Genomic DNA, 57,671 nt, shown 5'->3' with positions numbered 1-57,671 from the left:
ACTTCACTGATGACCGGCCCGACATCCGTGGCCAGCTTGGCCGGGATGCCGATCCGCAATTCTTCCATGGCGCCCTTCAGGAGGGAAATGATGCGATCGGCTGCATCGTCCTGCACGCAGAGAACACGCAGGGCGGAACAGCGCTGGCCGGCACTGTCGAAAGCGGAGGCAACGATGTCCTTCACCACCTGTTCCGGCAGGGCCGAAGAATCAACCACCATGGCGTTCAGGCCACCCGTCTCCGCCACGAGCGGCACAGGCTGCCCATTGCGCCCGAGACGGCCAGTCAGCTGGCGGGCAATGATCTGCGCCACAACCGTGGAACCGGTAAAGAGCACACCAGCGATGCGCTTGTCCGCCACCATGGCAGCACCGACATCACCCTCACCCGGCAGGAGTTGCAGGACCTCTTCCGGCACGCCAGCCTCATGCAGAAGTTTGACGGCCTCCATGGCGATCAGCGGCGTTTCTTCTGCCGGTTTGGCCAGAACGGTATTACCAGCTGCCAGAGCGGCAGAGACCTGCCCAAGGAAAATGGCCAGCGGGAAGTTCCAGGGGCTGATGCAGACAACTGTCCCCAATGGGAGGTGGGTCTTGCTGCTGAACTCACGCCGGACCGTCCCGCCATAGTACCGGAGAAAGTCGATCGCTTCCCGTACCTCAGCTACGGCATTGGGATAGGACTTGCCAGCCTCCCGGACAGCCAGCCCCATATAGGCGATGTAGCGTTCCTCAAGCAGGTCGGCCGCACGCTCAAGAATGGCGCCACGGTCATCAGGGGACCGGGCTGCCCACTCCTCGAAAGCTCCCTCAGCAACATCCACAGCACGAGTGACATCCTCCGGCACGGCGAATGTCACTGTCCCGACCTGGTCACTCCGCTCCGCCGGGTTCGTCACCGGGTGGACAGGGCGTTCGGCCTTGCCAAGGCCCGGAACCAGCGGAGCCGCCTCATAATGCTCCGGCAGTCCCTCAAGCCCCTTTCCAAGGCGGGCCAGAACGAGATCATCATTCAGGTCCATGCCCTTCGAATTGTGGCGGTCAGGCTCAAACATGTCGAGCGGCTTGCTGATCTCAGCATGAGGGGCCCCAACCGGAGTGTAGGACCGGGTTGTCTTGACCGGGTCCTCCACCAGCTTCTCCAGGGAAATCTTCGAATCTCCCAGAAGATTGATAAAGGACGAATTGGCTCCATTCTCCAGCAGGCGGCGGACCAGATAGGCCAGCAGCGTATCATAGGTTCCGACCGGGGCATAAATACGACAGGGGCGACCCAGATGTTTCTGCCCTACGACGCTTTCATAAAGAGCCTCGCCCATGCCATGCAGGCACTGGAACTCGTACTGCCCCTCGTGGAAGTCCCGGCCAGCCATGGCGTAGATGGACGCCACCGTGCGGGCGTTATGCGTGGCAAACTGGGGGAAAACGGCATCACCAGCGGCCAGCAGCTTGCGGGCACAGGCGATATAGCTGACATCCGTATGACATTTGCGGGTAAAAACCGGGAAGTCCGGCACACCATCAATCTGGGCCTTTTTCAGCTCGGTATCCCAATAGGCCCCCTTGACGAGGCGGACCATGATGCGATGGTGCGTCTCACGGCCAAGAGCGATGATGTAATCCAATACGGCAGCGGCACGGCGGCCATAGGCCTGCACAACAAAACCGATGCCATCCCAGTCGGCCAGCTCCGGGTCACGGCAGAGTGCGTCCAGAATATCCAGGGACAGATCCAGACGTTCGCTTTCTTCAGCGTCAATGTTCAGGCCGAGATTGTAATGCTTGGCACGTACGGCCAGTGCCTTGACCGTCGGCAGCAGCTCACCCATCACACGCTCACGCTTGGCACGCTCGTAGCGAGGATGCAGGGCAGACAGCTTGATGGACAGACCGGGGCGCTCATAAACCGTGTTGCCCCTGGCCATGGAGCCGATCGCCTCCAGAGCGGCATGGTAGGAGGCCTGATACCTCTCGGCATCGTTACGGTCCAGCGCTGCCTCACCCAGCATGTCGTAAGAGTAGTTGAAGCCCTGGGCCTGCCGCTTGTGGGAATCCTTCAGCGCCCCCTCGATGGTCTGGCCCAGCACGAACTGCTGGCCCATCATCTGCATGGCAAACTGCACGGCTTTGCGGACAACCGGCTCACCCCGTTTGCGCAGCAGGTCATGAATTGCCCCCATGCGCTTTTTGGGGGATACAAGACGGCTCGTGACATCAAGCCCCCAAGAGGCAGCATTGATGATCAGCCCACTGTCACGCCCCATATGGGACAGCCAGTCACCGACACTAACCTGATCCCGGATCAGAGCATCCCGGGTTGCGTGGTCAGGAGTACGCAGCAGGGCCTCGGCCATGCTCATCAGTGCCACACCTTCGGCGGAACCAAGGCTGAATTCCTGCACCAGCGTCTCAACCAGACCGGGCCGACGGTGATCACGCAGATTGCGGGCCAGAGCAAGGGCCACCTTGCCAGCCACGATCTCCTCGTCAGGTTTCAGTTCAGCGGCGGGAAGAAGCGCTTCCACACACTCCTGCTCTGGATACCGGATCTTCTCGGCGATGGCCTTCCGCAGAGCAGAACGTTCCGGCAATGAACCAAAATGACGTGCAAAATAAGCCATAGCAAACCTTCAAGCTGATCGCGTGACAACCACTTCCTGTTGTTAGAGGAGAAGGAACTTCTCTATCTCCAGCCAGACCATGAAACATGGGGTGTTGTCCATATCCAAAAATGCGATTCGCACAAATTATATTCGGGTTACGAAACGTTTCCGAATGCCAGAAAGGCAGCACGGCAAGGAATGTCCGTCCCTCCGCTTCAATCGACCGCCCCTGCAAGACGGAACAACCCTCCCGAAGGGCTGGATAAATATTGTGTGAAGGCTTGGGGAAACAGTGTGTTTCATCCCCTCAGGCAAGGATGAAACCACCCCCCAGAACACGGTCACCCTCATACATCACACAGGCCTGACCAGGGGCTGGCAGGGCGGGTTCATCCAGCTGCACCTCGGCCCGGTTCCCCTCCAGGGGCCGTACCAGGGCCTGCCGCAGCCCTTCCCGTGCCCGCAGCTGTACACCACAGCGCACACCCTCTGCCGGGGCGTCAATCAACCAGTTCATATCCCGCAGGCGAACGGTCCGGCGGCCTTCATCACTGGTCACCTTCCGGCGGGGGCCAACAATGATGCGGCGGGAGGGCACATCAATGGCCGTGACCATCTGGCGCTCCCCCGTCCCCGTATGAATATCCCCCAGACGACGGCTCTGGCCAACCGTATAACGGGCAATGCCCTCATGACGGCCCAGCACGGTCCCGTCTTCAGCCACAATGTCACCCGGCCCTTCAATCTCCGGCCGCATCTTCTCCACCAGCCCGGCATAGGAGCCGTTCGTGACAAAGCAGATATCCTGGCTGTCCCGCTTGGTGGCCACATCCAGCCCCAGCTCCTCTGCCAGAGCACGCACATGGGCCTTGTCGGGCATCTCGCCCAGCGGGAAGCGCAGGAACTCCAGCTGCTCACGGGTCGTGGCAAACAGGAACCAGCTCTGGTCCCGGTCCCGGTCCACCGGGCGGTGCATCTCCACACCTTCCGGGCCTTCCAGCCGACGTACGTAATGACCGGTTGCCATGGCCTCACAGCCGAGGTCCCGGGCCATGTTCAGGAGGTCCGTGAATTTAACCCCCTGATTGCAGGCCACACAGGGAACGGGGGTCTCCCCCCGAGCGTAGGAATCGGCAAAACTCTCGATCACACTTTCCCGGAAGCGGCTCTCCGCATCGATGACGTAATGGGGAAAGCCGATACGCTCGGCGACCATGCGGGCATCCATGATGTCCCGTCCAGCACAGCAGGCCCCGGGTTTCGCCGGACCGCTATGGTCGTAAAGCTGGAGGGTTGCTCCGATGACCTCATGGCCCTGCCGCTTCAGCAGGGCTGCCACCACGGAACTGTCCACCCCACCAGACATGGCCACAAGGATGCGCATGACTGGAAACCTCAGCCAGCCTTGGGAAGATGGACGACAAGACCGTCCAGCTCTTCCGTCATGACGATCTGGCAACCCAGACGGGATGTCTTCTCCAGCCCGAAAGCGAGGTCGAGCATGTCTTCCTCATCATCAGTCGGGCTTTTCAGCTTGTCCGCCCAGGCCGGGTCCACGATCACATGACAGGTCGCACAGGCGAGCGAGCCTTCGCAGGCCCCTTCAAGATCGATATTATTCTCATGGGCGATCTCCAGCACGGAGAGACCTGCCTGTGCCTCCACCTCGTGGCGGCTACCATCACGCTCAACAAAAACCATCCGGGGCATAAGTCCCTACTCCCTGTATCCATGCAGCGGTCTCACCTCCCGGCAAGGCCCTGCCCAAAACGGGCCACTGCGCACTCCACATCACCTGCCGAGGTAAAACGTCCCACCGACAGGCGCAAGCTCCTGCGTGCCTCCGCCTCTGTCAATCCCATCGCCCTGAGGACATAGGATGGTGCCCCAGATGCCGCTGAACAGGCCGAACCGGATGAAAAAGCAACCCCCGGCACTGCTGCCATGACCTGCTGGGCCTCCAGCCCGGCGGGCAGGCACACATTCAAGACGCCCGGCAGCCGTGGGGCAGGCGCACCATTGAGACGCACCACCGGGAACAGCTGCCGCATACCCTGCCACAGCCTCTCCCGCAAGCCCGCAAGACGGTCAGCCTCCTCCTTCCCGCTCTCCACGGCCAGCCGGGCGGCCTTCCCCATGCCAATGATCAGCGGGACCGGCAACGTGCCAGAACGCAGGCTGCGCTCCTGTCCGCCGCCTGAAAACAAAGGTAGCAGCCGCACACGGGGCCGCCGCCGGACATACAGCGCTCCCACGCCTTTGGGACCATATATCTTGTGTGCCGAAAATGAAGCGAGATCGACACCCTCCAGCGTGCAGGGCAGCTTGCCGAACATCTGGGCCATGTCCACATGCAGCAGGGCGCCGGCCTGCTTCACCAGCGGCATGAGGCGGTCAAGGTCCTGCACCACACCTGTCTCGTTGTTCGCTGCCATGATGCTGACCAGCAGCGCGGGTGTCTTCAGGGCCTCTGCCAGACGATCCGGTGACAGGCGGCCATCCGGCTCCACCGGCAGGATGACAGGCTCAAACCCCTCGCCCTCCAGTGACCGTACAGCTTCCAGCACACATTTATGCTCCGTTGCCACGGTGACAAGGCGCCGTCGCCCATCACCCTGTTCCTTCAGGAAACGGGCGGCTCCCTTGATGGCCAGATTATTGGCCTCCGTTGCCCCGGAGGTCCAGATCAGCTCCTGCGGGCTGACGGCGAGAGCCCCGGCAAGCTCCTCCCGGGCCTGCTCCACGGCCGCATTGGCCTTCTGCCCCGGCAGATGCAGGCTCCCTGCATTGGCGGGGTACTGTGTGAACCATGGCAGCATGGTCTCCAGCACGGCTGGATCACACGGAGTCGTAGCAAGGTAATCCAGATAGATCACATCAGCTTCAGGTTGCACGGCCACCTCCCTGGAAAGAGCTGCGTTTCAGAAGGCCACGTCCGGCAAAACGCTGGGCCATGAGAGCATAAACCTGCCCAAATGCCCTGACAGCTCCAGCTTCGGCATTCCACGGCAGCGAGACACGGATGGCCTGCCCGGCTGCCTCCCCCTGCCCCATGGCCTCCAGCACATGGGATCGGGCCACCTTGCCGGATGAACAGGCCGAACCGGCTGAAACGCAATATCCCTCGATATCCAGCGCCATGAGCTGCATCTGGGCCGCCACACCGGGCAGGACCGCACTGATGGTATTGGACAGCCGGGCCACACCATGCCCCATGATGAGGGCTCCAGCCTGCACCATGACACCCTCCAGCTCATCCCGCAGCGCCTCCAGGAGGGTCCAGTCCTGCTTCCGGCTCTCCTCAAGAGCGGCGGCCATACCCATGTGGGATGCAAGGGCCGGTGTGCCACCCCGCCGTCCCCGTTCCTGCCCGCCACCGGGCAGCAGGGGGGCCAGGGGCCTGTCCTCCGGCAGCAGCAGGGCACCGGCCCCCTTGGGACCACCCATCTTGTGGGCGGACAGGGCCAGACTGGCCCCCGCCAGGGACCCGTCTTTCAGAGCCAGTGAGAACTCGTCCCGCTCCTGCATCCGGCCTGCAGCCTGTACGGCATCGACATGCAGAAAGGCACCATGCTGGCGACAGAGAGAGGCTACATCCCGCAGGGGAGCGTATACCCCCGTCTCATTATTCGCCGCCATGATGCAGACCAGCGGCCCCGGCCGATCACCTGTTCCGGGAGTATGGGCTGCCAGCATCTCCTCCAGCGCCATGCAGTCGATCACCCCCTGCCCGTCAACCGGAATGAGGGACGCCTCCGGGGCAGCTTTGCGGATGGCATCATGCTCGGTGGCACCAATAAGAATGGCACGGCCTTCCGCCCGACCAAAGCCATGCAGGGCAAGCGTATCCGCCTCCGTTCCCCCTGACGTGAACACACAGCAGTCAGCCTCCCTGCCAAAAGCGGAGGCCATCGTCTGGCGGGCTTCTTCCAGCATGATGCGGGCCCTGCGTCCTGCGGCATGGACAGAAGACGGATTCCCTGTCTGCTCCAGCCCGGCCAGCATGGCAGCCCGTGCAGCAGGCCGCAGGGGTTCGGTTGCATTGGCATCGAGATAGACAGGGCCCTGCTGCACAGCTGTATCCTGAACCATGAAAAAAACCTTCTGCTCCGCTCATGCACATCCGGGACAGTGCCTTTCCCGCAAGCCCCATGACAAACCCTGCCCAAACAGGATGATAGATACAATCTTCTTTACCATTTTGAAAAAACCAGCGCAGAAGAGTCGATTTTGGTAGAAATCACGAGGATGGAACCGATATACAACGCCGGTATGTTCTTCCCGGACTGGGGCCGTGCCTTCTGCCCGGGGCGTAAAATCATGCCCGGGCCCGGACAGGGACCCGGGCATTATCGGTTCGCATAACCGCTCTGGGCCTTCAGCAGGCAACGGGGTGGACAAAGAGATGAGAGACACATGCCTGAAGTCATGTTTGCCGGCCCGGATGGGCGGCTCGAAGGCCATTACCATCATTCTGAAGACCCCAACGCCCCTCTCGCCCTGATCATCCATCCACATCCGCTGCATGGCGGGACGATGAACAACCGCATCGCCTACACCATGTACCGCCGTTTCCAGACCATGGGCTTTTCTGTCCTGCGCTACAACTCCCGTGGGGTTGGCCGCTCCCAGGGGCGGTATGATGGTGGAATCGGGGAAATCTCCGATGCCGCCGCTGCGCTGGACTGGATGCAGATGATCAACCCCAACTCCTCGGAGCTGTGGATCGCCGGTTATTCCTTCGGTGCCTTCGTGGGGATGCAGCTGCTCATGCGTCGGCCAGAAATCCGTGGCTGGATCAGCGTCGCTCCTCCGGCTGACGATTACGATTTCAACTTCCTCGCTCCCTGCCCGTGCAGCGGCCTGATGATCGCCGGTGGAAAGGACAGCATGGCCCCCGAGCCTGTCATCCGCAAGCTGGTGGACAAGCTGAACACGCAGAAGAATGTCACGGTGGATTACCGTGTTTTCCCCGAGGCCGATCATATCTTCTCCCAGCAGGCAGAACTGATTGCCGATGCGCTGGAGGACCATGTGACGACCCGCCAGCGGAATCTCTTCGCCCCTGAAGACGCCATGATCCAGCCTGCGGCAGAGGCCGTGGGCTAAGCCCGCTCCGCCCCGACAGGACAGCCATCAGGAAAGATGCCCTTCATGACCGATACATCACTTAAAAGCCCATTCCTGCGGGAAGCCCAGGCCCGTGGGATGATCTTCCAGTGCACCGATTTCGAGGCGCTGGACGAGCTGATGCTGGCAGGTCCCGTTACGGCCTATATCGGTTTTGACCCCACGGCAGACTCCCTGCATGTGGGCAATGCCATGTCGATCATGATGCTGCGGCTGCTCCAGAAGCACGGGCACAACCCCATCGCCCTGATTGGCGGCGGCACGGCAAAGATTGGCGATCCCTCCTTCCGTGATGAGGCCCGCTCCCTGATGACGGACGAGACCATCACCCACAATCTTGCCGGGCTGCGGGCCTCTCTGGGACAGTTTCTGGATTTTGAGGATGGGGCGTGCCGTCTCGTCAACAATGCGGACTGGCTAGACAGGCTCTCCTACATCAGCCTGCTTCAGGATGTCGGGGTGCAGTTCTCCGTCAGCCGGATGCTTTCCTTCGAAAGCGTGAAGCAGCGGCTGGACCGGGAACAGGGACTGACTTTCCTTGAATTCAACTATTCCATCCTTCAGGCGTTCGACTTCCGGGAGCTGTACCGCCGCCACGGGGCCATTCTCCAGATGGGCGGGTCCGACCAGTGGGGCAACATCGTCTCCGGCATCGACCTGGCCCGCCGCACGGATGGGGCACGCCTGTTCGGGCTGACAACGCCGCTTGTCACCACCTCCTCCGGGGCCAAGATGGGCAAGTCCGCCAACGGAGCCGTGTGGGTCCGCAAAGAGCGGCGACCTGTCTTCGATTACTGGCAGTTCTGGCGCAACACCGAGGATGCCGACGTGGGCCGCTTCCTGAAGATGTTCACGGACCTGTCCGTGGAGGAATGTGAACGCCTCGGTGCGCTGGAAGGGGCAGAGATCAACGAGGCCAAGAAGATTCTGGCCACCGAGGCCACGGCCATCTGCCACGGCCGTGAAGCCGCCGAGGAAGCTGCCGAAACCGCCCGCAAGGTGTTCGAGCAGGGCAGCGTCCAGGCCGCCCTGCCGGAAGTTGCCGTGCCCGCCAGCCTGTTTGCCGAGGGCGTGCCTGCCTTCAGGCTCTTTGCAGAGGCAGGCCTGGCCGCCAGCGGGGGCGAGGCACGCCGTCTTATCCGTGGCGGTGGTGCCCGGCTGAATGACGTCGTCATCAAGGATGAGAACCAGACCGTCACCCCCGCCGACCTGACGGACGGCACGCTGAAACTGTCCTCCGGCAAGAAGAAGCACATCCTCATCCGGGTGGGGTAACATCCCCCCGGCAGGCGGAACAGAACAGACACGACAGCACGATACCTGTCGTGTTCAGCGTTCCTGACACCCTTATAGTGGGACATGCTCCAGCACCCAGTCCACCTTCTGCTGGCGTCTGGACGCTTTGGCGGCCCTGCCCCCGGCTTCAGTTGCCTCTTCCTCAGCAGGCGGCAGGGGACGGCCAGGGCAGGACTGGACGACAATCTGGGCTGTCTGTTCCGGCACGCCCCGTCCCATGTAAAGATCATCCTCCAGCATGATCACCCCACCTGTCTGACGGAAACGCCACAGCTCTGAGGGCGCATGAAGCAGGATATCATCATCCTCCCGCTCCACACGGACATCGGGATGGATGTGGAACCGCAGCATGAAAGACACATCCCGCTCCCCCTCCACCGTTTCACTGCCACGCAGCTCCTCCCCGGATGGTTCCAGAAACAGGGAGCGGGACCAGAGGACACCGTAGGACGGGTAGTACCCATTATGCGACAGATGGAGTTCCTGAACACGACCCTGCCGTTTCTGTTCGCAGCGTACCTGTGAGGGACGGCGGGTCACGTGGCCATCATTCCCGAAATCGGACGAGGATTCACCATCCACAACCAGAATCGTATGCGCTGCCGAACTGCGCAGGGCCCGCCGCCAGGGGCCGCCCTCCGCTGCCCCACAATTGACGAACAGACGCTGCCGGTCGTGGGAGAACTCAAAAGACAATGTACCGGCATGGGCCATACCATCCATCCCCTGCGGCGGTGGTGCGGCGGCATCCACCAGCAGCAGGGCCCTTCCGGCTGTCAGGCGGGCAAAACCGCCCCGGCTCAGGCTGGAGGCCACTACCTTGTATCGCTCTGCCTGCTCCAGCAGAGCCTGCACGGCTTTCGCACCACGCTCCTGCGACCCATTGAACAGGGCCAGCCCCCCATCCCCATGGCAGAAGGCCCGCAACACGGCACAGGCCCGCCCCAGCATCACCGGGACACAGTCCGGCGGCATCCACTGCAACGTGGTGAACATGCCCTGAATGGCTGTCAGCTCCTGCACGCAACGATACTGGGCCTCCGGGCTGCGCTCGGCCACAATGCCCTCATCACCCAGCAGGCGCTTCAGCTCCAGCGGCAGCTGCTGCTCAAACCGTTTGAAGAACCCATCATAATACGGCACGGCCATATAGACGGCCAGCAAGCCCCGCAGAACAGCCAGCCCTTCCCACCCCATGGGAGGCAGAGGCAGCATGGCCGAAAGACGACGGGCCTCCTTCACGGCGGCATCCAGCACCAGCTGCTGCGTCCCTTCCGTAGCCGTGGAAAGGCAGAACTCATAATGCCCCAGCCAATTGGCCAGCCGCCGCCCCATCACGCTGCTTTCCCGGGCGACAGGATCAGCCGGGGGGCGGTCTGCCCATGATGCCACCATGGAGCGCGCCAGAAGCCGGGCTCCATTCGTACCAAAGGTCCGCAGGTCCTTCAGCCAGTCAAACCCATAGAACCAGCGCCGGACATCCTCCGGCCAGCTATTGCTCTGCCAGACCCCCCGCAGGGGCAAGCTGTAGGTTTTCTGGGCAAAACGGAACACACCCCCCGTCAGCAGGGCGCCCTGGTCCACATCGCCCTCTTCCCTGTCCTGATAGAGACAGACAGGGCTTGTCCCCTCATGCTGCCGCTGGGGCAGGGAGACGAGCAGCAACCGGAAATACCGCCTGAAGGACCTAAACAACCATCATTCCCCTGATGGGGCCAGTGTGGCAGGCTTGGCCGCCGCACGCAGGCCCCGGATCGCTGCCGCCCGGTCATCCCTGCCGAAAATGGCTGAACCAGCCACCAGCATGGTTGCTCCGGCTTCTGTCACCAGTGGGGTGGTGGTCTCATCAATACCACCATCCACACCCAACACGATGTCACGGCCGCTCTGCCGGATCATCCCGGCAAGGGTCCGTATCTTGGCCAACTGGCCATGCAGGAATTTCTGCCCTCCGAAACCAGGATTGACCGTCATGACCAGAATGATGTCCACCATGTCCATGACCTCGGAGAGAGCCTCCGGCGGCGTGGCAGGGCAGATGGCCACACCTGCCTTGCAACCCAGCGCATGGATGCTCTGGAGAGTACGGTGAAGATGGGCATTCCCCTCCACATGCACGGTGATGTGGTCCACTCCCGCTTCTGCCATGGCAGCCAGATAGGGATCTGCCGGCTCGATCATCAGGTGGGCATCAAAGCGCGCCCTGCTGTGAGGGCGCAGCGCCTTGATGACGGGCATACCAAAGGAAATGTTCGGAACAAAATGCCCATCCATGACATCAAGATGCAGCCATGGTGCCTCCGCCACACTGCCCATTTCATGACGCAGATTGGAGAAATCGGCGGCAAGCAGGCTCGGTGCGATGATGGGCATGTAACCTCTCTCTGAAAACTGAAGATGCATATTTTCATCCGATATTGGCAGAATAAGGCTTTTTTACAAGAGAAGCCCATTTTGCGCCGGTACATGGCCATTCATTTGTACAGAGATGACAGAAAATGGACACGATCTGCCTTCTCTGCTAACAGGGGGCAATGTTCCGAGGGGTGCCTTCACCATACAAGGCTGAGAGGATGGGTCCGGCCCATCCAACCCTTTGAACCTGATCCGGTTCGTACCGGCGAAGGGACAGGAAAACAGCACGGAACGGGATGTCCCCGTCATCTCCCCTGAACTGACGCCTGCACAGCGAACCTTCACCATCGTGCTCCGAAGGCGAAGATTCCATGCGCTTGTTTTTTTCCAGCCACAAAAAGGCCCCTCTCTTTCTGCTCCTGTGCAGCCCCGGCTTGGCACTGGCAGACTCAGGAAAACCGACTCATCCGTCGGCGGCACACCACCACCCGGCCCAACAGCCTTCCCATGCCAGACCGGCCAAAGCCGTACAGGCCAAAAAGGTGGAATACATCACTACCCGAGCGGCCCCGGAAACCGTGCAGCGGGGCGGCGGACTGATCCAGCCCCAGCATGGCACGCAATCCATCAGCGAGGTGGGCCGGAGCTACATGGACATACAGGCGCCTACGGCCTCGGCCTTCCAGCTCGTGTCCGTCCTGCCGGGTGCCAATGTCATGACATCCGACCCCTTCGGCATCTCGCCCAACACCAACATCAGCGTCCGCGGCCTGAACGGTGATGCCCTGGGTTACGTGCTGGAGGGCATGCCGCTCAACGATGTTGCCTCCTATGGCGGGTACCCCAACCAGTTCGCCGATACGGAGAATTACAGCAAGGTCGGTCTCCAGCAGGGATCGGCCGATCTGGACAGCCCTGTCCTCAACGCCGCAGGTGGGCTGATGAAACTCTCCTTTCTCGACCCGTCCCTGAAACCCGGCGGCCTCGCCTCCTTCTCCTACGGGTCCTTCAATACAAGGCGGGGTTTCATCCGGCTGGAAACGGGTGAGATAGGCCATAGCGGCGTGAGAGGCTTTGTCTCCTACTCCAACACACATGCGGATAACTGGCGCAGTGGCGGCTATGATACCCGCCAGCATATTGATTTCCGGCTGCTCAAAGAATGGGGGCAAGGCAATCAGGCGGGCATTCTGGGGTCATGGAACAGGGCCGACACCAGCTACTACCCCTTCACCTCCCTCGAGGACTGGAAAAGTTCCGGCACCCGCAGCGGTCGGCTGACCAGGCATTTCGAACCCGGGGAGAACAGCACGAACTACTGGCGGCTTTCCCGTGATCCGGAAGAAACGCTCTATGTCGGGGCACCGGTGCACCTGCATTTCAGCCAGCGTCTGTCCTTCGACATCACGCCCTATGCCCAGCGTGCCTATGGCAACTTCCCCTCCGGCTCCACACTCTCCAGCACGGGGAACTATTACGGCACCCAGCCCGTCACCTCCCTGCCCGTGACGGACGGCCAGACCGTACGGGCCGACTACACCCAGCGCAGCTACCGCTCTGGCGTGAACATGGCCCTCCATGCCCGTTATAAGTGGAACGACTTCGTCATGGGCTACTGGTACGACTATTCGGACGACAACGAACCGCAGCCCTTCACGGCTGTCGGAAATGACGGCTCTGCCGCCAGCATCTGGGCCGACAGGAAACGCAGCCGCATCCTCATGCCAGATGGCAACCCCTATCTGGCCGGGGGCTTCCACACCATGTCCCAGACCAACGCCCTCTATGTGGGGGATCACATCTCCCTGATGCAGGACAGGCTGGTCATGGACATCGGCTTCAAGGAGGTCATGATCCACCGCTGGGGAACCAACGACGTACCCGGCCCGCAGCGCAACATCTCCAGCAACAGGCAGGAACCCCTGCCCCGTTTCGGAATGCGCTGGAACGTCACGAGGAAGGACCAGCTCTTCCTCAACGTGAACACCAACTTCCGGGCACCGGCCATCTCCACCTATTACAACAGCTATGCCGGTGTGGATGCCAATGGCGTGCCCAACGGCACCATCAGCCGCACCGGGACCAACCGCCTGAAGAATGAATATTCCGTCTCCGAGGAATTCGGCTACCGCCGCACGGGAGACTGGCTGACGGCCAGCCTGACCTTCTTCAACTACAATTTCCGCAACCGGCAGATAGAGACAGGGGAAGCCACCAACCCCAACATCACCACGACCATCAATGCCGGGAAGCAGACCTCCCGTGGTGTGGATGTGGAACTCGGCACACGCCCATGGCACCATATCAGCCCCTATGCGTCCTTCGAGTATCTCCATGCCACCATCGACAGTGACATCTCCGCCGGGGCCGACACCCTGCCCACGGCGGGCAAGACAGCCGTCCGCAGTCCGCATTTCCAGGCGGGAGCGGGCCTGCGCTATGATGACGGACATTTCTTCAGCATGATCTCCATGCGTTACATGAGCCATCAATATTCCACCTTCATGAATGACGAACGCATCCCTGCCATCATGACGGCCGACCTGACCCTTGGTTACCGTTTCAACAATGCGGGTTTCCTGCACCAGCCCACCCTGCGGCTGAACCTGAGCAACATCAGCAACCAGCGTTATCTGTCCGGCATCAACTCCACCACCCTGAATGCCCATGACACGACCGGCCTTCATGGCGGGCGGGTCAGCGGCTCGGCTCCGGGCTATTATATCGGGGCCCCCTTCGCCGCCCTTGCCAGCCTGACAGCCGGGTTCTGAGCATGTCGGCACGCCCCCTTGGTCTGGAAAGCGGTTACAATGGCTGCGTCTGGCCTCCCCTGACAGACGGTGACGTCACGGCCCTTCTGCCGCACTGGGGCGTCCGGCCCGCCCGGAATCCCCTCCTCTGGCACAGCCGCCGCCCCTTCTCCGCCTCGGCCATCGTGGCGCTGGAAGATGGGGGGCGGCTGTTCCTCAAACGCCACGGACGTGCCCTGCGCTCTGTGGAAACACTGACGGAAGAACACCGCTTCGCCAGCCATCTGGCAAAGCGGGGCCTGCCAGCCGCCGCCCCACTGCCCATGCTGGATGGCCGGACCGCCCTGGCCACGCCCGAGCATACCTACGAAGCCTTCCCCCTTTACACGGAGCAGGACGCCTATCGGGGGCTGGACTCATGGCGGCCCTATCACGACACGGCACAGGCGGCTTCCAGCGGAACACTTCTGGCACGGCTGCATCAGGCCAGCGAGGGCCATCAGGCCCCACCACGCCATGACCCACCCCTCATTTCCGCCCGGCATCCCCTGCTGGGCGACAGGCTGGCGGACAGCCTGATCCCGTGGATCACCCGACAGGAAGGGCTGACAGACACATATCCCCTCTCATCGCTGCAACGGGATGTCCTGCCCCTTCTGACCCCGTTCCATGAAGCCCTGCTCCCCCTGCTGCCAGAAGACCGCCCCCTCTGGGGGCATGGGGACTGGCACGGGGCCAACCTCCTCTGGCACAGGGAGAGTAATGGGCTCGTGGCTGCCCGTGCCTTCGATTTCGGCATGTGTGACCTGACCAGTGCCAGCTTCGACCTCGCCGTGGCCATGGAACGCAGCTTCATCAGCTGGCTGGACCCGGATGGCTGCCCGACCGTGCATGAGGAGCAGCTGAGGGCCTTCCTGCACGCCTATGATGTCCAGCGGCCCCGCAGCCCTGCCGAGAAACGCCTCACCGCCTGCTGGCTACCCCTCTGCCACGTCACCTTTGCCCTTTCAGAGGTTGCCTATTACGGCCATGTCCTCGGCAACAGGAACGCCGCCGACATATCCCGGCGGGACTACCTCATCAGCCATGCACGCTGGTTCCAGACGGAGCGTGGCCGGGCCCTGCTGGCCATGCTGGAAAGAGACTGACCCATGACGGAACTGATCGCCGCACTGCTCAGTGCCTCCGGCGTCTGGCTGACAGCACGACGCCTCATGATGGGCTGGCCCATCTCCCTGCTGGCAACGCTCTTCTATGGCACGGTATTCTTCCAGGCCCATCTCTATGCAGACACGGTGCTGCAAGGTGTCTTCAGCATCGCCATCCTCTATGGCTGGGCCTTGTGGGCACGAGAAAAACAGGCCGGAGGGAACCTCCGCCACGATAGGCCATCCAGCCCGGCAGATGACCTGCCCGCCCGCCCTCTCGCCTTCAACCGGGCCATGTTGGAGACGGGCTTCTTCATGATTCTCTCCATTCTCTGGATTCTGGCCCTGCAACGCTGGAGTGACGACCCAACTCCTCTTCTGGATGGAGGGCTGAGCGGAGCCAGCCTGCTTGCCCAGCTCTGGACAGCCCGGCGCCACCGTGTGAGCTGGCTGCTCTGGTCCGGCATTGACGTGATCTATACGGGCCTGTTCATCAACCGCTCTCTCACCATCACGGCCCTGCTCTATGCCGGCTATACCGGCCTCGGCCTCTACGGCTACTGGAAGTGGAAACGCTGACCCCCCGAAACAGGCAGGACCGTTCCTACTGGTTCATCCGATCCAGCTCTTCCGGCGTGAGACGCTGGATGCGGACGGGTTTCCCGCTGGAATCATAATAGACGATGGCTGCCCCACGGCGTTCGCCATAACCATCTGGCTGACCACTTTTCTTGCGGAACAGCAGGCGGTTCCGCTCGGGCTGCACGGTCACCTCATCGCCCCGGGGAACAAAATGAAACATGCTATAATCGGCATGTACCCTGGGCAGGGACGAGCCGGGCATCGGCTTTCTGACAACCGAATCAGCCTCATCAGCCTGCGCAGGAACCAGTCCGGCCACGCCCATCAGCATCATGCCAGTTCCTGCCAGCAGGCCAGCCTGTTTCATAAAACGCATATGCCGTCTCCCCTCGGCCCGACCCCTTACAGATGGCCGGGTGGTGTGTTTGATGTCCCCTGGCTTTTGCGGCTCCAGCCGCCACCCAGGGCACGATACAGCGTTACCATGTTCTGAAACCGTGCCGCCTCGACCATGATGCGGGTCTGCTGGGCCTGATAGAGCTGGCGCTCCTGCACCAGCGTGGTCAGGTAACTGTCGATGCCAGCATGATAGCGCATCCGGGCGAGATCGTAAGCCCGCTGGGCCTGTGTTTCCAGCACGATCATATGACTGTCCTGCCGACGGTATGTCTCCCGTGCTGTCAGCGCATCGGACACTTCCCGGAAGGCCGACTGGATGGCCTTCTGATATTCGGCAATGCCCTGCTTCAGCTTGGCCTTGGCCGTCCGCAGGTTCCCTTCATTGACACCCCATGTCAGCAGCGGGATGCTGATGTTGGGGGAGACGCCCCATGTCTCGGCCAGATGGCTGAACAGGCGGCGGAACTGGAGAGAACTGGTCCCCTCGCTCGCCGTCAGCGTCACACGGGGATAGAAAGCGGCCCGGGCCGCCCCGACAGAGGCATGGGCTCCCAGCAGGCTGTGCTCGGCCGCCATGATGTCGGGCCGCTGCTGCAACAGGTCGGACGGCAGACCGGCTGGCAGGTCGGAAATCATCGTCTGCCGGCCCATCGGGAGGGGCGGCGGCAGGTCTGCAGGCAGGGGCGTGCCGACGAGCAGCTGCAACGCATGTTCATCATCCGCCACAGCCCTTGTTTCCTTCTCCTCGTCAGAACGGGCCTGCTCCAGCTCGGTCGCACTCTGGGCCAAGGTCAGGGCATCCAGCTCGCCATGATCATATTCCAGCTTGTTGAGACGCCATGTATCCGCCCTCGTACGGGCTGTACGGTGGGCGAGGTCCAGCAGACGCCGATCCGCCAGCCACTGGATGTAGGTGCTTGCCACCTGTGAGACGGTGGTGATCCACAGGTTCCGCAGATTCTCGACCGTGCCCAGCGTCTGTTCCTTCTGGGCCTGGCTCAGATTGCGGATGCGTCCCCAGAGGTCGATCTCATAGGACGAAAATCCGATGGACGTCTGATAGAAACGCAGTGTGGACACCGATGTGCCAGACCCCGGTGCGAAGGCGAACCCGGCCGTATCGGACGGCCCCATATACTGTGCACCACCCCCGACTGAAATGGTCGGGAACAGGGCGGCATTCTGCACCTGATACTGCCCCTGTTCGGCCGCCACGGCGGCCATCTGGGCAGCAAGGTCCCGGTTGTTGGCAAGGGACAGACCAATAAGGGCCTTCAGCCGTGGATCAGTGAAGAAATCTTCCCAACCAAGATCGGACACCTGCTGATGGGCAGGCTGGCCCGGCCTGATCTCTGCATCCGCCGGGTAGGTCTGCGAGACGGCCGCATCCGGCCGATGATATTTCGGAGACAGGTTGCAGGAAGTCAGCAGCAGGCTGCCCAGCCCCATCATCCCTGCAAGAACGGCCCTGTTCCTGCCGTGCTGCTTCATGGTCATGCGTGATCTCCTTCCTGCCCTGCATGAGGCTGTTCCGAAAGCCGCCTGACCCTGAAGAGACGCAGCACAACCACAAAGAACAGCGGCACGAAATAGATGGCCAGAATGGTAGCGGTAAGCATACCGCCTACCACACAGGTCCCAATCGCCACACGGGAGGCTGCACCGGCACCCGTGGCAATAGCCAGTGGGAACACACCGCAGACGAAAGCTATGGAGGTCATCAGAATGGGACGCAGACGCTCCTGCCCGGCCTTCATGACAGCATCTTCCAGCGTGTCGCCCTGCTCATAAAAGACCTTGGCGAATTCCACGATCAGGATCGCATTCTTCACGGCCAGCCCCACGGTTGTCAGAAGCCCGACCTGGAAATAGACGTCATTGCTCAGTCCACGCCAGAGTGTCGAACCGATGGCCCCCAGCACGCCCAGCGGCAGCACGAGCAGCACGGCAAACGGGATGGCCCAGCTCTCATACAGGGCAGCCAGACAGAGCAGGATCACAATGGCCGCCAGCGCATAAAGCGGCCCCGTAGCGTTGCCGGACGCCAGCTGCTCAAAGGTCAGGCCCGTCCATTCATGCCCCACTCCCGGCGGCAGGGTCTTGATGATCTTCTCGATTTCCTCCACCGCACGGCCGGAACTGACCCCAACGGCAGGCACACCCTGAATCTCATAGGAATTCAGGCCATTATAGTTTTCCACCTTCTGCGCACCGAGAATCCAGTGGCCCGTGGCAAACGCATTGAAGGGTACCATGTCCCCCAGATTGTTGCGGACATACCAGCGGTTCAGGTCCTCTGGCGTCATGCGGGAGAAAGGCTCACCCTGGATATAGACCTGCTTTACACGGTCATTGCGGGTGAACTGGTTGACGTAAATCGAGCCGAAGGCCCCCTGGATCGTCGTGTTGAGCTCCGCATTGCTGATGCCCTGTGCATTGGCCTTCTCACGGTTGAGGTCCAATACAAACTGGGGGGCATCTTCCAGCCCCATCGGGCGCACAGCGGACAGAAGCGGATTTTTGGACGCCGCTGCCAGAAGCTTGTTCCGGGCGGCAAGGAAGGCCTGATGACCTATATGGCCGTTATCTTCCAGCTCCAGATCGAACCCGGTGGCATTACCGAGTTCCATCACCGCAGGGGGGTTCAGGGCGTAAATCTGCGCTGCCGGATCCCCCCAGAAATGCCCCATGATTCTGTTGGCAATGGCCATGCTGGAATGTGCATAACCAGGCCGCTTGTCCCACGGTTTCAGCCTGATGAAGAACGCACCGGCATTCTGCCCCTGCCCGGCGAAGCTGAAGCCATTCATGGTGAAGACGGATTCCACATCCCGGCCATAGGTCTTCAGCACGTATTCGGTGATGCGGTGGTTGACGGCCCCCATCTGCGCATCGGTTGCCCCGGCAGGCATGCTGACCTGCCCGAAAATGAGGGCCTGATCCTCGTCTGGCAGGAAGCCCGTTGGCACCTTCATGAACAGGAAGCCCACCAGCCCTGTCAGGGCCAGGAAAACGATCATGGCAGGGGTGCGGAAATGCAACATGCGGCGCACGCCACTGACATACCGTTTCGTCAGCCAGTCGAACCGCTCATTGAACCAGACTGCCGGACGGAAATGGACCTCATGTTTCATGGGTTTGAGCATGGTGGCACAAAGAGCCGGCGTCATGACCATGGCCACCAGAACGGACAGCCACATGGCCGCCACCACCGTGATGGAGAACTGACGGTAAATCACCCCGGTGGACCCGCCAAAGGCGGCCATGGGCAGAAACACCGCACTGAGGACCAGAACGATACCCACCAGCGCTCCAGAAATCTCATCCATGGATTCACGGGCGGCGTCCCGTGGGGAAAGGCCCTTTTCGCTCATCACACGTTCGACATTTTCCACCACCACGATGGCATCATCCACCAGCAGCCCCACAGCCAGCACCATGGCCAGCATGGTCAACGTGTTGATGCTATAACCCAGCACCGACAGGATGCCGAACGTTCCCAGCAGCACCACCGGAACAGCGATGGTAGGGATCAGGGTCGCCCGGAAATTCTGGAGGAAGACAAGCATCACGATGAAGACCAACGCAATGGCCTCCAGCAGTGTCTCGATCACCTCCTCGATGGAGTGGGTAATGAACGGTGCCGTATCCAGCGGGTAGACGACCTTCAACCCCTTGGGAAAGAACTGCGACAGCTGGGCAATCTTCGCCCGGACGGCATCTTCCGTCACAAGCTGGTTGGCACCGGGGGCCAGCTTCAGGGCCATGGCCGTGGCCGGCCTGTTGTTGTAGCGGGACGTGAAATTGTAACTCTGTGCCCCCAGCTCAACGTGCCCGATATCTCTCATGCGGACCTGGCTGCCATCCTGCTGGACCTTCAGCAGCATGTTGCTGAACTGTTCCGGCTCCGTCAGGCGGACAGGGCCGATGATGTTGGCATCAAGCCCGATCCCCTTGCGGGCAGGCAGGCCACCCAGCTCACCGGATGCCACCTGGATGTTCTGGCTCTGGATGGCACTCTGCACGTCACTCACGGTCAGGCCATATTTGTACAGCTTGTCCGGGTCCATCCAGATGCGCATGGCATATTCGGACCCGAAAAGCGTATGATCCCCCACACCGGAAATGCGGGACAGCGGGTCCATCACGTTGGACGCCACGTAATCCGAAATGTCCTTCCCGTTCATGCTCCCGTCAGTGGAGATGAAGCCGATGACGAGCATGAAGTTCTTGGCTGCCTTGGTGACACTCAGCCCCTGGCTGACCACCTCGGGCGGCAGACGGGGCTGGGCAAGCTGGAGCTTGTTCTGCACCTGCACCTGGGCGATGTCGGGATTCGTCCCCTGCTCGAAGGTCAGGTCGATCTCCATATGGCCGCTGCCATAGGACTGGGCAGACAGATACTCCAGATGGTCCAGACCAGACATCTGCTGGAGGATGGGCCGTACCACCGTGTTGTTGACTGTATCGGCCGAGGCACCGGGATCATCCACACTGACAGCAATCTGCGGCGGAGCAATGGTGGGATATTGGGCGATTGGCATCTGTGTGATGGACACACCACCCACAAGCATGATGATCAGCCCGACCACCCAGGCAAAGATGGGGCGGTCGATAAAGAAACGTGACAGTGACATGGGCCGTTACTCCATCCCCAGATCAGCCAGACTGACCTCATGGGGTCTGACCTCCCCTTCAGGATGAACTTTCTGCAAGCCCTCAACGATCACCCTTTCCCCATCCTTCAAGCCTCTGGTAACCATCCAGCGGGCCCCAACTGTCTGCCCCAGCCCGACCATGCGCAGATGGACGTGATTCTGCCCATCCACCACCATGACATAAGGCTCACCCTTGGGCGTCCGCTGCACGCCAACCTGCGGCAGGAGCAGGGCATTCGGGTCGCTGCCCTCCTTGATGTGGGCATGGACGAACATGCCCGGCAGAAGCAGCTTGTCCGGGTTGGGCATGACAGCACGCATCACCAGCGTCCCCGTACCGGGATCGACCGTCACTTCAGAAAGTTTCAGCTGACCTGTCTGACCATAGGTGGAGCCATCTGGCAGTTCCAGCGTCACGGCGGCCTCGCTGCCGTTCCGCTCCAGCTGGCCAGATGCCAGCTCACGCCGCAGGCGGATCATGTCTTCTGCCGCCAGATTGACATCCACATAGATCGGGTCCAGCCGTGTAACCACGGCAATGGGGTTACTCTGATTGGCCGTGACCAGTGTACCTGCCGTGTAAAGCGTCCGGCCGATGCGTCCATCAATTGGTGACTGCACATGAGTGTAGTTGAGATTGACCTGGGCCGTTTCGACGGCGGCCTGTGCCTGCACCACCTCGGCATCCGCCTGACGGGCCGTAGCCAGCGCATTGTCATATTCCTGACGGCTGATAGCCCTGGGCCCGACAAGAGCTTTGTAACGCTTCAGCTGGGCATGGGCACGGATGGCGCTGGCCTGGGCCTCCATCAACCGCCCGCGGGCCTGGTCATACGCCGCCTGAAACGGTGCAATATAAATCTGATAGAGAGGCTGCCCGGCCTGTACGTCCTTGCCCTCCTCAAAGGTGCGGGAAACGAGCACGCCGCTGACCTGCGGGCGAATCTGTGCCTGTTCGTAGGCATCCGTCCGACCCGGGAGTGATGTTTCCAGCGGAACGCTCTGCCTGTGCAATGTCATGACAGCAACGGACTGGGGCGGCGGTGCTGGGGGCGTTTTCTTCTGACATCCGGCCAGAACCCCAAAACCCAGCAGGGCCGTACTGCCATAAATGACCGTCTGGGACAGACGCACAGCCAGTTTCGGGCGGAACATGAGCATAAACGTGACGGCCTCTCTGAGGAATGGACATGGGGCAACAAAGCTACAGGCAAAAAAGACCGCCTGCACCATATCACGCCATGAAAAAAACGTAGTGGAAGAGGAAACTATCCAGTTTCCTCCCCGCCGGTCAATCCCATCCCTGCTCTCTTCTCACAAAAAGATCATGAAAACGGTCTCTTTTCATGCAGGGCTTGACAGACCCATGCCGGAATCGGGCACAAGGCAAAACTTCTTCTTCCATCTCGCAAGGAGCGTGGTGCCATGCAGCCTCATGATGACACGGACCGCCGCAGCACCATTCTCCGGGTCGCCTGCACACTGCTGCAACAGCAGGGCTACCATCACACCACGATGGACCATATCGCCCACCATGCAGGAATGTCGAAAAAGACGCTCTACCTCTTTTTCCCCTCCAAACGGAACCTGCTGGAACAGCTCCTGCTCTCCGAGCTTTTTGTCCCGCTTACCCCCTCCCCCATCCCGGAAACCGGGATGGAAGACCAGCTCCGTGCCATGGTGTTCCAGATGGCGGAAATTCTCCTCTGCGAAAAACGCCTCGGCCTGATGCGCACCATCATCGGTGAAACAAACCGTTCCCCCTCCATCCAGCAGCTCATGACAGAGCTCTTCCATAACGCCGGCAGCAAGACAAACATCCAGAACTGGCTTGAGGTACAGAAAAAGGCCGGACTGCTGCATTTTGGCAATGCTGCCGATGCCGCAGACCACCTTTTCGGCCTGACCATCGGCGGCCCCATCCTGTCCCGGCTTGCCCATTGCGGGCCGGCACGTGACAGGGAAAACCTGCACCATTATCTGGAAGAAGGACTCCGCATATTCCTGCATGGATGCCGCACCAGAGCCAGCATGACAGGCATGGCAGACCAGTAACCGCAAAATAATAGGTTGTTAAAAGTTTCTTTCCTTCCGCTGCGCATTGGCAAAGCCTTTAGTGTTAGTTATAGAATCTATTCGTAAAACACATGGCAGACCAGACGGAAGCGAAAAGGTATCACCCTGCCGGGCCATGGGCCTTCTAGACCGACCATTGCAGGATCATCGCATGACTACATCTCCCTCCGACCAGACCAGACCCAGACAGGCCAGCGCCACGGATGAAGGTTACCAGAAAGATCTGAGCCGGCGGCATGTGCAGATGATCGCCATCGGTGGAGCCATCGGCACCGGTCTGTTCCTGGGGGCGGGGTCCCGCCTCCAGATTGCTGGGCCGTCGCTGGCCATCACCTATGCCATCTGCGGTATCTGTGCCTTCATGATCCTGCGGGCCATGGGGGAACTGGTGATGTACCGGCCCAGCAGCGGCAGCTTCGTCACCTATGCCCGTGAGTTTCTTGGAGAAGGCGCCGCCTATGCGGCTGGCTGGTTTTTCTTCCTCAACTGGGCCATGACCGGCATCGTCGACATCACGGCCATTGCGCTTTACATCCATTACTGGCCGATGTTCGGCCATATTCCCCAGTGGCTGATTGCCTTGGGAGCTCTGGTTGTGGTCGGAGCGGTGAACCTCACAGGCGTGCGGTACTTTGGTGAGATTGAATTCTGGTTCTCACTGGTAAAGGTCCTCACACTGGTCATCTTTCTGGGCGTGGGCGGCTATGTCCTGCTGAGCGGCACGCACGTCGGCTCATACACGCCGGGTCTCCATCTCATTGCCGAGTCCGGCGGCATCTTCCCGCACGGAGTCGTTGCCTCGCTGATGCTGATCCAGGGTGTCGTCTTTGCCTATGCTGCAACAGAGCTGATCGGCATTGCCGCCGGTGAGTGTGAAAACCCCCGCAAGGTCGTCCCCAATGCCGTCAACAGCGTGATCTGGCGCATTGTGGTTTTCTATGTCGGGTCTGTCGCCCTGCTGGTCTGCCTCATGCCATGGTCGGCCTACCATGCCGGAGAAAGCCCGTTCGTCACCTTCTTCCACAAGCTGGGCCTGCCTGCTGCTGACAGCATCATGAATTTCGTGGTGCTGACGGCCGCCCTCTCCAGCCTCAACTCCGGTCTGTATTCCACAGGGCGTATCCTGCGTGCCCTGGCCCTTGGTGGCTCTGCCCCACAGGCCATGAGCAAGCTGAACCGCAATGCCGTCCCTTATGTGGGGATCGGAGCAACACTCTTCATCTATCTCATTGGCGTACTGATGAATTATCTGTACCCCACGCAGATTTTCGAGATCGTGCTGAGCATCTCCTCTCTGGGGATTCTGGGGACATGGGCCACCATCCTGCTCTGCCAGCTGCGCCTGCACAGAGCCATAAAACAGGGGCGCATTGCCAGGACAGGCTTCGCCATGCCGGGAGCCCCCTATACAGGCTGGCTGACACTGGCCTTCCTGGTGATGGTCCTGATCATGATGGCTTTTGATTATCCATCCGGCACCATCACGGTTGGTTCCATCCCTGTTCTGGCCCTGATCTTCTATGGCGGCTGGCTGCTCCTGAAACGCAATGATGACGAGGCCGAGTCCTGAGGGACCCGGCATCCCGCCATCACACAAAACCCCCGGCAGAGCCTGAGCCTGCCGGGGGTTTTTCATGTCTGCTGGCTGGCCCTCCCGGGAGCCGGTAGGAGGAGCAGATCAGTCCGTGTCTTCACCCTGCCCGAGTGAGCGGGTTGGGCTTCCTCCGCGAGGGCGGGTCGTGGGCAGGTTCTCACCCGTCACGGCATAATAGACACGCTCGGCCACATTGGTGGCATGGTCGCCGATGCGCTCCAGATTCTTGGCAATGAAGAGAAGCTCCGTACAGGCACGAATGTTCCGGGCATCCTCGATCATGTAGGTGACCAGCTCACGAAACACGGTCACATAATGCTCGTCCACGCCCCGATCGGCGTGCCAGACCTCCATCGCCTGGTTGGCATCGTGCGCAATGACGGCATCCACCGTCCGGCCCAGATTCTCCTTCACCAGACGCCCCATACTCCGCAGGCCGGACAGGGAAATCTGCCCGTCACCGGATGCCGCCTTGATGGCCTTGCGGGCAATGGAGGCGGCATAGTCACCAATACGCTCCAGGTCCCCCGTAATCTTCAGGGCTGCGACGATCTCCCGCAGGTCCGCCCCCATCGGGCTGCGCAGGGCCAGCAGACGGATGACCAGACTCTCGACCTCCCGCTCCAGCTCGTCCACCTCCGGGTCCAGCCTCGTGGCCTCTTCAGCGGCAGACTCGTCATGGTCGGAAATGGCACGAAGGGCAAGCCCCACCTGCTCCTCCACGATACGGCCAATCTTCACCATCATGGCCCGGAGCTGTTCCAGCTCCTGCTCAAAACTCGAGACGATATGAGAACGCTCGTGTGGCATGATCTCTCTCCCCTTCCCGCTTATCCGAACCGGCCGGTAATGTAGTCCTGTGTCTGCTTCTCACGAGGGTTGGTGAAGATACGGTCTGCCGTATCCACCTCCACCAGCCTGCCGAGATAGAAGAAAGCGACACGGTCGGCACAACGTGCAGCCTGCTGCATGTTATGCGTCACGATCGCAATGGTGAACTCTTCTTTCAGCTCATCCAGCAACTCTTCAATCCGGGCTGTGGAGATCGGGTCCAGAGCGGAGGTCGGCTCATCCAGCAGAAGAACCTCCGGCCTGGTCGCAATACTGCGGGCAATGCAGAGACGCTGCTGCTGCCCGCCGGAAAGCCCGGTCGCCGGGGCATTCAGCCGGTCCCGCACCTCGTTCCAGAGGGCGACACGGGTCAGCACGTCCTGCACCCGCTCGTCCATCTCCGTACGGTTCAGCTTCTCATGCAGGCGCACGCCAAAAGCGATGTTGTCATAAATGGACATGGGAAACGGCGTCGGCTTCTGGAACACCATCCCGATGCGGGAGCGCAGCATGTCCAGATTGATGGAATCATCAAGGATGTTGCGTCCATCGAACATCACCTCACCCGTGGCCCGCTGGCCGGGGTAAAGGGCGTAAATCTTGTTGAAGACACGCAGCAGGGTGGACTTGCCGCACCCGCTGGGACCGATCATGGCCGTCACGCAGCGGGCCGGGAAATCCAGCGAAATGCCATGCAGGGCATGGTGCGTCCCGTAATGGAAGTTCAGGTCCCGTACTGAAAGGGCGACATCCTGTACAGGTTCCCTGCCCGACAGGCTGGCAGATGACATCGAGGCAGAAGGCATGAAATTCTCTTCCCTTGATTTCAGTGACGGGATGAAAGCCGCACGGTGATGTTGATGAGCAGTACGCCGAACGTCACCAGCAGGGCACCCGTCCAGGCCAGCTGCACCCAGTCCTCATAAGAGGCACCGGCATACTGGTAGATGGCGATGGGCAGGCTGGCCATGGGCCGGGTCATGTCGGTGGACATGGTCTGATTGCCCAGCGATGTGAACAGCAGCGGAGCCGTCTCCCCCCCCATGCGGGCCAGGGCCAGCAGAATGCCGGTCGTCACGCCCTTGCGGGCCGAACGCAGGCAAAGGGACAGGATGACCCGCCAGCGGGCCGCTCCCAGGGCCGCTCCCGCCTCCCGCATGGCCGTTGGTACCAGGCGGAGCATGTCCTCCGTTGTCCGCACGATGAGAGGCAGGGCCAGCACGGCCAGCGCCACAGCACCGGAGAACCCGGAAAAGTGACCGAATGGCACGACAAGCAGCTGATAGACGAACAGGCCGATCAGAATGGACGGGGCCGACATCAGCATGTCCGCCACAAACCGCACGGCGCTGGCGAAATGATTGCCCTTGCGCCCATATTCGGAGAGATAGATGCCGCACATCAGCCCGACCGGGGCCGCCATCAACAGGGCAAGACCCGTCTGCAAAAGGCTGCCCACGATGGCATTGGCCAACCCGCCACCAGAACCGGGAGGCCCCATCCTGTGCGTCAGTGTTGCCCATGAGAGACCTACCAGCCCACGGCTCAACAGCGTCCAGAGGATGGAGACCAGAACCAGAAGCAGGACACTCCCCGCCACAATACTGACGCCTGTCGCCACATAATCCAGCATCTGCCGCCGCAGGGCCTTGCGCCCCGGACGCCATCGCCCCGACTCAGAACCGGCCCTGTCGGCCTCGCTAGAAGATGCCGGAGAGATCACAGGTTCCGTCATTGACGTTTCCCTCTGAGACAACGTGCCAGCGCCAGGCTGACACAGGAAAGGAGCATGAGGATGAAGCCCAGCGCCATGAGAGACGAGAGACGCAGGGAGCCTTCCGGGCTTTCCGGGAACTGGAGGGCAATCAGCGAGGCCACGGTGCTGCGTGGCGCAAACAGGGACCAGCCCACGGTCGTCACGTTACCGATGATGAAAGTCACGGCCATGGTCTCACCCAGTGCACGCCCCATGCCCAGCACGATCGCCCCGATCATGCCATTGCGGGACCAGGGCACGACAATCTTGCGCATCATCTCCCAGCGTGTTGCCCCCAGCCCGTAGGCACTTTCCCGCAGCATGGGGGGAACCGCCCCGAACACATCCACCATCACCGCCGTGATGAATGGAGCGATCATCACCGCCAATATGATACCGGCCGTCACAAGCCCCGTACCAACCGGAGGACCGGAGAGCACGGACCCCAGAACAGGCACATGCCGGAAATGATGGTTCAGGAAAGGCTGTACATCACGGGCAATGAACGGGACGATGGTCTGGAACCCCCACATGCCGAAAATGATGGAGGGCACGGCCGCCAGAAGCTGGATGGTCGTCCCGACGATGGAGGCAAACCGCCCCGAGGCGATGTAGGTCAGCCAGAAGGCCGTACCAAACGCCATGGGGACGGCAATCAGCATGGCAATGAGCGTGCTGACGAGTGTCCCCAGCAGGGGGGCCAGAACCCCATATGTATCCTTGACGGGATTCCACGAGACTGTCGTGAAAAAGGAAAGGCCAAACCTTGTGAAAGCCTGCCAGCCGCCTGTGGCCATCAGCAGGATCAGCCCGCCAAGCATGGCCAGCACCAGCAGTGAGCAGAGCAAGAGCAACCCATGGAAAACGGCGTCGAACCCCGCTCTACGGTGTGATGAACGCAATACGGGCGTCATGCGCATGTATCCGAAGCCTTGACCGTTTCACCTTCAGAGGCCTGCCCTCATGATGAAGGATGCCTCGCCTTCGTGCATTACCGTCCCTGCCCGCAAAGAACAACCGTCAGAAAAAGCGATTGTCCCACTTTGATGGTGGAAGAACCCGCTTTTTTCTGTATTCCTCATTTCGGAATGAAAAATGCCATGTGTCTGGCACGGAAATATTTCACAATTATGAAACAGACCTCTTTCACCAGACCTTGATTTCAGGAGAGGACAATGCCTGCACATCAGTTCCAGGGTTTTGTTGATACGGTGGACAGCCAGAACGGCATCATTGCAGGCTGGGCTGTCAACCTGCACGAGCCGTCCCGTGTTGTCCTGCTGCATGTCCTGGTGGATGGCCAGGAAGTCATGCAGGTTCTCTGCGACCTCAAACGGGAGGATGTCCGCCAGATCCTGCGTATTCCCAGCAACAAGCTGGGCTTCCGCTTCAGGCTCCCCCCGGAAGCCTGTGATGGCGCACAGCACGGCATCTCCATCCGCTTTGATGACCGCACCGCCCTTCTCTTCCCCGATGAGGACCAGCCCGACAGGGCGCATGAGACCCTCACCTTCTCACGCCCGCCCCAGACCGAATATCAGAGCTGCGTTGATGGCATGTTCGAAGGGCTGCTGCGGGGCTGGGTCGTTTCCCGCAATCATCCGGGGGCTGACTGGTCCGGCCATGTTGTCGTGTCTGTCAGGGTGGATGGTGTGCCGGTCGGGACTGTCCGGGCCGACTGCTACCGGGGCGATGTTGTCGAGTTCCTGAAAAGCGCCCCCAACTGCGGATTCGAGCTGCCCATCCCCCAGCGCTATCATGATGGCCTTCCCCACGAGATCACCATTACCAGCCTGCCTGACGAAATCCCGCTTGTCGGCAGCCCGCTGGTCACGGCCCTGGCCGATGACCAGCTGACGGCAAAACTCGTACAGATTGAAAACAGCATCGCCGCCCTGCACCAGCAGCTGACAGCCCTGCGCAACACCACACGCTCGCTGATTCCCCGCAAGCCGCTCAGCCTCCAGCATTATGACCGCTGGGCAAAAAGCTATTACCCCCTCCTGCGGGAACAGACAGCCCTGCTGCGCAAGGCCCGTCCGCTGAAGGAAACACCTCTCGTCTCCGTCCTCTGCCCGACATGGCGGCCAGATGAGGCGGAGTTCCGCGCTGCTGTCGAATCCGTCCTGGACCAGACCTATGAAAACTGGGAGCTCATCCTTGTCGATGATGGCAGCCAGTGTGAACGGACCAGAACGCTCCTCAGGGAATATGCCCGGAAAGACAGAAGAATCCGCACATTCTCACTGAAAGTGAACCGGGGCATTGCCGGGGCAACCAACAAGGCCATCAGCCACGCAAAGGGCGCCTACATTGCCTTCTTCGACCATGATGACCTGCTGGTGGATGTCGCCCTGGAGAACATGGTCCGGGCTGCGCTGGAGACCGGCGCCAGGCTGCTCTACTGCGACGAGGACAAGGTGGATGCTGGAGGGCACTTCCTCGAACCAAACCTGAAACCCGACTATGACTACCGCTACCTTCTGGGTTGCAACTATATCTGCCATCTCACCTTCATGGAGGCAGACACTGTCCGCCAGACCGGCCCACTGGACAGCCGCCATGACGGGGCACAGGACCATGATTTCCTCCTCCGTGCCGTAGAGATCATCCCGCGCGAGGCCATCCACCACGTACCGGAAATTCTGTACCACTGGCGCAAGAGCCCCAACTCCACGTCCAGCAGTGTCAGCAACAAGGGCAATGCCATCCGGGCCGGTGAAGCCTGTATCACCGAACATCTGAAACGCCGTGGCATCAAGGCGACCGTTTCTTCCGTGGAGCATCTCAGCCTCTATTCCATTCGCTGGCCGTTCCAGAAGCAGCCTGCCGTCAGCATCATCATCCCCTTCCGGGACCAGCTGGACATGACACGGCGCTGTGTTGAATCCCTCCTGGACACCCAGACCTACAGTGCCTTCGACATCATCCTTGTGAACAATTTCTCTACAAACAGGGAAACGCTGGCATGGCTGGACGGAATACGGAACCATGACCGGATCAGCATCCTGCATGTAGAAGAAGCGTTCAACTACGCCCGGCTCAACAATCTGGCAGCCAGACACAGCAACAGCGACCTGCTGCTTTTCCTCAATAATGACGTCATCGTCACCCAGCCGGATTTCCTCAAACGGATGGTGCAGGAAACACAGGCCGCACCGGATGTTGGCGCCGTCGGGGCCCGGCTCCTCTACCCCAATGGCACCATCCAGCATGCTGGTGTGGCTGTCGGGCCAGACATCATCGGGGTCCATGTCCATCGTCTCCAGCCGGCGAAAGCTTTCGGCTACATCGGGCGCCTGTGTATCAGCCACGAGGTGACGGCCATCACCGGGGCTGCCATGCTGGTCTCCCACCCGCTCTTTGATGCCATGGGGGGATTTGATGAAGTCGGCCTGACCGTTGCCTACAATGATGTCGATCTCTGCCTGAAAATCTGCGACAACGGGTACCGCATCCTCTTCTGCGCCGAGGCGGAAGCCGTCCATCATGAGAGCTTCTCCCGGGGGAGTGACGACCGCCCGGAACATGAGGCCCGTTTTTTCAACGAAAAACAGATCATGCTGGAACGATGGAAAGACAATCCGCTCTTTAAAAATGATCCGGCATACCCACATTATTTCCGGCAGGACCTGAGGACCTTCTTTGACCTCCGCAACCCAGAGGATTTATGGTCCTGAGGGTGACGAGGCCCGGAGGAGTCCCTCCCGGTTTCTGAAAAAGTTTTCTCCCCTCCAGTGAAGGACGGGAGAACACGAAGGAGCACTATGATGAGCAAGATCAATCATTACCACACCAGCAACAACACACCGGACAACACGAAGGCTGTTTCCATCGAGACACTGAATGCTCGTCTGGCTGACCTGATCGACCTGGCACTGGTGACCAAGCAGGCCCACTGGAACCTCAAGGGTGTCAACTTCATCGGCGTACACGAGATGCTGGACGGCTTCCGCAGCGGGCTGGATGGCTTTGTCGATACCGCCGCAGAGCGTGCCGTCCAGCTGGGTGGCGTGGCTCTCGGTACCGTGCAGACAGTGCAGAAGAACACCAACTGCGCTCCGTACCCCACGGACATCTACACCGTGCATGACCACGTAAAGGCTCTGGCAGAGCGTTATGGCGTCGTGGCCAACAAGGTCCGTGAAGCCATCAAGGTGACGGCCGAAGCTGGCGATGAAGATACATCCGACATCTTCACCGAGATCTCCCGCGGGCTGGACAAGAACCTCTGGTTCCTCGAGGCTCACCTCCAGGCTGAAGCAGGCCCCCGCTAAGGGTTTGGGCCACACCGGGGCCTTCGGGCTTCGTGCTGACCGGGAAAAGGCATGTCTCCCACAGGGGCATGCCTTTTTCTTTGCCCGACACCCGCATCCCTTTCAGGCATGAAAAAAGGGTGGCCACAGCCACCCTTTCCCGATCTCCGCACCATATCTGCCCTCAGAGGGACAGAGCCAGATGAAGCCGTGCGAAATAGAAAGGATCTTCCTTCAGGACATCCTTGACAGCACGACCATCCGGCAGGACGTCATTTCCGGCCCCCAGATCATCCGGCATGTAATCGGCACGCCAGTCCTTGATGTTGGCATCTGCAGGCAAAGGCTGAAGAACAGGCTGGTCCGGTTCGGACACGGCCTCCGGCTCGGCCTCCACAACAGGTTCAGGCACGGCAGGCGGAACTCTCTCGGGCTTCAGGCTATTCATGATCGCCCTGAAATCCTCTTCCCCCAGAGGCCCCGGTATGCCCCCCCGCTCCCGCTGCACGATCCAGCCCTCGGTCACGCTCTTCAGCATGGCTTTCTCTGCCGGATTCTCCTCAGCCCCAGCCTGCCCGGCCCACCAGCTCCGCCAGGCAGCATCTTCCAGCTGGGCAAAGTCCTCTTCCGTCAGCCGCTGCGGCGCAGAAGACGGGGATTTCTTGACAATCCAGCCAGCCACCAATGCCTGAAAGGCAGCCCTGTCCATCTCCGGCATGTTCATATTCCCTCACGACCTGTCATTCTGCCTATCAAGGCCTCATACTGGGCAAGATACTGCCTCACATCCAGCACATTTTCTGCATGGCGCCGTACATTATGAGCCAGCGTCTCGGCAAGTGTCCTGTTTTCCAGAAGGTGCAGGACAGCATCACCGATGGCATCCGGTTGCAAGAAGGGAACCAGAAGAGCCGTCTCCCCGTGCGTCAGATATTCCCGCACCGGGGCCGTATCACTGGCCACAAGCGGACAGCCCACGGCCATGGCCTCCCTGAGCGACCATGACAGGACAAAAGGGTAGGTCAGATAGATGTGGGCATCCGAACGCTGCAGAACCCGGACCATCTGCTCCCTCTCCAGCCAGCCGACAAAATGGATGCGGGAAAGATCAAGTTTGCCCTCAAGCTCCCTCAGCATGGTCTGCCGCCAGGTGCCGCCACCCGCCGGGGGAAGACCATAGCTGACATCCTCCTGCCCCATCAGAATGACCCGGCAGTCCGGCCGAGCCTTCATCAGGGCGGGAAGAGAGCGCATGAAGCTGTGGAACCCCCGGTATGGTTCCAGATTCCTGGCAGCATAGGTCACCAGCGTCTCATAAGGGGCAACGCTGATGCTTCCCAGCCGGAATGGCTTCTGCCGCAACGAAGGGTCAGGCCGATACTGGGTGAGGTCAACCCCCTCATCCAGCAGGGTGATCTTCTCCTGCGCCCAGGCCGGATACGTTCCCAGCTGGAAACGGGTCGGTGTCTGCCCCTCCCCCGGCCCGGCCAGTGCCTGAAGATTGATGGCATTCTTGCAGCGGATCAGAAGGCCCGCTTCCTGCGGCATGGGGAACTCCGGGTCAAACCCTATGTCCCGGTCTTCCAGACCATAATAGAACTCGAAATAACCCAGCACAGGCACACCGGGAAAGACTGAATCGATATTCAGCAGCTCCCCCCAGCCATGATGCCCAATGATAATATCTGGCCGGAACCCAAGATCCCGCAACGACCGGGCCACTGTCGCAATGGCCTCAGACCGATGGATGGCGTGGTCCATCTCCCGGACGAACGGATGCGCCCCATCCTGCCTCACCTCCGGCGGACGATAGAGCACCCGGCGGACACCGGGAATATCCGGCCCCTTGCCCGCCGTGATGAACACAACGTCATGCTCCGGCCTGCGGGCCAGATGAGCCACCATATGGGCATATTGCGCTGGGAAGCTCTGATGAACAAAAAGAAAACGCACCACTTCCCCCGGCCTGATCATGCCCCTGACGCCCTGTCAGGGCCGTTGCCTGCAACCCCCTTCTACGGCCTTATTTGCGCTTGCCAGAAGCCGCCGCAGCCTAGTTTTTCCCCTGCCCCTTCACCGGGACAAACTCAAGCTGGAACCCTTCCAGCGGGGCCAGACTCTCAGCCTGAAGAGCCTCCTCTCCCCCCTCGATGGGCCCCACCTTCGTGCCATCCGTAAAGCTGGCCGCCAGCCTGACCGTCCATTTATGGGCAGCCTCACCCTTCAGGCGGACCCGCAGCCCCAGAATCGGCAGGGACATCCCCCGTGAACCACAGAACTGCCCTCCCTCGGACCAGGGAGACAACCAACCACGCCCCAGAACGGCCTGATATTCAATATCCTTGGCCCGGACAGGCCCCTCGGGACGAACGGCGAAACCCTCGATCCAGCGTTTGCTGTCGACCTGTCCGATCCATTCACCAAGAGCACCGCCCACATCACCACGACGCTGGATATGGGCCACAACATCCCGGGTTGCTCCACCAACAGCACCAGAGACGGAAGCCTTGCTGCCACCAACCCGGTTCCCTTCCGCCATGGCGCCCGCAGCTGGGTCCGCCGGTACCCCACTGATAAGGCTGATCACCTGAAGGCGGGGCGTTTCACTTCCTGCCTGACCATCCTGATAGGTCGTCACCATCACACCGGCAGGACCACGCCTCACCCTTACCAGCGCAGCGCTGTTGGCAGCTCCCATCCAGCCATCGGCAGCAAACGTGACAACCTCGACAGCATCCTCCGGCACACCCGGTGCCCGGGATATCCGCACACCCGGCAGTCCGCTCGGCCCAGCTTCCACCTGGCCCGGGGCGTGAAACACACAAAAAACGCCGGCGTCCAGCGTCATCACGTGGGCTCCCGCCTTCAGGTCCACAACACGATGACGAGGCTGTTCTGTGTCCGTCTCTGGCATGCTATCTCCGATGATCATCTTCCATGCGTCAAGCGCGAGGCGCCCACATTGCACAGAACATCTTAAAACGTCCCTGTAATCATAACTGATTTGATAATATTCTGCAAAATGTCATCGTCATATATGGGCACGGTTCACTCCTGGCGACATTTTTCCCGCAGGAAAACACCAGCCAGCCGTTCCACCGGAAGCCCCAGCGGCAGAACCTGTCCCCAGGCTGGCCCCGCCTGCCTGAGACGTTCCGCAGAAGCACCGATATCAAAGCCCACGACCGGCAGCCGGGCCTTCCACAACCAGCCCAGCGCATAGCACCATGTCTCGGGGGCAATGGATGTCACGAAACCAACATCCGCCTTCACATCCTCTATCAGGGGCAGAACATCCCTGTCCTCATAAGAGCCAGTCACCCTGATGCCCGCCGCAAGGCTGGCCGTGTCATCATGTGTACTTCCAACAACTATGAGTTGCAGAGGAAGCCCTTCCCTCTGGATGTGCTGCCCCAGCGCCAGAAGCACATCATGACCTTTCCAGCGGCTGATTCCCCCCAGAACCAGTATTTTCAGAGGCCGCTCCGGCGTTGGGAGGCGCTCACTGCGCAACAGGGGGCCTGATGCCCTGATCTGCCAGTCATCTTCCAGCGGCTCGATGCTGATATCCCCAAGGCCGGGCATGTGCCGCCTCAACCGAGAGGCCGCATCCATGGACGGGGCCACGATCCTGCGGGCCTGACGCAGCTCCCTGTCCGAGCGGGCCAGAAAAGCAGGCAGTGTCAGCCCATCATCCGCCAGCACGCTGCCCCGCCCCAGACATTCCATGCAGCCCGCCATGGAGGGTTCCCCGCAATAGCGGCCATGCCTGTCCAGCAGTGCGATGCGGGGACAGAACCAGACATGGTCATGCACATGGACATCATACGGCACGCCCAACTGCTGCGGCAGGTCACGCAGGCCCGGCTCATGGCCCAGCATATGGTGCCACACAACAAGACGGACGCCGAGCTGGCGCAGAAAAGCCAGCAGCACGGGCTGTTCTGCTGGCAGGGTGAACACCAGATTGGGGGCCTCCAGCCCTTCCACGGGGCTGACCACCCGGCAGCCTGTTTCCGTGGGCTCCAGAATGATGGGCAGAAGCCCCGCCTGCCCCAGCAGGGCCGCCTGCTCTCTCACAGCACGGGCCACCCCTCCGCCCCCACGATGCTGGAACAGGGCCACCGCTCCGACAAAACGCTCCCTGTGCTGGCGCAGCCGCCGCCCGTCCAGCAGCCGGCGGTAATCCCGCAACGGATTCACCTTCTTCCACCGCTGTATGGCCGCATCATAGCCGGGATACAGGCGATTCAGTATGTCCAGATTGCGACGCAGGAGAGGCACTGCCTCCTGCCCGAAAGACCCATGCCCATGGTGCAGGACATAGACATCCACAGCGGCCAGATGGCGGAAGCCAGCCTCGCTAGCCCGGAGGCAGAAATCATTCTCCTCAGCATAACCCTGGGCAAAATAAGCCCCTCTCAGTTGCCCCACCTCGGCCAGACAGGCTGCTGCAATCCCCATGCAGAACCCGTTGGCCGTCGGCAGCTCCACCACCGGCCGGACACTTTCCGCCTGTTCCTGCAAAAGCCTGTCCATGGCGGCCAAGGCTGCGGGATCAGGCGCCGGGTTGTCACGCTCATGCGACGGATAGGATGTCAGCCCCCCCGCATTGGAGAAAGGCGTGACCGTCCCTGCCCGCTCAAGACGCAACCAGTGGCACAGGCGCTCCACCCAATTGCCAGAAACGAGCGTATCACTATTGAGCAGAATGACATCCCACCCGGCTGGCACAAGAGCCATTCCAGCATTGATGCTGCTGACAAACCCCTGGTTCGTCATCTGCCGGTGCAGGATGATACGGCCCGCTGCCGCCAGCCTGTCCAGATGATCCCGAATCCCGGCATCCGGGGACGCATCATCCACGATGATGAGGCGACAGGAGTCCGGCATGGTGGCCAGAACGGAGGCCAGACAGGCCCGCACCTCGGCCTCCCCCCGATAGACCGGCACAATGATGGCACAGCCTGTCCCCACAGCGTCTTTCCGCCTGTCGGCCCCGCCGCGCTTCCGGACCATGCGGCACCCCGATTTCGTCCAGCCCTTCCTCCTGTTTCCCCCCTCTTCTGGCGTACGCATCAGCTGTACCAAGGCGGGATCAAGCGGAGCGCCCTTCAGCAGGCGGTCATACTGATCCTGAAAACCGGTCGGGCGGTGCAGCAGGCGGGGCCAGTCCGCATAAGGCAGGTAAAAACCCCGGGGCCGTTGCAGCAGGGCTGTACTGCTGAAGGCTTCCGCAGGACGGTCCACCCGTAGCGGATCCTCATGCCCCTCCACCCACAACCATGGCAGAAAGTCCGGCTCACCAGGATACCACAACCAGCCCCGGACACCCTCCGCCTCCGCCATGACCAGCGACTGGCAACGTATCAGGGCCTGTATGTCGATCGGGCTCCCCAATACCGGCCGGTCATGACACAACACGACAAGCTGCTGACCCCGCCACCATGGTCCGGCCTCCTCCGGCACCAGCCGGGCCAGATCATGCACACCGGCTGTCACTGTTCCCAAACGTCGGCCATCCAGCACAAGGTCCACCGGGCCAACTGCACGCAGCCGCAGAGCCCCCGCATTGGACAGCACGGCCCAGCCCGGCACCCCGAGAGGAAAAGACAGGCTGTCCGCCAGGGCATGATGCTCCACCGTCAGACTGTTCCGGGACAGGACCTGCCCCATGATGCGGGCCGCTGGCCCGGTGGCCCCGCATCGCAGATACCCTCCTGCCAGAGCCAGCCCGGCTTCCCGCAGCCCATACCGGGCCCACAGACGTTCCAGCCGCGGCAGGGCCTGCGGAATGGCACCACTCTCCAGCAGAGCCATGGCACAGGTAAAGCTGATATTGTCATCCCGCCCGGACAGCGCTTCGGCCCGCTTCAGCCAGAAGAGACCATCCTCCCGCCTGCCCTGGGTCAGGCAGGCCCGGCCTTCATCAAACGCAGTCTGGATGGCCTGCATATGCCGGGCTGTCCAACGAGCCTCATCCTGTACCCGGAGAAGACGACCATAACCCGGGATGAAGCTGGCCTGCATCTTCACCGGCTGATCCCGGTCTCCACTGCCGCCATGTCCATCAAGGCGGGGTCCTGCGAGGCCTCAGCAGAAGGGTCTGCCAGACTGTCCAGCAGGGTCTGTGCCTGTTCAATTCCCTGCCGTGCAGCCTGCCCCAGCCAATACCGGGCCTGCTCGCCATTCTCAGGCCCACCCAGCCCCCGGAGCAGGTAGCGCCCCAGCATCATCTGGGCCAGACCATGCCCCCGTTGTGCGGCTTCCTCGAAACATTCACGGGCCCGCTCCAGATCGACCGGCACATCGTGACCACCCCCATGCATGGCACCAAGGGAGAAATAGGCCTCTGGCAACCCGGCCTCGGCGGCTTTCTGGTACAGCTCCAGCGCCCTTGCATGGTCCCGGCTTCCGCCCACCTGCCCTGTCACGAGCAGCTGCGCCACACTGACACAGGCTTCCGGCATACCCTGGCGGGCGGCCTTGTCCATCCAGAGAAAACCATCTTCCCTGCTCTGTACCACGCCACGCCCTTCAAACAGCATACGGCCATACCAGTACTGTGCGTTGACGACACCTTCCCGTGCCAGACCCAGCCAGTAGAAGGCCTCCGTCTCATCTGCCGTGCCCCCTACACCCTGCGCAAGACAGACGCCCAGATTGAAGGCACCAAGCAGATTTCCGCCTTCCGCCTGCTGCCTGAGACGCTGCTGGAGGCTGCGCTGTTCATCTTCCGGGCGGGTCACACCGGCCAGCACCAGATTGCCAAGGTCTGCATCGGCCATATGGTCCCCCAGCATGGCAGCATGGTTGAACCACTGGGCCGCTTTTCTCTCATCCCGTGGGACGCCGGTTCCTGTCAGATACAGCACGGCCAGCACACGGGCCGCAGGGGTATGATGCTGTTCAGCAGCAAGCTGATACCAGCGGGCGGCCTCCATCGGGCGCCGGAGCAGTTCTTCCCCCCGGATGTACAGGTCTCCCAGCAGGGCCGCTGCCTCGGCATCCCCGCCATAGGCTGCCCGGCGCAGCCAGCTTTCCCCCTGGATGACATTGACCTCTACCCCAACGCCTTTCAGGAGCATCAGCCCGTACCGGGCCTGGGCAGACGGAATGTTCTGCTCGGCGGCTTTCAGATAATGACTGGCAGACTTCCCGGCATCACGGGCCTGGCCACTGGCACCATGCTCGTAAATCCACCCCATGGCAGCATTGGCCAGACCGATGCCACCCTCTGCGGCCTGCTGGAGAAGCTCCACAGCCTGCGCCCGCTGACTGTCATCCTCGGCCTCATCCAACAGGATGAGTCCCAACCCGAGCGCCCCCTGCAATGACCCGCCCCGCACAGCTTCGCCATACCAGTGACGTGCAGCCTGCCTGTCCTGCAGGTCATCAGGACCATGATTGAAAATATGCCCCAAAAGGGCCTGGGCCTCGACATGCCCGGCGGCGGCACTTTTTTCCGCCCATATGCGGGCCCGGGCAAAATCCGGCTTGTGGGCATCCATGGCATCCGTATCAAAACGCTCATAGAGGCCACTGCCTGCGGGAACGGTCCTGGCCGGGTCAAATCCGTCCGGCACACCCATGGCGAACAGCGTAGCCAGCGTAAAACTGGCCTCGCCAAGACCAGCCTCCGCCGCAACAAACGTCCAGCGGGCACCTTCCTCCAACGAAGAAGGCGTCCCCTGACCGGACAGATAACACTGCCCAACCCTGTATGCCGCCTCTGGAACGCCCGCATTTGCAAGTTTTGCGAAAAGGGAAAAAGCCTGTGGCGTTTTCCCCTCTTCCAGCAACCGGGTTGCCCGGGCAAGCCTGCGAGCTTTGGTGTCAAAAATGGCAAGCCTGCGTGCCATGGCCATGAGCCAACCTCCGCCTTTAAGAGGGCTCTCTCATACCCTCTGTTGCTGCGGGTACAACGCGACTGAACAGATATTTCAGGATCGTCCGCTTGCCGACATCAATATCGGCCGTCACTGGCATACCCGCACTGGGATGGAAGAAAGAAGGCTGACCATGAAGGGTATATTTGTCAATTCTTAGCCGGACACGATAGAAAATGACAGAATCACCCTGTTTCATCATGGCAGAAGGATCAATCCCGGCCCTGATGTTCCCCTCGACCATTTCAGGTGGCAGGAACGTATCGGCACTGATGATGCTGACCGTACCCTTCGCCCCGCCATACTGGACATAAGGGAAGCTGGCAAACTTGATGATGGCATGATGGCCCTGCCGTACGTAGGCGCTGTCCTGCGGGCTCATGAGAGCCTCCACCTCCAGCCCGCTGTCGGTCGGCTCCAGCGTCATCACCCGCAGGGTGGGTTCCACCGTCGCTCCGACAGAAATGGGGGCTATGGTCAGCACGACACCATCCTGTGGGGCCCGCAGATCGATTTCCTTCTGCTGGACACGCCCTTTGCGGTAGTCACTCCTCAGCTGGTCCAGCCGCCGCTCGCCAACCACGAGCATTTCATAGATCTTCGTCTTCCATGACTGGATATAGCTTTCCCGCAAGGCCCTGAGGGCGCTCAGACGGTTTTCCGTAGCACCAGCCGTCTGCTGGGCAGAGATCAGCGCCCGCTCCGTATCCATCACGGCGTCCTGTGCCCCGAGGGTGGAAAGACGGGACCCCACGGCTTCTTTCTGCTCCCGTTCCCGCATGTCCAGCACGGCCTGCGTGACCTTCAGCTTGCTGGCATACATGGCCGCACTGGCCCTGGCCGCCTGAAGGTCGTTCTGCATTCCGGCGATGCGACGGTCAAAATCCGCAACGTGGGACTGATAATCCACCTTCATCTGCATGAAGACCTGCGCCTGCTGGATGGAGGCTGGCACGTTCATGTCTGCCTGATAGTCCCCATCGGAGGCCTGCGCCTTGAGCCGGGACACTTCCGCCTGAAGGGACTGCATCTGGGCGGAGAGATTCTCCATGTCCACATTGCTCAGTGTCGGATCCAGACGGGCCAGAACCTGCCCTTTATGGACATATTCGCCAACCCGGGCATTGATCGATCTGACACGCCCCTGGGCCACAGGCTGTACCACCACGATGGGAGCGGTCGAGATGATCCGCCCCGTGACAGTCACGACCTTGTTGAGCGGGAACAGCGCCATGGCCGCCACGCTGGCCAGCACCAGCGACCCCACAAGCCACGTGATGTAGCGTGCCGAGGCCGTCATGGGCAGATTGACCATCCCCAGCGTAGGAGAATGGAACTCCAGCAGGGCTATGGGCATGTCCTCCGGGGCAAACGGATCATCCGCCTTACGTGGCCCCTTGTGGTTGTCCTCATCCATGTTGGGGGCAGCCTGCTGCTCTGTCTCCTGTGCGGGGCCAGACCCGGTATGCCTGCTCTCGCTCATCATTCCTGCCCTCCTGAAGACGGACCATCACCTGCCTGTGCATCCTGCGAAAGATGCCGGTTCTGCTGGAGCCACAAGGTACGGTACACGTCGCAGCGTTCCAGCAGGACCTCATGCGGAGCAATATCAATGGCCCGCCCCTGATCCATCACGGCAATCTGGTCACAATCCACCAGCGAGGACAGACGGTGCGACACGATCACCATGGTCCGCCCCTTGGCCAGATTCTTCAGGTTGGCATTGACGAGGGCCTCGGATTCCGGGTCCAGCGCAGATGTTGCCTCATCAAGAATCATGAGTTTGGGGTCGGAGATCACGGCACGGGCAATGGCCAGACGCTGCCGCTGGCCACCGGAAATGTTGGTCGATCCTTCCTCGATCCACGTCTCATACCCAGCGGGCATACGCTCGATGAATTCCTCCGCACCAGCCAGACGGGCCGCCCGGATCACATCATCCAGTGTCAGACCCGGGCGCCCGGCGGTGATGTTGTCATGAATGGTGCCCCGGAAGAGGAAGTTGTCCTGAAGGACCACACCAAAAGACCGCCGCAGGTAATGGAGGTTGATCTCACGCAGGTCGACACCATCAAGACGCAGGTAACCCTGATATTCCCGGCTGACCCCCTGAAGAAGACGGGTGATGGTTGATTTACCGGACCCGGAACGCCCGACAAGGCCGAGCATGGTCCCGGCAGGAACCTCGAACGTCACGTTCGACAAGGCCTTGGTCGAAGCCCCGGGATAGGTGAAATTGATGTTGCTGAAGCTCAGCGCTCCCTTGATGGGCGGACGCATGCCGTGGGTCAGGGCGTAGGTTTCCGTTGGCTGATTGAGCACCTCGCCAGCTTCCCCCAGAGACACGGTCACTTCATTGAGGGACTCCATGATCTTGGCCAGACCGACCAGCGGCGAAGCCACACGGCCGCCCAGCATCATGAAGGCCATGAGCGCACCGCCCTGCATGGTGTTGGCGTCCGTCAGCACCAGATAGGCCCCAACCAGGATGATCCCCCGGTTGATGAACATGTTGAGCGGCTGCACCATCGTGCTGACCCAGTTGGCCAGACGCTGGGACGCCAGACGCCAGTGGATGACAACGGCCGTGCGATTGTCCCACGCTGCCCGCCGGGTATTTTCCAGCGCCAGGGTCTTGACGGTACGGATACCGGCCACGGTCTCATACAGTGTGGCTCCCCGCTGCATCTCCGCCCGGACCATCTTGCCCGCCACACGGCTGACCACAGGCAGCATGATGACCACGATCAGACCGATGGCCCCGGCAGCAACGAGTGTCAGCCAGGCCAGGGTGGAGCTCATGTAGAACAGCACCGGCATGACAACCATCAGCATGAACATGTCGAGCATGGTGTTCAGCACCTGCCCGGTCATGAAGTCACGTACCTTGAAGATGGAGTTGAAGCGCCCCAGCACCTCACCAGCCTGCTGGCGCTCATAGAACTCCAGCGGCAGGGCAAGAAGGCGGTTGAAGGCATGGAGGGAGATACGGGCATCCAGCCGGGTACTGACCACCAGTGTCAATTCCTGCCGGGCGTAAGTCAGCAGCACTTCGTACAGGCTTAGAATGACGACAAAACCCGTCAGGGAGACCAGGGTCGCCATGGAGTGATAGTTGATGACCCGGTCCACCACCTGCATGACGATCATGGCCGGGAACAGTCCCAGAACGCTCAGCACCATGGAGGAGAAGACGATGTCCCGCAGGCCCTTCTTCTCCCGCATGACCATTTTGGCGAACCAGTAGAAGTCGAAATTGGCGTCCGCCTCGGATTCATCGCTGCGTTTCTTGATGAGGACGACATCACCCGTCCAGAGCTGCATCAGCCTCAGCTCATCAATCGGAACAGGTGGCTCTCCCTCGCCCTTGAGGGGGTCCCGCAGCCAGACAATACCCTTCTCAGGGTCCGTACGGACCAGCAGGCCAGCAGACCCATCCCTGAACAGAAGCACGACAGGCGGCGTGAAGCCCAGCTTTACGAGATACCGCCACCGCAGGCGCATCCCCTTGGCCACGGCCCCAAAATCCCTGAGCCAACGGACAAGGGTTGCAGGCGACGGAGACGACTCCCCAGGCTCTGCGGCAAAGTCGTGTATATCCAGCTCGATACCATGATACCGCACCGCTGCCATGACGGCCCGCAGACGAATATAGACCGGGCTCACACGCTGTGGCCTGGCATTGCCATGGTCTGGCCCATGGGTATTGGACTTGTGGCCTCCAGCTTCCTGCCCGGAAGACTGTTCGCCAGTTGGAGGCTGGTTCTCCACAGAATATCCTTACCTTGTCTCTTCACCCGCATCAGGCGTTCTGCTGCCTGATACCCCACTCACATCATGCCAGACGGAAATCTATAGGCAGTTACAGGCCACAAGCAAGGGCACAATATGATTTGCTGTTACTTTTTGCTCATCTTGTGGTGCCTCCCTCTCTCCCCTTCCATTCTCCCAGCCAGCTCCCCATCTGGAAGGCACTGAACGGGGCCACCATGGCCTCCCTCTTGCCCAACAGCAGAAGGCCCCTCCATGCTGACACCTCCGCACCAGGCGGCATCCCTGCCGGATTTCTTTTACCGCCCCCTCACCCTGCCTGTTGCCACAGCCCCCCGCCTCGTTGCCCTGAATACGGACCTGGCACAACAGCTCGGCCTTGATGTGGACTGGCTGCACTCTGCCGAAGGGCTGGCCTTTCTCTCCCGCGGGCTGCTGCCAGGCCGGGATGACACGTCACCAGGGCCTGTGGCGATGGCCTATGCCGGACACCAGTTCGGCCAGTTCGTTCCCTCTCTGGGTGATGGCCGGGCCGCCCTCATTGCCGACTGCCAGATGGAAGATGGCTGTCTGGTGGAGCTCCAGATAAAAGGAACAGGCCCGACACCCTTCTCCCGCAGCGGTGATGGCCAGAACACGCTGGGGCCCGCCTTGCGGGAATATCTGGTGAGTGAAGCCATGCATGCTCTCGGGATTCCTACCACAAGAGCACTGGCCGTATTGACGACCGGTGACATGGTAGACCGGAGCGAGGGCCCCGTACCCGGTGCCCAGATCGTACGGGTGGCCCGCAGCCATGTCCGGGTCGGCAGTTTTCAATATGCTGCGGCGCATGGCGGGCTGGAGCATGTCCGCCAGCTGGCGGATTTCACCATCCAGCGCCTGTTCCCCGACCTCGCTGCGGAAGGGCCGGGCCGTTATCTGGCGCTGCTGAAAACCGCCATAAAACAGCAGGCCCAGCTTGTGGCACGATGGATGGAGGTCGGCTTCATCCACGGTGTCATGAACACTGACAACTGCGCCCTCTCCGGGGAAACGCTGGATTATGGCCCCTGCGCCTTCATGGACCGGTTCGACCCCATGAAACGCTTCAGCTTCATCGACAGGGATGGCCGCTATGCCTATGGCCGGCAGCCCGCCCTGGCCCTGTGGAATCTCAGCCGTCTGGCAGAATGTCTGTTTCCACTCTTTGATGACGATGAGGACAGGGCCATCGACCAGGCGCAGGAAGCCCTGCATGATTATGACGGGCTGTTCCACCATCACTGGCTGGCAGGTTTCCGGCGCAAGCTGGGACTGGAAACACGGGATGACCATGACATCCGCCTGCTGGAGCATGTTCTGGAAACCATGCATACCGGGCAGGCCGATTTTACGAACACCTTCCGCATGATGGGCTCCCCGGAAGTCGCCATCGACGGGGATTATTCAGCCCTGCGGGACCTGTTCCCCGGCAACAGGGGCCATTTCGACCTGTGCCGGACAGAAATCCTTCATCGCCTGACGCTGGAGACACGCCCGCCAGAACTCCGCCAGAAAACCATGCAGGGCACGAACCCCCGCATCATCCCCCGCAACCATCAGGTTGAAGCGGCCCTGTCACAGGCCATGACGGGCGATTACCGGCTGTTCCACAAACTTCATGAAGCCCTGAAGACCCCTTTTGCCGAGGCCGATGACGGGCTGGATGCTGCCCCCCGGCCAGAGGAGGAAGTCCACCACACATTCTGCGGGACATGACACTCCCCGCCACTGTCAGGCGGGGAAAGCTCTTTTCACTGCGTCAGGCTGCGGACACGCTGAAGGGCCTGATCCAGCCCTTTCGTCGAGAAAAAGAGCTTCATCGGCTTGCCGGAAAACGTCATGGCCGTGAAAACCGCCTTCGGCTCTTTCAGCAGGCTGGCCCATTGCTGGTCATCAAAGCTCAAGGGAACAAGGCACCCTGTCGGCAGGCAGGTGGAAAAGGAATAGACATCCCCTACAGGCTGGGAGGCGTTGGTCAGTGTCAGGCCACGAACCAGGTCCAGCCCGAAGGGCACCGTAGCCACACCACGCACCTGCGTTCCGTCAGTCTCAAGACGGATGCTCATGACCCGCCTGTGGGACCGGGGCTCCAGCGCCTGCTGCTGCATGGCGCACTGAACATGACCATCCCCCCTGCCCCATCATCAGGTGCCAGGCAGGCCACATCCCAGTCCTGATAACGCTCCCGCAGGGAGCTGGCCCCGTTGGGCAGGCTGGACGCCGCATAGGCGAACACCCCCGACAGAAGCACACAGCCCCAGAGCCCCCCCAACAGTCGCACCGCCACACCACCTTTTGCCATGGTCTTTTTTCCGTCCCGAGCCATTTCAGTCGTCCGGCCTTATAGACCATAGGACCCTGCTGGTCACCAGCCTGTCAGTTGCTTTCCCACCAATGCCGCTGCGCCATCCGGGCGGCCGTGCCCACATCCGCCTTCAGTTTGGCATCGCCCTGCGAGGTCTGGATCACACGGTCCGTCTCGGCCTGTTTCCGGGCGAGATCGGCCTTGATGACGTCATCCTCCCGGCTGGCCCTGGTCTCCAGCATCTTCAGCTTGAGCTGCTCTTCCTTCAGCTCAAGCTCACGGCTGGCCTCCTTGTAACGCCGGTCATCCTGCCATTCCGCATCACTGCGGGAATTGCGGGCAGCCGCAATGCGGGCGGCACTGTCCGCTGCCTGCCGCCGCAACCTTTCCTGCCTCTGCTGCGTCGCCCGGGCAGCCTGCTGCTGGGCGGCCTCCAACGCCAGACGGCGCTGGTCCTGACTGTCCTGGATGCGCCCAAGTGTCTCGAGCTGGGCAGGGTCTGTCGCCTGTGCAAGGGCGGCACCCCCCATCCCCCAGGGAGCTGCCAGAACCAGAGCCAGCAACATACGATTCCATCCACCTGAACGCATCATTCCATCCTCCTCCGGGAAAGACTCTGCCTCAACGCTTCGGGCAGGCCGCATTGGGCTGGACACGGGTCCCATTCTCACCCGTTGACACCAGCAGTGCCGTACCGGGCCGGTACTCGCAAGTCCGGCCCACCTGTGTGGAGAGCAGGACATCCCCGCCAGCCCGGTCCTGGTAAGCAATCGTCACACCATCAACAAGCGTATGACCACCCACAGCCTGCCCACCCACAAGGGATCCCCCCAGGGCACCACCGGCACCAGCAGCCAGACCACCGCCCCAGCCAGCATGACCAGCACCAACGGCCAGACCACTGCCAAGAGCTGCCCCCAGAATGCCACCGACAATCTTCGCCGTATCGCGGTTACGGGAATTGTCCACGTTCACACGGGCAGCAGACACGGAAATGATCTGCACGGCACGGCCCCGCTGCACGGTATTGACCTGGGACTGGTCATAGACATCCGGCCGTGACTCCTGTCCCGGCGTCACACAGGCACCCAGAGCCAGAAAAGGTACGATCATGACAGCCATCAGGCCACGGGTTTTCAACATGGTCTCTCCACTCTCCAGAACAGCCCACCACAGAATACAGACAGGGCCATGAAAAAAGCCTTCCATTACAGGAACATCCCTCCAGGCAGCACCACCCGGGAAGGCCAACCATCCCTTTTTCCAGAAACAGGAACCCCATCGTCAAGCCGGATTCGTGCAAAATTCTTCCACCTTTACGGGACATCACCGGTCCGATAGTGAACCAGTTCATGTTTCCCTGACTGTCAGACGGACCCAGCCCCATGACCACTGCCAGCACCCTCCCCCATCTCTGGCTGCCCTACAGCCAGATGCAGACCGCCCCCATGCCGGTGGAGGCTGCCGCCACCTCCGGCAGCACCATCACCCTTGCGGATGGACGGACGCTTGTTGATGGCATCGCCTCATGGTGGACGGCCTGCCACGGCTACAACCATCCCCATATCCGGCAGGCCCTCGTCCGGCAGGCAGAAACGATGCCGCATGTCATGTTCGGCGGGATGGTCCACCAGCCCGCCATGACACTGGCCCGGCGTCTGTCAGACCGGCTGCCCGGCGATCTGGAGCGGGTCTTCTTCACCGATTCAGGGTCCGTGGCGATGGAGGTGGCAGCCAAGATGGCCATCCAGTACCAGCTCAACCAGGGGCGGGAAGGGCGGCACAGGCTCCTCTCCTTCCGGGGCGGGTATCATGGGGACACGCTGGCCATGATGGCCGTCTGCGACCCGGAAGAAGGGATGCACCGCCTGTTCGGAGAGGCACTGACACCGCAGATCATTGCCGACCTCCCCACCACGCCCGGGACGCTGGCGGCACTGGAAACCCTTCTCTCCGAGCGGAGCCACGAGATCGCCGCCATCATCACCGAACCCCTCGTGCAGGGGGCAGGCGGGATGCTCTTCCATGGGCCGGAAACCCTCCGTCATCTCCGCCGTCTCTGCGATGACCACGGCATCCTGCTCATCATTGATGAAATCTTCACCGGGTTCGGCCGGACGGGGACATTTTTCGCCTGCGAACAGGCCGGGATCACGCCGGACATCATCACCCTGTCCAAGGCCCTGACAGGCGGCACCATGCCCCTCGCCGCCACCATTGCCCGGAAACACGTGTTCGAGGCCTTCCTCTCGGATGATCCGCTCCATGCCCTCATGCATGGCCCGACCTTCATGGCCAATCCACTGGCCTGTGCCGTGGCCAATGCCTCGCTGGACCTGTTCGATCAGGAACCACGGCTGGAACAGGTCCAGTCCATCAGTGCCCAGATGGCAGCAGAGCTGGAACCCTGCCGCTCCCTGCCCGGCGTCAGGGATGTCCGTGTTCTGGGTGCCATCGGTGTCGTGGAACTGGAAACGCTGGATGACCCGGAGGCCCTCAAGCGGGCCTTCATCGAAAAGGGCGTCTGGGTCCGTCCCTTCCGGCGCATCGTCTATCTCACGCCCGCCTTCACCATCACGCCCGATGAGCTGAGCAGACTGACCGGCAGCATCCATCATGTCCTGAAGGACCATCTGGGATGAACACCCTCCAGTCCGCCCTTCAGGCAGCCCTGCATGAGCGGGACCGCCAGCATACCCGCCGCCATCTTGTCCCCGTGGAACAGCAGGGCGGCTCTCTGCTCCGTCAGGGCCGGAAGCTGGTTGATGTCACCTCCAACGACTATCTCGGCCTTGCGGACCATCCCCTGCTGCGCCAGAGGGCGGCAGACTGGGCGGAACGGTACGGCACGGGCGCACGGGCCTCCCGCCTTGTCAGCGGTACCCTGCCCCTGCACACGCAGCTGGAAGAAAAACTGGCCCGCTTCAAGAAAAGCGAGGCGGCCCTGCTGTTCGCCAGCGGATGGCAGGCCAATGCGTCCCTGCTCCCCGCCCTCAACCACCTGTCCCGCCAGCAGACGGGCCATCCGGCCATCCTCTTCATGGACCGCCTGAACCATGCCAGCCTGCATCATGGCTGTCTGGCGGCCGGGCTGCGGCAGGTGCGCTTCCATCATAACGATCTTGCCCATCTGGAAACCCTGCTGGACCGCCATGCCGACCAGAAGGGCCTGAAATTCGTCATCACCGAGAGTGTCTTTTCCATGGATGGAGACCGGGCCGACATCCCCGCCCTGCGGGCACTGGCAGACCGTCACGGGGCCTTCCTTTACGTTGATGAAGCCCATGCCACCGCCGTTCTGGGGCCGGGTGGGTGCGGCCTGTCCAGCGGGCTGGCGGACATCACCATGAGCACGGCCAGCAAGGCCCTGGGTGGAATGGGAGCCTTCGTGACGGGAAGTCGGGCCCTCTGCGACTATCTGGTCAATCAGGCCTCCGGCTTCATTTACAGCACGGCCCTGCCCCCTGCCTGCCTCGGGGCACTGGATGCCGCCCTTGAGATCGTCCCTTCACTGGAGGCTGAACGCCTGCATCTCCAGCATCAGGCCAGCCGTCTGCGCCAGCGACTGAATGATGCAGGGTGGAAGACAGGCCCCTCCAGCACACAGATCATTCCGGTCATGATCGGAGACAGTGAAACGGCCCTGCATGTCGCCCGTTCTCTGGAAGAAAAGGGGTTCCTCAGCATTGCCATACGCCCGCCCACCGTCCCGCCCGGCACGGCCCGCCTGCGGATCGCTCTGGAAAGCCGCCTTTCCGCCACCACCATAGACCAGCTCGGCGACGCCCTGCTGGACAGCCTGCGGAGTGTGACGCCCCGATGATGACGCTCCATTTCCTGCATGGCTGGGGCTATGATGCCAACTTCTGGACACCACTGCGGCAGCATCTGCCGGAATTCCGGCATGTCTGTGCTGATGCGGGCTATTTCGGAGCGGCGACACGGCCAGACCTGCCGGAAACTCCCTTCTGGGCCGTGGGCCATTCCGCCGGGGCCTGTTCCCTGCTGGCCCTGGAAGCACCGCACTGCCTTGGCCTCATCAGCATCAACGGCTTTGCCCGCTTCACCAGAGACGGGGATTTCCCGGACGGTGTGCCGGAACGCATCCTTCACCGCATGATCCGGCAGCTGGACCGTCAGCCACGGGATGTCCTGCACCAGTTCCGCCAGATGTGTGGAGAGACCGCCCCCGTTCTCCCCACCACCCTGGACCATGAAGCCCTGAAAACCGGTCTTGCCGCACTGGCCGGGATGGACCACCGCCCCCTCCTGCCCCGCTGGGAAGGGCGGCTCCACAGCCTGCACAGCCCGGATGACCCGCTCTCTCCTGCCAGAAACGGGCTGGGCCCCGCAGCCAATGGCATCACCCTGCCCGGCGGGCATCTTCTGCCCCTCACGCACCCGCAGGACTGCGCCATCCTTCTCAGGCGCATCATCAGGGACACTCCTCTGGCATGACATCCCACCGCAAGACCGACATTGCCGCCCGCTTTGATGCCGCCCACGATTATGAACAGGCGGCCTTCATCCAGAAACAATGCGCCCGGATGCTGGCCGGACGCATCCGCCAGAGCCATCTCCTGCACCCGCCCCGCCGGATTCTGGAATTCGGCTGCGGAACCGGCCTGCTGAGCCGTGAGCTGACGACCGCTTTCCCGCAGGCGGACCTTCACCTGACCGACCTGGCCCCTGCCATGCTGGACAGGGTCCGCCGGACTCTGGCTCCTCTACCCGCAACCGTGCATCTTTATGTCATGGATGGGGAACACCCCCAGCCACAGGATGAAACAGGTGGAGGGTTCGACCTCATCACCTCCAGCCTCTGCCTGCAATGGTTCGAGGACCGGGCCGGAGCCTTCCGTGACCTTGTGGCTCTCCTGCGGCCCGGCGGCCGACTGATGGTCAGCACCCTGCTGGCGGGCAGCCTGCATGAATGGCAGGAAAGCTGTGAAGCCGCCGCCATTCCCTGTGGCGTGCCGGACTATCCCACCCTCACGCAGCTTCAGCAGGACTGGCCACCGGGAGGGCATGGCCAATGGGACGCCTGCCCGCTCCACGACCCCAGCCCCTCGGCCCGGCACTTCCTGAAGGGGCTGCGCATGATCGGGGCGTCCCTGCCGAAAAACGGGCATCAGCCGACCCTGGGCCTGCGCAGGGCCATGCGCCATTTTGACAGCCATTTCGACCATGTGACCTATCAGGCCGCCTTCGGCGCCTTCCAGAAAGGACACTGACCACCATGCTCCTCTCCTCCCCCTCTCCTCTGCCACAGGCGGCTCCGCAAGGCGTTTTCGTCACCGGGACGGATACCGGCGTTGGCAAGACGCTCACCAGTGCCATCCTGACGAAAGCGTGGCAGGGCACATACTGGAAGCCGTTCCAGACCGGTCTGGCTGAAGAAGAAGGGGATACACCCACCGTCCAGCGTCTGACCGGCCTGCCGGACGGGCATTTCCTGCCCCCGGCCCATGCCTTTCAGGCCCCCCTGGCACCGGCTGCGGCCGGCCTGCTGGAAGGTGTGACGCTGGACCCTGACCAGCTCACCCTGCCTGCTGTCCCGCAGGCTCCGCTGATCGTGGAAGGAGCTGGTGGCCTCATGGTCCCCCTGACAGATACCATGCTGATGATCGACCTCATTGCCCGACTGGGCCTGCCCGTCATTCTGGTCACACGCAGCGGGCTGGGGACGCTCAACCACACGCTGCTCAGCCTGGAAGCCCTGTATCGACGTGATATTCCTGTCCTCGGCTTCATCACCAACGGGCCAGCCTCTCCCCAGAACAGCCAGACGCTGGAACGGCTGGGACGGACCCGGTCTCTCCATCACCTTCCCGCAATTCCCGGCACACCAGAGCCCCATGATATCAACAGGATAACGTGCCAGTTTCCGTCCTGGGAGGAAATATGGAACCTGAACAGTCCCCTTTAATCAGCATTGAGACTACATTTTTTTAATGTAATCTGCCCTGAAATTACCATTCCCTCACCCTTTGATCCCGGGTTAGACAGGGAACAGGACTGTATGGACAGGCGGGGTTTTGAAAGTACATCATGAAACTGCATCGTCGTGAACTTGTAAAAGCAGGTATGAGCCTCGGAGCAGGACTGGCTCTTGCAGGGGGACGCAGCCTGCGGGCACAGACAGTCGACGTCGCTCCGACCCATTTTGATGACGGTACCGTGCGCTCCCTGGCCCAGGCTCTGGCCGGCAGAAGCTACCATGCACCACCGAAAGACCTGCCCGACTCTCTGGCCCACATGACGTTCGACCAGTTTTCGTCCATCCAGTTCAATCCTGAAAAAACCCTCTGGGGACAGGACCATCTGGCCTTCGATGTCCAGTTCTTTCCCCGTGGCTATCTGTACAAACAGCAGGTTGATGTTTTTGAGGTCGAAAATGGCGCCGCCCACCCCATCACCTGCACAGCTGACACATTCAGCAGCCGGGATTCCTCTCTGAACGTCAGCGCCGGGGAGGGTTTCTCCGGCCTGCGCATCCGCTATGCCCTCAACCGGCCTGATGTCATGGAGGAATGTGCGGTTTTCCTCGGGGCTTCCTATTTCCGTGCCGTGGCAAAAGGGCAGAATTACGGCCTGTCTGCCCGGGGCTTTGCCAAGGATACCGGCACACCGACCGGTGAGGAATTCCCCGTTTTCCGGGCCTTCTGGCTTGAGAAGCCGGCTACGGGCAGCCAGTCCCTCGTCCTGCATGCCCTGATGGACAGCCCCTCCCTGACCGGTGCGTTCCGCTTTACCATCCGTCCCGGGGAGACGACCCTTTTTGATGTCCAGTCCACCTTCTTCCCCCGTGTGGACATCTCGGCAGGCGGCATCGCCCCACTGACAGGCATGTATTATTTCGATGCCAATGACCGGGTGCATGTGAATGACTGGCGACCTGCCGCCCATGACAGTGAAGCCCTCCAGATATGGACGGGCGCTGGCCAGAACATCTACCGCCCGCTGACCAACCCGACCGACCTCCAGCTCTCATCCTTCAGTGATGCCGGGCCCTATGGCTATGGGCTGATGCAGCGCAAACGGTCCTTCCATGATTATGAAGACCTCGCCCTGCATTACGAAAGGCGCCCCTCCTTATGGGTGGAGCCTGTCGGCAACTGGGGCAGGGGCAGTGTCAATCTGGTGGAGATTCCTACTCCCAGTGAAGTCAACGACAACATCGTATCCTTCTGGCGCCCCCAGTCCCCCATGAAGGCCGGGCAGAGCTACAACTTCACGTATCGCATGTACTGGGGCTGGGACACGCCATGGCCGACCCATCTGGCCCGCATCCATGATACCCGTGTCGGTGCCGTGACGGATCACCCCGACAGGGTCCAGTTCGTGCTGGATTTTGATGGTGAGCCGTTCCGTACACTTTCCGATCCGGCTTCCTACCACCTTGTCGCCCAGACATCGACAGGCAGCATCGGAGCCATCACACTCATGCCAAATCCGGACATCAATGGCATCCGGGCCTTCTTCCAGCTGACCCCTGGGGAGGCGAAACTCTGCGAGCTTCAGGTCCAGCTGGCCAACATGCAGGGGCCTGTTTCCGAGACATGGCTGTACCGCTGGACCCCATGAGAGAGATGCAACACACGCAGCAGACTGCTTTTCTTCCTCCCGAATCTCCCCTGCCCATGCCCGTGCAGGACCTCCACAAGGCACCGGACCGCCATGGCCGGGCCTTCTGGCGGCTCCCTACGACCCCGACGCTGCTCTGGCTGCGGCGCCTGGCCGTGTTTGGGGCTGCTTTCCTCCTGACCGGCTACAGCGTGGTCAAGATCAACGCCGTCTTCAACTCCCTGGGAACAAGCACGCTAGGGATCATCATGCTGGGGCTGTTCAGTATCCTCAGCTTCTGGATCTCCCTGTCCTGCGCCTCGGCACTCGGGGGCTTCTGGGCCATGCTGCGTCATGGCGGGCTGGGGCTTGGCATCCGCCGCACCGGCCCACTGCCGCAACTGTCCGGCAAGACCGCCATCCTGCTCCCCACCTACAATGAGCCGCCCCAGAGGGTGATGACCAATCTCCGGGCCATGCTCAAGAGCCTTCAGGAGACGGGACGGGGCGACCATTTCGACATCTTCATCCTTTCCGACACGACTGATCCAGACATCTGGGTGCAGGAAGAGCAGGCCATTCTGGACCTCCACAAACAGGATTACGCCCGCAAGCACCTGTTCTACCGCCGCCGTTTCAAGAACACGGACCGCAAGGCAGGGAATATCGGCGAATGGGTTACCCGTTTTGGCGGGGCCTACCCGGCCATGCTCACCCTGGATGCAGACAGCCTGATGGATGGTGGACTGATTGTCCGCATGGCGGCCGCCATGGAACAGCATGAGCAGGTTGGTCTCATTCAAAGCCTGCCTGTCATCGTGGGGGGACAGACACTCTTTGCCCGGATGCAGCAGTTTGCCGGACGTGTTTATGGGCCACTGATTGCACAGGGGATTGCCTGGTGGCATGGCTCGGAAGGTAATTACTGGGGCCATAATGCCATCATCCGCACGCAGGCCTTTGCCGAGCAGGCCGGTCTGCCACACCTTCCCGGCAAGCCACCTTTTGGCGGGCATATTCTGAGCCATGACTTCATCGAAGCAGCCCTGATGCGCCGTGGCGGCTGGGCCATCCACATGGTTCCGGGTCTGAGTGGTTCCTATGAGGAAAGCCCCCCTTCCCTGACGGACATTGCCGTACGGGATCGCCGCTGGTGCCAGGGGAACCTTCAGCACGCCCGTATCCTCTTCACCAGGGGGATGCACTGGGTCAGCCGGTCCCACATGCTGGTGGGCATCGGTTCTTACATCATGTCACCACTCTGGCTGCTGTTCCTGCTCTTTGGCATTCTCATTGCCTTGCAGGCACATTTCTATCATCCAGAATATTTCAGCACACAGCGCAGCCTTTACCCACATTGGCCGCACGTGGATCCCATTCTGGCCCGGCTGGTCTTCATCCAGACCATGATCGTCCTTCTGGCCCCCAAGGCTCTGGCTTTTCTTGCCATCTGTCTTGACCCCAAAGAGCGGGAACAGGCAGGTGGTGTGGTACGGCTTGGCTGGTCCATTCTGCTGGAAACGCTCATTGGGGCACTCATTGCCCCGATTGCCATGCTGATCCAGACCTCGGCCATCCTGTCCATCCTGCTGGGCCGTGATTCCGGCTGGAAGGCCCAGAACCGTGACGATGGCAGCCTGCCCTGGGCTGATACGGTGCGAAAATACTGGTTCTACAGCCTGTTCGGCCTCATTCTGAGCGCTGCGGCGTGGTCCGTGTCCCTTTCCCTGTTCCTCTGGATGCTGCCTGTCCTGATCGGCCTGCTGCTGGCCATTCCTCTTGTCGGCTTCACCAGCAGCAGCCGGATTGGTCAGGCAATGCGTAAAGCTGGTCTTCTTCTCATTCCTGAAGAAACGGCGCCACCGCCGATCATCCAGAAAGCACATGAAGAACGGAATCACCCACATCCTGTAATTGTGGAGGCTTTTCACGCTCTTCGCAGCAGTTCGGCCCTGAGACATGCCCACCTGCGGACACTGCCTCCCCCTCGGAAGCCAGGAGACCCCATCTCCGTGCCGCTGCTGACTGGCTCCCTGAAGCTTCAGGAAAGTGCAACCCTGGAAGACGCTCTGGCACAGCTGACACCAGCGGAGAAGGCTGCTGTCCTGAGCTGTAGCCATGACATTGCCATTCTGGCAGACCTCCCTGTCAGCACACCCAACCTTACAGATGCGCCACAGCACCACTGACAGTTATACATCTTGAACAAGAGTTGGAGCTGCCCTGATTTTTTTATGGGGCAGCCCCATTGTCTATAACGACGCAGAGCCCATCTCTACAGGCAGAGGTTTCCAGTCGGTATCCCACGGGACCGGCTGGGACCAACCACCATAACAGGCCCTTCGCATGGGGGCGGGAGTAGGTTCATGTCCATCAACGTTGTTTACAAAACCACGGCACGCGCAACCGGTGGCCGGGATGGGTTTGCAGAGACCACAGACGGCAGCTTCCGTGTTGACCTTGGTGTTCCCAAAGAAATGGGTGGCAATGGCAAGGGCAATAACCCGGAGCAGCTTTTTGCTGCTGGTTATTCCGCCTGTTTCCTCGGTGCCATGAAATTTGTTGCTGGTGAAGAGAAGATCGAAATTCCTGCGGACACGCATGTTCAGGCTACAGTCGGCATCGGTCCCCGCTCTGACGGCGGTTTCGGGCTGGAAGTTGCCATTGAGGTGTCCCTGCCGGGTATGGACCGGACGAAAGCCGCTGAGCTGGTGAAGAAGACGGAGTTCGTCTGCCCCTACGCCAATGCTACGAAGGGAAATATCAAGACGGTCGTTACGCTGGTCTGATTAGTTGGAACAGGGCGCTGACCCAGCGCCCTGCCCTTCTGTCTTAAGAGATTGCTTCATTGTAATGTAGCAATAGCCACGCTGACATCATGAAGGTCTCTTCTTGAATGTCGTAATGACGAGCGCCACTGCTGCCAATAGGGTAACCTGGAACCCAAATCCAAACGTAATCTGGGATATCACCTTCCTGGCCAACACTCCCGGGTCAGGCATTGAGAGCGCTTGCTGGGCAGAAAATTGCCCGAACAATCCACCCAAACCATTCATGAGCCCATTTGTAGAGCTCTGCAGGCACGCTTCCCCACAACATAGCTCTACCGTTAACAAGCAATATGCCGATGGTTCCGTATCAACTTGTTTGGGAGTATTTGTGGGTATGGATGCGGGGGTAGGATTTGAACCTACGACCTTCAGGTTATGAGCCTGACGAGCTACCGGGCTGCTCCACCCCGCGTTGGTGGGTGGTTTTTATGGGGGTGGGTGAGCGAGGGGACCTGGCGGCGACCGACTTTTCCGCTCCTTAAGGAGCAGTATCATAGGCGCTGGAGGCTTTAACGGCCGAGTTCGGGATGGGATCGGGTATGGATCCTCCGCCATGGCCACCAGGTCTTCCCGCTCACCCATGTGGGTGTTTGGGGGTGTTTTGGTTGGTGTTTTCTGGAGTGTGACTGACTACTGTGCATGTGTTCTGGTGTGTGAGAGATATGGGCGATTAGGATCAGTCAGCTACACATGTTGCCATGCTTTCACACCTGACCTATCGACGTCCTGGTCTTGGACGGCCCTGTGAGACCTAGTTTTGAGGCTGGTTTCCCGCTTAGATGCTTTCAGCGGTTATCCATTCCGAACTTAGCTACCCGGCTGTGCCGCTGGCGCGACAACCGGTGCACCAGAGGTTCGTTCATCCCGGTCCTCTCGTACTAGGGACAAATCCTCTCAAGTCTCTTACACCCACGGCAGATAGGGACCGAACTGTCTCACGACGTTCTAAACCCAGCTCACGTACCACTTTAATCGGCGAACAGCCGAACCCTTGGGACCTGCTCCAGCCCCAGGATGTGATGAGCCGACATCGAGGTGCCAAACCTCCCCGTCGATGTGGACTCTTGGGGGAGATCAGCCTGTTATCCCTAGAGTACCTTTTATCCGTTGAGCGATGGCCCATCCACGCGGGACCACCGGATCACTATGGCCGACTTTCGTCTCTGCTCGAGCTGTCACTCTCGCAGTCAGGCGGGCTTATGCCATTGCACTCGACAGCCGGTTTCCGACCGGCCTGAGCCCACCATCGCGCGCCTCCGTTATTCTTTGGGAGGCGACCGCCCCAGTCAAACTGCCCACCATACAGGGTCCCGGACCAGGCTGACTGGTCTCGGTTAGATATCAGAAAAGTTCAGGGTGGTATTTCAAGGATGGCTCCACCGGAGCTGGCGCCCTGGTTTCAAAGCCTCCCACCTATCCTACACAAAACTTTCCTGATACCACTGTAAAGCTGCAGTAAAGGTTCATAGGGTCTTTCCGTCTGACCGCGGGTACCCCGCATCTTCACGGGGAGTTCAATTTCGCTGAGCCGATGCTGGAGACAGCGGGGAAGTCGTTACGCCATTCGTGCAGGTCGGAACTTACCCGACAAGGAATTTCGCTACCTTAGGACCGTTATAGTTACGGCCGCCGTTTACCGGGGCTTCGATTCGACGCTTGCACATCTCCTCTTAACCTTCCGGCACCGGGCAGGCGTCAGACCCTATACGTCATCTTTCGATTTCGCAGAGTCCTGTGTTTTTACTAAACAGTCGCTACCCCCTGGTCTGTGCCACCCGCCGATGGTTGCCCACCAACGGGTCTCGTTTCTTCCGAAGTTACACGAGCAATTTGCCTAGTTCCTTCAGCATC

The 57,671-nt window shown here is 61.0% G+C and carries 44 protein-coding genes, 1 tRNA gene, 2 rRNA genes and 1 riboswitch (2 of these 48 cut by a window edge); of the genes, 18 read left to right on the top strand and 29 right to left on the bottom strand.

The window, feature by feature from the left end:
- The 5 genes from putA to DTQ13_RS04850 all read right to left on the bottom strand — a co-directional run.
- Positions 1-2,621, bottom strand: the 5' portion of a protein-coding gene (putA, locus tag DTQ13_RS04870) for a bifunctional proline dehydrogenase/L-glutamate gamma-semialdehyde dehydrogenase PutA (protein ID WP_086431851.1). 1,015 nt of this gene lie to the left of the window's left edge; the window shows 2,621 of its 3,636 coding nt (coding positions 1-2,621); it begins with the start codon at positions 2,619-2,621; the stop codon falls past the left edge of the window.
- A 289-nt stretch (positions 2,622-2,910) separates the two neighbouring features.
- Positions 2,911-3,987 carry a tRNA 2-thiouridine(34) synthase MnmA gene (mnmA, locus tag DTQ13_RS04865; protein ID WP_043559613.1) on the bottom strand — a complete coding sequence of 359 codons (1,077 nt, stop codon included), beginning with the start codon at positions 3,985-3,987 and terminating at the stop codon, positions 2,911-2,913.
- 11 nt (positions 3,988-3,998) lie between these two features.
- Positions 3,999-4,313, bottom strand: coding sequence for a ferredoxin family 2Fe-2S iron-sulfur cluster binding protein (locus DTQ13_RS04860; protein WP_043559617.1), 315 nt, complete (start codon positions 4,311-4,313; stop codon positions 3,999-4,001).
- Positions 4,314-4,345: 32 nt separating this feature from the next.
- Positions 4,346-5,479 (bottom strand): cysteine desulfurase family protein, encoded by a 1,134-nt coding sequence (locus DTQ13_RS04855; protein WP_086431859.1) that lies wholly within the window; start codon positions 5,477-5,479, stop codon positions 4,346-4,348.
- 7 nt (positions 5,480-5,486) lie between these two features.
- Positions 5,487-6,695, bottom strand: a complete 1,209-nt coding sequence (locus DTQ13_RS04850) for a cysteine desulfurase family protein (RefSeq protein ID WP_248460238.1) — start codon at positions 6,693-6,695, stop codon at positions 5,487-5,489.
- Positions 6,696-7,019: 324 nt separating this feature from the next.
- On the opposite strand from DTQ13_RS04850, the gene DTQ13_RS04845 reads away from it, so the two are divergent.
- Together DTQ13_RS04845 and tyrS are read left to right on the top strand one after the other, a co-directional pair.
- On the top strand, positions 7,020-7,712 hold the full coding sequence (locus tag DTQ13_RS04845) for an alpha/beta hydrolase (protein WP_043559620.1): 693 nt from the start codon (positions 7,020-7,022) through the stop codon (positions 7,710-7,712).
- Between the two features lie 45 nt (positions 7,713-7,757).
- Complete coding sequence (tyrS, locus tag DTQ13_RS04840) at positions 7,758-9,008, top strand: tyrosine--tRNA ligase (protein WP_043559705.1); 1,251 nt, start codon at positions 7,758-7,760, stop codon at positions 9,006-9,008.
- Positions 9,009-9,080: 72 nt separating this feature from the next.
- Here the strand turns inward: tyrS and DTQ13_RS04835 are convergent, their stop codons facing one another.
- Positions 9,081-10,724, bottom strand: a complete 1,644-nt coding sequence (locus tag DTQ13_RS04835; protein WP_052349005.1) for a heparinase II/III family protein — start codon at positions 10,722-10,724, stop codon at positions 9,081-9,083.
- 3 nt (positions 10,725-10,727) lie between these two features.
- A complete protein-coding gene (rpe, locus tag DTQ13_RS04830) occupies positions 10,728-11,402 on the bottom strand; it encodes a ribulose-phosphate 3-epimerase (protein ID WP_081847690.1) in 675 nt (224 codons plus the stop codon).
- Positions 11,403-11,561: 159 nt separating this feature from the next.
- Positions 11,562-11,676: riboswitch (TPP riboswitch) on the top strand.
- A 250-nt stretch (positions 11,677-11,926) separates the two neighbouring features.
- Here rpe and DTQ13_RS04825 point away from each other — a divergent pair.
- Genes DTQ13_RS04825 through pnuC form a run of 3 tightly spaced genes read left to right on the top strand, consistent with a single transcriptional unit; the run spans position 11,927 to position 15,861 of the window.
- The gene (locus tag DTQ13_RS04825; RefSeq protein WP_248460237.1) at positions 11,927-14,155 is read left to right on the top strand and encodes a TonB-dependent receptor; all 2,229 of its coding nucleotides are present in this window, start codon (positions 11,927-11,929) and stop codon (positions 14,153-14,155) included.
- 2 nt (positions 14,156-14,157) lie between these two features.
- The gene (locus DTQ13_RS04820; protein WP_248460236.1) at positions 14,158-15,282 is read left to right on the top strand and encodes a phosphotransferase enzyme family protein; all 1,125 of its coding nucleotides are present in this window, start codon (positions 14,158-14,160) and stop codon (positions 15,280-15,282) included.
- A 3-nt stretch (positions 15,283-15,285) separates the two neighbouring features.
- Positions 15,286-15,861 (top strand): nicotinamide riboside transporter PnuC, encoded by a 576-nt coding sequence (pnuC, locus tag DTQ13_RS04815; protein WP_248460235.1) that lies wholly within the window; start codon positions 15,286-15,288, stop codon positions 15,859-15,861.
- Positions 15,862-15,886: 25 nt separating this feature from the next.
- On the opposite strand, the gene DTQ13_RS04810 is transcribed toward pnuC, so the two are convergent.
- Genes DTQ13_RS04810 through DTQ13_RS04795 form a run of 4 tightly spaced genes read right to left on the bottom strand, consistent with a single transcriptional unit; the run spans position 15,887 to position 22,082 of the window.
- Positions 15,887-16,240, bottom strand: a complete 354-nt coding sequence (locus tag DTQ13_RS04810) for a hypothetical protein (protein WP_248460234.1) — start codon at positions 16,238-16,240, stop codon at positions 15,887-15,889.
- A gap of 26 nt (positions 16,241-16,266) precedes the next feature.
- Positions 16,267-17,754 (bottom strand): efflux transporter outer membrane subunit, encoded by a 1,488-nt coding sequence (locus DTQ13_RS04805; protein ID WP_408902124.1) that lies wholly within the window; start codon positions 17,752-17,754, stop codon positions 16,267-16,269.
- Between the two features lie 2 nt (positions 17,755-17,756).
- Positions 17,757-20,900 (bottom strand): efflux RND transporter permease subunit, encoded by a 3,144-nt coding sequence (locus DTQ13_RS04800; RefSeq protein WP_284438449.1) that lies wholly within the window; start codon positions 20,898-20,900, stop codon positions 17,757-17,759.
- A gap of 6 nt (positions 20,901-20,906) precedes the next feature.
- The gene (locus tag DTQ13_RS04795; protein ID WP_081847692.1) at positions 20,907-22,082 is read right to left on the bottom strand and encodes an efflux RND transporter periplasmic adaptor subunit; all 1,176 of its coding nucleotides are present in this window, start codon (positions 22,080-22,082) and stop codon (positions 20,907-20,909) included.
- A gap of 264 nt (positions 22,083-22,346) precedes the next feature.
- Here DTQ13_RS04795 and DTQ13_RS04790 point away from each other — a divergent pair, with 264 nt between their 5' ends.
- Both DTQ13_RS04790 and DTQ13_RS04785 read left to right on the top strand, forming a co-directional pair.
- A complete protein-coding gene (locus DTQ13_RS04790) occupies positions 22,347-22,976 on the top strand; it encodes a TetR/AcrR family transcriptional regulator (protein WP_052349008.1) in 630 nt (209 codons plus the stop codon).
- A gap of 172 nt (positions 22,977-23,148) precedes the next feature.
- Positions 23,149-24,567 (top strand): amino acid permease, encoded by a 1,419-nt coding sequence (locus DTQ13_RS04785; protein WP_248460232.1) that lies wholly within the window; start codon positions 23,149-23,151, stop codon positions 24,565-24,567.
- A gap of 108 nt (positions 24,568-24,675) precedes the next feature.
- Here the strand turns inward: DTQ13_RS04785 and phoU are convergent, their stop codons facing one another.
- From phoU to pstC, 4 genes are read right to left on the bottom strand one after another with little or no spacing between them, the layout of a single operon-like run.
- On the bottom strand, positions 24,676-25,401 hold the full coding sequence (gene phoU, locus DTQ13_RS04780) for a phosphate signaling complex protein PhoU (protein ID WP_103765328.1): 726 nt from the start codon (positions 25,399-25,401) through the stop codon (positions 24,676-24,678).
- 20 nt (positions 25,402-25,421) lie between these two features.
- Positions 25,422-26,228: a phosphate ABC transporter ATP-binding protein PstB gene (gene pstB, locus DTQ13_RS04775; protein ID WP_198027217.1), complete on the bottom strand. Its 807-nt coding sequence runs from the start codon at positions 26,226-26,228 to the stop codon at positions 25,422-25,424.
- A 20-nt stretch (positions 26,229-26,248) separates the two neighbouring features.
- Positions 26,249-27,157 (bottom strand): phosphate ABC transporter permease PstA, encoded by a 909-nt coding sequence (gene pstA / locus DTQ13_RS04770; RefSeq protein WP_081562573.1) that lies wholly within the window; start codon positions 27,155-27,157, stop codon positions 26,249-26,251.
- Positions 27,154-28,098, bottom strand: coding sequence for a phosphate ABC transporter permease subunit PstC (gene pstC, locus DTQ13_RS04765; protein WP_081562574.1), 945 nt, complete (start codon positions 28,096-28,098; stop codon positions 27,154-27,156). The genes pstA and pstC overlap by 4 nt, the downstream gene beginning before the upstream one ends.
- Positions 28,099-28,353: 255 nt before the next feature.
- On the opposite strand from pstC, the gene DTQ13_RS04760 reads away from it, so the two are divergent.
- Together DTQ13_RS04760 and dps are read left to right on the top strand one after the other, a co-directional pair.
- Entirely contained in the window at positions 28,354-30,858 is a 2,505-nt protein-coding gene (locus DTQ13_RS04760; protein ID WP_248460230.1) for a glycosyltransferase, read from the top strand.
- 90 nt (positions 30,859-30,948) lie between these two features.
- Positions 30,949-31,455, top strand: a complete 507-nt coding sequence (gene dps, locus DTQ13_RS04755) for a DNA starvation/stationary phase protection protein Dps (RefSeq protein ID WP_043559660.1) — start codon at positions 30,949-30,951, stop codon at positions 31,453-31,455.
- 163 nt (positions 31,456-31,618) lie between these two features.
- Here the strand turns inward: dps and DTQ13_RS04750 are convergent, their stop codons facing one another.
- From DTQ13_RS04750 to DTQ13_RS04720, 7 genes are all read right to left on the bottom strand, one after another.
- Positions 31,619-32,158 carry a hypothetical protein gene (locus tag DTQ13_RS04750; RefSeq protein WP_043559663.1) on the bottom strand — a complete coding sequence of 180 codons (540 nt, stop codon included), beginning with the start codon at positions 32,156-32,158 and terminating at the stop codon, positions 31,619-31,621.
- Positions 32,155-33,408, bottom strand: coding sequence for a glycosyltransferase (locus DTQ13_RS04745; RefSeq protein ID WP_197981651.1), 1,254 nt, complete (start codon positions 33,406-33,408; stop codon positions 32,155-32,157). The genes DTQ13_RS04750 and DTQ13_RS04745 overlap by 4 nt, the downstream gene beginning before the upstream one ends.
- A 79-nt stretch (positions 33,409-33,487) precedes the next feature.
- Positions 33,488-34,348 (bottom strand): hypothetical protein, encoded by an 861-nt coding sequence (locus DTQ13_RS04740; RefSeq protein ID WP_248460229.1) that lies wholly within the window; start codon positions 34,346-34,348, stop codon positions 33,488-33,490.
- A 134-nt stretch (positions 34,349-34,482) separates the two neighbouring features.
- Positions 34,483-37,464 (bottom strand): glycosyltransferase, encoded by a 2,982-nt coding sequence (locus DTQ13_RS04735; protein WP_081562577.1) that lies wholly within the window; start codon positions 37,462-37,464, stop codon positions 34,483-34,485.
- A gap of 2 nt (positions 37,465-37,466) precedes the next feature.
- Complete coding sequence (locus DTQ13_RS04730) at positions 37,467-39,296, bottom strand: tetratricopeptide repeat protein (protein WP_248460228.1); 1,830 nt, start codon at positions 39,294-39,296, stop codon at positions 37,467-37,469.
- 22 nt (positions 39,297-39,318) lie between these two features.
- A complete protein-coding gene (locus DTQ13_RS04725) occupies positions 39,319-40,809 on the bottom strand; it encodes an HlyD family type I secretion periplasmic adaptor subunit (RefSeq protein WP_086431839.1) in 1,491 nt (496 codons plus the stop codon).
- Positions 40,806-42,956 (bottom strand): peptidase domain-containing ABC transporter, encoded by a 2,151-nt coding sequence (locus tag DTQ13_RS04720; protein WP_248461226.1) that lies wholly within the window; start codon positions 42,954-42,956, stop codon positions 40,806-40,808. The genes DTQ13_RS04725 and DTQ13_RS04720 overlap by 4 nt, the downstream gene beginning before the upstream one ends.
- Positions 42,957-43,349: 393 nt before the next feature.
- Here DTQ13_RS04720 and DTQ13_RS04715 point away from each other — a divergent pair, with 393 nt between their 5' ends.
- Positions 43,350-44,834: a YdiU family protein gene (locus DTQ13_RS04715; RefSeq protein WP_086431838.1), complete on the top strand. Its 1,485-nt coding sequence runs from the start codon at positions 43,350-43,352 to the stop codon at positions 44,832-44,834.
- A 35-nt stretch (positions 44,835-44,869) separates the two neighbouring features.
- Here the strand turns inward: DTQ13_RS04715 and DTQ13_RS04710 are convergent, their stop codons facing one another.
- The 4 genes from DTQ13_RS04710 to DTQ13_RS04695 form a co-directional block, all read right to left on the bottom strand.
- Positions 44,870-45,184 (bottom strand): invasion associated locus B family protein, encoded by a 315-nt coding sequence (locus DTQ13_RS04710; protein WP_248460227.1) that lies wholly within the window; start codon positions 45,182-45,184, stop codon positions 44,870-44,872.
- Positions 45,181-45,420: a hypothetical protein gene (locus DTQ13_RS04705; protein WP_248460226.1), complete on the bottom strand. Its 240-nt coding sequence runs from the start codon at positions 45,418-45,420 to the stop codon at positions 45,181-45,183. Before DTQ13_RS04705 ends, DTQ13_RS04710 begins: the two co-directional genes overlap by 4 nt.
- Before the next feature lie 74 nt (positions 45,421-45,494).
- Positions 45,495-46,016 (bottom strand): DUF5384 family protein, encoded by a 522-nt coding sequence (locus tag DTQ13_RS04700; protein ID WP_143539872.1) that lies wholly within the window; start codon positions 46,014-46,016, stop codon positions 45,495-45,497.
- Between the two features lie 28 nt (positions 46,017-46,044).
- Positions 46,045-46,566, bottom strand: a complete 522-nt coding sequence (locus DTQ13_RS04695) for a hypothetical protein (protein WP_043559746.1) — start codon at positions 46,564-46,566, stop codon at positions 46,045-46,047.
- A gap of 242 nt (positions 46,567-46,808) precedes the next feature.
- Here DTQ13_RS04695 and DTQ13_RS04690 point away from each other — a divergent pair, with 242 nt between their 5' ends.
- The 8 genes from DTQ13_RS04690 to DTQ13_RS04655 all read left to right on the top strand — a co-directional run bounded on the left by DTQ13_RS04690 (position 46,809) and on the right by DTQ13_RS04655 (position 55,778).
- Positions 46,809-48,065 (top strand): adenosylmethionine--8-amino-7-oxononanoate transaminase, encoded by a 1,257-nt coding sequence (locus DTQ13_RS04690; RefSeq protein WP_086442223.1) that lies wholly within the window; start codon positions 46,809-46,811, stop codon positions 48,063-48,065.
- A complete protein-coding gene (locus DTQ13_RS04685) occupies positions 48,062-49,246 on the top strand; it encodes an 8-amino-7-oxononanoate synthase (RefSeq protein WP_248460225.1) in 1,185 nt (394 codons plus the stop codon). Before DTQ13_RS04690 ends, DTQ13_RS04685 begins: the two co-directional genes overlap by 4 nt.
- On the top strand, positions 49,243-49,881 hold the full coding sequence (locus DTQ13_RS04680; protein WP_227449780.1) for an alpha/beta fold hydrolase: 639 nt from the start codon (positions 49,243-49,245) through the stop codon (positions 49,879-49,881). The genes DTQ13_RS04685 and DTQ13_RS04680 overlap by 4 nt, the downstream gene beginning before the upstream one ends.
- A complete protein-coding gene (locus DTQ13_RS04675) occupies positions 49,878-50,657 on the top strand; it encodes a methyltransferase (RefSeq protein ID WP_248460224.1) in 780 nt (259 codons plus the stop codon). The genes DTQ13_RS04680 and DTQ13_RS04675 overlap by 4 nt, the downstream gene beginning before the upstream one ends.
- Before the next feature lie 5 nt (positions 50,658-50,662).
- Positions 50,663-51,352 (top strand): dethiobiotin synthase, encoded by a 690-nt coding sequence (gene bioD / locus DTQ13_RS04670; RefSeq protein WP_248460223.1) that lies wholly within the window; start codon positions 50,663-50,665, stop codon positions 51,350-51,352.
- Between the two features lie 122 nt (positions 51,353-51,474).
- Positions 51,475-53,010: a glucan biosynthesis protein gene (locus tag DTQ13_RS04665; protein WP_248460222.1), complete on the top strand. Its 1,536-nt coding sequence runs from the start codon at positions 51,475-51,477 to the stop codon at positions 53,008-53,010.
- Positions 52,986-55,178: a glucans biosynthesis glucosyltransferase MdoH gene (mdoH, locus tag DTQ13_RS04660; protein WP_248461209.1), complete on the top strand. Its 2,193-nt coding sequence runs from the start codon at positions 52,986-52,988 to the stop codon at positions 55,176-55,178. The genes DTQ13_RS04665 and mdoH overlap by 25 nt, the downstream gene beginning before the upstream one ends.
- Before the next feature lie 177 nt (positions 55,179-55,355).
- Positions 55,356-55,778, top strand: a complete 423-nt coding sequence (locus tag DTQ13_RS04655) for an organic hydroperoxide resistance protein (protein ID WP_043559686.1) — start codon at positions 55,356-55,358, stop codon at positions 55,776-55,778.
- 377 nt (positions 55,779-56,155) lie between these two features.
- Here the strand turns inward: DTQ13_RS04655 and DTQ13_RS04650 are convergent.
- The 3 genes from DTQ13_RS04650 to DTQ13_RS04640 all read right to left on the bottom strand — a co-directional run.
- Positions 56,156-56,232, bottom strand: a tRNA-Met gene (locus DTQ13_RS04650).
- A gap of 38 nt (positions 56,233-56,270) precedes the next feature.
- Positions 56,271-56,385: ribosomal RNA gene (rrf, locus tag DTQ13_RS04645) — 5S ribosomal RNA — on the bottom strand.
- 85 nt (positions 56,386-56,470) lie between these two features.
- Positions 56,471-57,671 (bottom strand): 23S ribosomal RNA (locus tag DTQ13_RS04640); it runs 1,536 nt beyond the window's last position.

Origin of the sequence: Parasaccharibacter sp. TMW 2.1888 (assembly GCF_023167265.1) — a bacterium.
GTDB lineage: Bacteria > Pseudomonadota > Alphaproteobacteria > Acetobacterales > Acetobacteraceae > Bombella > Bombella apis.
Note: the sequence above shows the minus strand (reverse complement) of the source record. Positions and strands in the feature narration are given on the sequence as shown.

Excerpts from the sequence above, each read along its gene's own strand:
- DTQ13_RS04740 (WP_248460229.1), bottom strand. The coding sequence starts at position 34,348 with ATGCCAGAGACGGACACAGAACAGCCTCGTCATCGTGTTGTGGACCTG.
- DTQ13_RS04695 (WP_043559746.1), bottom strand. The coding sequence starts at position 46,566 with ATGTTGAAAACCCGTGGCCTGATGGCTGTCATGATCGTACCTTTTCTG.
- DTQ13_RS04730 (WP_248460228.1), bottom strand. The coding sequence starts at position 39,296 with ATGGCACGCAGGCTTGCCATTTTTGACACCAAAGCTCGCAGGCTTGCC.
- pstA (WP_081562573.1), bottom strand. The coding sequence starts at position 27,157 with ATGACGGAACCTGTGATCTCTCCGGCATCTTCTAGCGAGGCCGACAGG.
- DTQ13_RS04785 (WP_248460232.1), top strand. The coding sequence starts at position 23,149 with ATGACTACATCTCCCTCCGACCAGACCAGACCCAGACAGGCCAGCGCC.
- DTQ13_RS04745 (WP_197981651.1), bottom strand. The coding sequence starts at position 33,408 with ATGATCAGGCCGGGGGAAGTGGTGCGTTTTCTTTTTGTTCATCAGAGC.
- DTQ13_RS04795 (WP_081847692.1), bottom strand. The coding sequence starts at position 22,082 with ATGCTCATGTTCCGCCCGAAACTGGCTGTGCGTCTGTCCCAGACGGTC.
- DTQ13_RS04820 (WP_248460236.1), top strand. The coding sequence starts at position 14,158 with ATGTCGGCACGCCCCCTTGGTCTGGAAAGCGGTTACAATGGCTGCGTC.
- DTQ13_RS04860 (WP_043559617.1), bottom strand. The coding sequence starts at position 4,313 with ATGCCCCGGATGGTTTTTGTTGAGCGTGATGGTAGCCGCCACGAGGTG.
- rpe (WP_081847690.1), bottom strand. The coding sequence starts at position 11,402 with ATGCCCATCATCGCACCGAGCCTGCTTGCCGCCGATTTCTCCAATCTG.
- dps (WP_043559660.1), top strand. The coding sequence starts at position 30,949 with ATGAGCAAGATCAATCATTACCACACCAGCAACAACACACCGGACAAC.
- phoU (WP_103765328.1), bottom strand. The coding sequence starts at position 25,401 with ATGCCACACGAGCGTTCTCATATCGTCTCGAGTTTTGAGCAGGAGCTG.
- DTQ13_RS04710 (WP_248460227.1), bottom strand. The coding sequence starts at position 45,184 with ATGAGCATCCGTCTTGAGACTGACGGAACGCAGGTGCGTGGTGTGGCT.
- pnuC (WP_248460235.1), top strand. The coding sequence starts at position 15,286 with ATGACGGAACTGATCGCCGCACTGCTCAGTGCCTCCGGCGTCTGGCTG.
- mnmA (WP_043559613.1), bottom strand. The coding sequence starts at position 3,987 with ATGCGCATCCTTGTGGCCATGTCTGGTGGGGTGGACAGTTCCGTGGTG.
- DTQ13_RS04665 (WP_248460222.1), top strand. The coding sequence starts at position 51,475 with ATGAAACTGCATCGTCGTGAACTTGTAAAAGCAGGTATGAGCCTCGGA.
- DTQ13_RS04750 (WP_043559663.1), bottom strand. The coding sequence starts at position 32,158 with ATGAACATGCCGGAGATGGACAGGGCTGCCTTTCAGGCATTGGTGGCT.
- DTQ13_RS04810 (WP_248460234.1), bottom strand. The coding sequence starts at position 16,240 with ATGCGTTTTATGAAACAGGCTGGCCTGCTGGCAGGAACTGGCATGATG.
- pstC (WP_081562574.1), bottom strand. The coding sequence starts at position 28,098 with ATGCGCATGACGCCCGTATTGCGTTCATCACACCGTAGAGCGGGGTTC.
- DTQ13_RS04845 (WP_043559620.1), top strand. The coding sequence starts at position 7,020 with ATGCCTGAAGTCATGTTTGCCGGCCCGGATGGGCGGCTCGAAGGCCAT.
- DTQ13_RS04850 (WP_248460238.1), bottom strand. The coding sequence starts at position 6,695 with ATGGTTCAGGATACAGCTGTGCAGCAGGGCCCTGTCTATCTCGATGCC.
- DTQ13_RS04655 (WP_043559686.1), top strand. The coding sequence starts at position 55,356 with ATGTCCATCAACGTTGTTTACAAAACCACGGCACGCGCAACCGGTGGC.
- DTQ13_RS04760 (WP_248460230.1), top strand. The coding sequence starts at position 28,354 with ATGCCTGCACATCAGTTCCAGGGTTTTGTTGATACGGTGGACAGCCAG.
- DTQ13_RS04690 (WP_086442223.1), top strand. The coding sequence starts at position 46,809 with ATGACCACTGCCAGCACCCTCCCCCATCTCTGGCTGCCCTACAGCCAG.
- DTQ13_RS04725 (WP_086431839.1), bottom strand. The coding sequence starts at position 40,809 with ATGATGAGCGAGAGCAGGCATACCGGGTCTGGCCCCGCACAGGAGACA.
- DTQ13_RS04805 (WP_408902124.1), bottom strand. The coding sequence starts at position 17,754 with ATGAAGCAGCACGGCAGGAACAGGGCCGTTCTTGCAGGGATGATGGGG.
- DTQ13_RS04675 (WP_248460224.1), top strand. The coding sequence starts at position 49,878 with ATGACATCCCACCGCAAGACCGACATTGCCGCCCGCTTTGATGCCGCC.
- bioD (WP_248460223.1), top strand. The coding sequence starts at position 50,663 with ATGCTCCTCTCCTCCCCCTCTCCTCTGCCACAGGCGGCTCCGCAAGGC.
- DTQ13_RS04705 (WP_248460226.1), bottom strand. The coding sequence starts at position 45,420 with ATGGCAAAAGGTGGTGTGGCGGTGCGACTGTTGGGGGGGCTCTGGGGC.
- tyrS (WP_043559705.1), top strand. The coding sequence starts at position 7,758 with ATGACCGATACATCACTTAAAAGCCCATTCCTGCGGGAAGCCCAGGCC.
- pstB (WP_198027217.1), bottom strand. The coding sequence starts at position 26,228 with ATGCCTTCTGCCTCGATGTCATCTGCCAGCCTGTCGGGCAGGGAACCT.
- DTQ13_RS04680 (WP_227449780.1), top strand. The coding sequence starts at position 49,243 with ATGATGACGCTCCATTTCCTGCATGGCTGGGGCTATGATGCCAACTTC.
- DTQ13_RS04715 (WP_086431838.1), top strand. The coding sequence starts at position 43,350 with ATGCTGACACCTCCGCACCAGGCGGCATCCCTGCCGGATTTCTTTTAC.
- DTQ13_RS04790 (WP_052349008.1), top strand. The coding sequence starts at position 22,347 with ATGCAGCCTCATGATGACACGGACCGCCGCAGCACCATTCTCCGGGTC.
- DTQ13_RS04700 (WP_143539872.1), bottom strand. The coding sequence starts at position 46,016 with ATGATGCGTTCAGGTGGATGGAATCGTATGTTGCTGGCTCTGGTTCTG.
- DTQ13_RS04800 (WP_284438449.1), bottom strand. The coding sequence starts at position 20,900 with ATGTCACTGTCACGTTTCTTTATCGACCGCCCCATCTTTGCCTGGGTG.
- DTQ13_RS04735 (WP_081562577.1), bottom strand. The coding sequence starts at position 37,464 with ATGCAGGCCAGCTTCATCCCGGGTTATGGTCGTCTTCTCCGGGTACAG.
- mdoH (WP_248461209.1), top strand. The coding sequence starts at position 52,986 with ATGGCTGTACCGCTGGACCCCATGAGAGAGATGCAACACACGCAGCAG.
- DTQ13_RS04685 (WP_248460225.1), top strand. The coding sequence starts at position 48,062 with ATGAACACCCTCCAGTCCGCCCTTCAGGCAGCCCTGCATGAGCGGGAC.
- DTQ13_RS04720 (WP_248461226.1), bottom strand. The coding sequence starts at position 42,956 with ATGGCAGCGGTGCGGTATCATGGTATCGAGCTGGATATACACGACTTT.